Origin of the sequence: Sinomonas gamaensis (assembly GCF_005876955.1) — a bacterium.
Lineage (GTDB): Bacteria > Actinomycetota > Actinomycetes > Actinomycetales > Micrococcaceae > Sinomonas > Sinomonas gamaensis.
Genome location: NZ_SSCL01000015.1, coordinates 1 through 57,008 on the forward strand (window position 1 = coordinate 1; position 57,008 = coordinate 57,008).

The 57,008-nt window shown below is 67.2% G+C and carries 50 protein-coding genes and 1 riboswitch (1 of these 51 running past the window's edge); of the genes, 29 read left to right on the top strand and 21 right to left on the bottom strand.

Translation table 11 applies throughout. From position 1 onward, the window contains the following. From E5679_RS16900 to E5679_RS16915, 4 genes are all read right to left on the bottom strand, one after another. Positions 1-277, bottom strand: a 277-nt coding sequence (locus tag E5679_RS16900) for an SUMF1/EgtB/PvdO family nonheme iron enzyme (protein WP_249336202.1), incomplete at its 3' end; no start/stop codon positions are given. Positions 278-484: 207 nt separating this feature from the next. Next, a complete protein-coding gene (locus E5679_RS16905; protein ID WP_138418031.1) occupies positions 485-2,101 on the bottom strand; it encodes an arylsulfatase in 1,617 nt (538 codons plus the stop codon). Between the two features lie 2 nt (positions 2,102-2,103). After that, positions 2,104-3,456 (bottom strand): MFS transporter, encoded by a 1,353-nt coding sequence (locus tag E5679_RS16910; protein ID WP_138418033.1) that lies wholly within the window; start codon positions 3,454-3,456, stop codon positions 2,104-2,106. 122 nt (positions 3,457-3,578) lie between these two features. After that, entirely contained in the window at positions 3,579-4,352 is a 774-nt protein-coding gene (locus E5679_RS16915) for an IclR family transcriptional regulator (protein WP_138418035.1), read from the bottom strand. Between the two features lie 662 nt (positions 4,353-5,014). Here E5679_RS16915 and E5679_RS16920 point away from each other — a divergent pair. The 3 genes from E5679_RS16920 to E5679_RS16930 all read left to right on the top strand — a co-directional run bounded on the left by E5679_RS16920 (position 5,015) and on the right by E5679_RS16930 (position 8,482). Continuing rightward, the gene (locus tag E5679_RS16920; RefSeq protein WP_249336203.1) at positions 5,015-5,920 is read left to right on the top strand and encodes a hypothetical protein; all 906 of its coding nucleotides are present in this window, start codon (positions 5,015-5,017) and stop codon (positions 5,918-5,920) included. After that, complete coding sequence (locus E5679_RS16925) at positions 5,917-6,999, top strand: DUF917 domain-containing protein (RefSeq protein ID WP_138418038.1); 1,083 nt, start codon at positions 5,917-5,919, stop codon at positions 6,997-6,999. The genes E5679_RS16920 and E5679_RS16925 overlap by 4 nt, the downstream gene beginning before the upstream one ends. A 199-nt stretch (positions 7,000-7,198) precedes the next feature. Further along, a complete protein-coding gene (locus E5679_RS16930) occupies positions 7,199-8,482 on the top strand; it encodes a helix-turn-helix domain-containing protein (protein ID WP_138418040.1) in 1,284 nt (427 codons plus the stop codon). A gap of 122 nt (positions 8,483-8,604) precedes the next feature. Here E5679_RS16930 and E5679_RS16935 read toward each other — a convergent pair whose 3' ends face one another. After that, positions 8,605-9,435, bottom strand: a complete 831-nt coding sequence (locus E5679_RS16935) for an aspartate/glutamate racemase family protein (RefSeq protein WP_138418042.1) — start codon at positions 9,433-9,435, stop codon at positions 8,605-8,607. Beyond that, the gene (locus E5679_RS16940) at positions 9,432-10,721 is read right to left on the bottom strand and encodes an MFS transporter (protein ID WP_338055919.1); all 1,290 of its coding nucleotides are present in this window, start codon (positions 10,719-10,721) and stop codon (positions 9,432-9,434) included. The genes E5679_RS16935 and E5679_RS16940 overlap by 4 nt, the downstream gene beginning before the upstream one ends. Positions 10,722-11,201: 480 nt before the next feature. On the opposite strand from E5679_RS16940, the gene E5679_RS16945 reads away from it, so the two are divergent. The 4 genes from E5679_RS16945 (at position 11,202) to E5679_RS16960 (ending at position 16,756) form a co-directional block, all read left to right on the top strand. Continuing rightward, a complete protein-coding gene (locus E5679_RS16945) occupies positions 11,202-13,253 on the top strand; it encodes a hydantoinase/oxoprolinase family protein (RefSeq protein ID WP_138418043.1) in 2,052 nt (683 codons plus the stop codon). Positions 13,254-13,263: 10 nt separating this feature from the next. Continuing rightward, entirely contained in the window at positions 13,264-14,937 is a 1,674-nt protein-coding gene (locus tag E5679_RS16950; RefSeq protein ID WP_138418045.1) for a hydantoinase B/oxoprolinase family protein, read from the top strand. A gap of 43 nt (positions 14,938-14,980) precedes the next feature. Beyond that, positions 14,981-15,436, top strand: a complete 456-nt coding sequence (locus tag E5679_RS16955) for a GAF domain-containing protein (RefSeq protein ID WP_138418047.1) — start codon at positions 14,981-14,983, stop codon at positions 15,434-15,436. Between the two features lie 66 nt (positions 15,437-15,502). Then, positions 15,503-16,756 carry a metal-dependent hydrolase family protein gene (locus E5679_RS16960; protein ID WP_138418049.1) on the top strand — a complete coding sequence of 418 codons (1,254 nt, stop codon included), beginning with the start codon at positions 15,503-15,505 and terminating at the stop codon, positions 16,754-16,756. 112 nt (positions 16,757-16,868) lie between these two features. On the opposite strand, the gene E5679_RS16965 is transcribed toward E5679_RS16960, so the two are convergent. Continuing rightward, entirely contained in the window at positions 16,869-18,266 is a 1,398-nt protein-coding gene (locus tag E5679_RS16965) for an MFS transporter (RefSeq protein ID WP_138418051.1), read from the bottom strand. Positions 18,267-18,683: 417 nt separating this feature from the next. After that, a complete protein-coding gene (locus E5679_RS16970) occupies positions 18,684-19,052 on the bottom strand; it encodes a hypothetical protein (protein WP_138418053.1) in 369 nt (122 codons plus the stop codon). A 203-nt stretch (positions 19,053-19,255) separates the two neighbouring features. On the opposite strand from E5679_RS16970, the gene E5679_RS16975 reads away from it, so the two are divergent. Then, a complete protein-coding gene (locus E5679_RS16975) occupies positions 19,256-19,825 on the top strand; it encodes a hypothetical protein (protein ID WP_138418055.1) in 570 nt (189 codons plus the stop codon). A 21-nt stretch (positions 19,826-19,846) separates the two neighbouring features. On the opposite strand, the gene E5679_RS16980 is transcribed toward E5679_RS16975, so the two are convergent. The 4 genes from E5679_RS16980 to E5679_RS16995 all read right to left on the bottom strand — a co-directional run bounded on the left by E5679_RS16980 (position 19,847) and on the right by E5679_RS16995 (position 23,411). Further along, positions 19,847-20,782 carry an ADP-dependent NAD(P)H-hydrate dehydratase gene (locus E5679_RS16980; RefSeq protein WP_171042425.1) on the bottom strand — a complete coding sequence of 312 codons (936 nt, stop codon included), beginning with the start codon at positions 20,780-20,782 and terminating at the stop codon, positions 19,847-19,849. After that, positions 20,766-21,584, bottom strand: coding sequence for a histidine phosphatase family protein (locus E5679_RS16985; protein WP_138418057.1), 819 nt, complete (start codon positions 21,582-21,584; stop codon positions 20,766-20,768). The genes E5679_RS16980 and E5679_RS16985 overlap by 17 nt, the downstream gene beginning before the upstream one ends. 67 nt (positions 21,585-21,651) lie before the next feature. Beyond that, complete coding sequence (locus E5679_RS16990; protein ID WP_138418060.1) at positions 21,652-22,530, bottom strand: aldo/keto reductase; 879 nt, start codon at positions 22,528-22,530, stop codon at positions 21,652-21,654. Positions 22,531-22,643: 113 nt separating this feature from the next. Continuing rightward, positions 22,644-23,411, bottom strand: a complete 768-nt coding sequence (locus E5679_RS16995) for a FadR/GntR family transcriptional regulator (RefSeq protein ID WP_249336205.1) — start codon at positions 23,409-23,411, stop codon at positions 22,644-22,646. 82 nt (positions 23,412-23,493) lie between these two features. On the opposite strand from E5679_RS16995, the gene E5679_RS17000 reads away from it, so the two are divergent. The 3 genes from E5679_RS17000 to E5679_RS17010 are packed head-to-tail and all read left to right on the top strand — an operon-like array spanning position 23,494 to position 26,643. Further along, positions 23,494-24,426: a carbon-nitrogen hydrolase family protein gene (locus E5679_RS17000; RefSeq protein ID WP_171042426.1), complete on the top strand. Its 933-nt coding sequence runs from the start codon at positions 23,494-23,496 to the stop codon at positions 24,424-24,426. Then, positions 24,423-25,766, top strand: coding sequence for an APC family permease (locus E5679_RS17005; protein ID WP_138418064.1), 1,344 nt, complete (start codon positions 24,423-24,425; stop codon positions 25,764-25,766). The genes E5679_RS17000 and E5679_RS17005 overlap by 4 nt, the downstream gene beginning before the upstream one ends. A 52-nt stretch (positions 25,767-25,818) precedes the next feature. Then, positions 25,819-26,643 (top strand): carbon-nitrogen hydrolase family protein, encoded by an 825-nt coding sequence (locus E5679_RS17010; RefSeq protein ID WP_138418066.1) that lies wholly within the window; start codon positions 25,819-25,821, stop codon positions 26,641-26,643. A 58-nt stretch (positions 26,644-26,701) separates the two neighbouring features. Here E5679_RS17010 and E5679_RS17015 read toward each other — a convergent pair whose 3' ends face one another. Next, a complete protein-coding gene (locus tag E5679_RS17015) occupies positions 26,702-27,277 on the bottom strand; it encodes an NADPH-dependent F420 reductase (RefSeq protein ID WP_138418068.1) in 576 nt (191 codons plus the stop codon). A 194-nt stretch (positions 27,278-27,471) separates the two neighbouring features. Between E5679_RS17015 and E5679_RS17020 the strand changes: the two genes are divergently transcribed. Together E5679_RS17020 and E5679_RS17025 are read left to right on the top strand one after the other, a co-directional pair. Next, entirely contained in the window at positions 27,472-27,795 is a 324-nt protein-coding gene (locus tag E5679_RS17020; protein WP_138418070.1) for a thioredoxin family protein, read from the top strand. A 3-nt stretch (positions 27,796-27,798) separates the two neighbouring features. Next, on the top strand, positions 27,799-28,305 hold the full coding sequence (locus E5679_RS17025) for an isocitrate lyase/phosphoenolpyruvate mutase family protein (RefSeq protein WP_138418072.1): 507 nt from the start codon (positions 27,799-27,801) through the stop codon (positions 28,303-28,305). An 8-nt stretch (positions 28,306-28,313) separates the two neighbouring features. Here the strand turns inward: E5679_RS17025 and E5679_RS17030 are convergent, their stop codons facing one another. Then, positions 28,314-28,958 (bottom strand): LysE family translocator, encoded by a 645-nt coding sequence (locus E5679_RS17030; protein WP_138418074.1) that lies wholly within the window; start codon positions 28,956-28,958, stop codon positions 28,314-28,316. A gap of 106 nt (positions 28,959-29,064) precedes the next feature. Continuing rightward, positions 29,065-29,180: riboswitch (SAM riboswitch) on the top strand. A 34-nt stretch (positions 29,181-29,214) separates the two neighbouring features. On the opposite strand from E5679_RS17030, the gene E5679_RS17035 reads away from it, so the two are divergent. From E5679_RS17035 to E5679_RS17050, 4 genes are read left to right on the top strand one after another with little or no spacing between them, the layout of a single operon-like run. Beyond that, complete coding sequence (locus E5679_RS17035) at positions 29,215-30,540, top strand: MFS transporter (RefSeq protein WP_138418076.1); 1,326 nt, start codon at positions 29,215-29,217, stop codon at positions 30,538-30,540. Beyond that, positions 30,537-31,913: an LLM class flavin-dependent oxidoreductase gene (locus E5679_RS17040; protein ID WP_138418077.1), complete on the top strand. Its 1,377-nt coding sequence runs from the start codon at positions 30,537-30,539 to the stop codon at positions 31,911-31,913. The genes E5679_RS17035 and E5679_RS17040 overlap by 4 nt, the downstream gene beginning before the upstream one ends. Before the next feature lie 15 nt (positions 31,914-31,928). Further along, positions 31,929-33,437, top strand: coding sequence for a CYTH and CHAD domain-containing protein (locus E5679_RS17045; RefSeq protein ID WP_138418079.1), 1,509 nt, complete (start codon positions 31,929-31,931; stop codon positions 33,435-33,437). An 18-nt stretch (positions 33,438-33,455) separates the two neighbouring features. Continuing rightward, positions 33,456-34,484, top strand: a complete 1,029-nt coding sequence (locus tag E5679_RS17050; RefSeq protein WP_138418081.1) for an NAD-dependent epimerase/dehydratase family protein — start codon at positions 33,456-33,458, stop codon at positions 34,482-34,484. A 59-nt stretch (positions 34,485-34,543) separates the two neighbouring features. On the opposite strand, the gene E5679_RS17055 is transcribed toward E5679_RS17050, so the two are convergent. Further along, the gene (locus E5679_RS17055; RefSeq protein ID WP_138418083.1) at positions 34,544-35,029 is read right to left on the bottom strand and encodes a hypothetical protein; all 486 of its coding nucleotides are present in this window, start codon (positions 35,027-35,029) and stop codon (positions 34,544-34,546) included. A 326-nt stretch (positions 35,030-35,355) separates the two neighbouring features. After that, on the bottom strand, positions 35,356-36,378 hold the full coding sequence (locus tag E5679_RS17060) for a collagen-like triple helix repeat-containing protein (protein WP_138418085.1): 1,023 nt from the start codon (positions 36,376-36,378) through the stop codon (positions 35,356-35,358). 190 nt (positions 36,379-36,568) lie between these two features. Here E5679_RS17060 and E5679_RS17065 point away from each other — a divergent pair, with 190 nt between their 5' ends. The 5 genes from E5679_RS17065 (at position 36,569) to E5679_RS17085 (ending at position 41,138) form a co-directional block, all read left to right on the top strand. Continuing rightward, positions 36,569-37,261, top strand: a complete 693-nt coding sequence (locus E5679_RS17065) for a GntR family transcriptional regulator (RefSeq protein WP_138418087.1) — start codon at positions 36,569-36,571, stop codon at positions 37,259-37,261. A 70-nt stretch (positions 37,262-37,331) separates the two neighbouring features. Further along, positions 37,332-38,207 carry a VOC family protein gene (locus E5679_RS17070; RefSeq protein WP_138418089.1) on the top strand — a complete coding sequence of 292 codons (876 nt, stop codon included), beginning with the start codon at positions 37,332-37,334 and terminating at the stop codon, positions 38,205-38,207. 33 nt (positions 38,208-38,240) lie between these two features. Further along, positions 38,241-39,098 (top strand): fumarylacetoacetate hydrolase family protein, encoded by an 858-nt coding sequence (locus tag E5679_RS17075; RefSeq protein ID WP_138418091.1) that lies wholly within the window; start codon positions 38,241-38,243, stop codon positions 39,096-39,098. After that, complete coding sequence (locus E5679_RS17080; RefSeq protein ID WP_138418093.1) at positions 39,098-40,663, top strand: FAD-dependent monooxygenase; 1,566 nt, start codon at positions 39,098-39,100, stop codon at positions 40,661-40,663. The genes E5679_RS17075 and E5679_RS17080 overlap by 1 nt, the downstream gene beginning before the upstream one ends. 148 nt (positions 40,664-40,811) lie before the next feature. Then, positions 40,812-41,138, top strand: a complete 327-nt coding sequence (locus E5679_RS17085; RefSeq protein WP_171042427.1) for a hypothetical protein — start codon at positions 40,812-40,814, stop codon at positions 41,136-41,138. A gap of 59 nt (positions 41,139-41,197) precedes the next feature. Here the strand turns inward: E5679_RS17085 and E5679_RS17090 are convergent, their stop codons facing one another. From E5679_RS17090 to E5679_RS17100, 3 genes are read right to left on the bottom strand one after another with little or no spacing between them, the layout of a single operon-like run. Continuing rightward, on the bottom strand, positions 41,198-42,346 hold the full coding sequence (locus E5679_RS17090) for a flavin reductase (protein WP_138418097.1): 1,149 nt from the start codon (positions 42,344-42,346) through the stop codon (positions 41,198-41,200). A gap of 37 nt (positions 42,347-42,383) precedes the next feature. Then, on the bottom strand, positions 42,384-43,811 hold the full coding sequence (locus tag E5679_RS17095) for an MmgE/PrpD family protein (protein ID WP_138418099.1): 1,428 nt from the start codon (positions 43,809-43,811) through the stop codon (positions 42,384-42,386). Between the two features lie 7 nt (positions 43,812-43,818). Next, positions 43,819-45,312 carry a 4-hydroxyphenylacetate 3-hydroxylase N-terminal domain-containing protein gene (locus tag E5679_RS17100; RefSeq protein ID WP_138418101.1) on the bottom strand — a complete coding sequence of 498 codons (1,494 nt, stop codon included), beginning with the start codon at positions 45,310-45,312 and terminating at the stop codon, positions 43,819-43,821. A gap of 206 nt (positions 45,313-45,518) precedes the next feature. Here E5679_RS17100 and E5679_RS17105 point away from each other — a divergent pair, with 206 nt between their 5' ends. Genes E5679_RS17105 through E5679_RS17125 form a run of 5 tightly spaced genes read left to right on the top strand, consistent with a single transcriptional unit; the run spans position 45,519 to position 53,307 of the window. After that, on the top strand, positions 45,519-46,943 hold the full coding sequence (locus E5679_RS17105; protein ID WP_138418103.1) for an MFS transporter: 1,425 nt from the start codon (positions 45,519-45,521) through the stop codon (positions 46,941-46,943). Positions 46,944-47,000: 57 nt separating this feature from the next. Beyond that, on the top strand, positions 47,001-48,335 hold the full coding sequence (locus E5679_RS17110; protein ID WP_138418105.1) for an NtaA/DmoA family FMN-dependent monooxygenase: 1,335 nt from the start codon (positions 47,001-47,003) through the stop codon (positions 48,333-48,335). 28 nt (positions 48,336-48,363) lie between these two features. Then, entirely contained in the window at positions 48,364-49,986 is a 1,623-nt protein-coding gene (locus E5679_RS17115) for an FAD-binding oxidoreductase (RefSeq protein ID WP_138418107.1), read from the top strand. Then, positions 49,967-51,940, top strand: a complete 1,974-nt coding sequence (locus E5679_RS17120) for a flavin-containing monooxygenase (protein ID WP_138418109.1) — start codon at positions 49,967-49,969, stop codon at positions 51,938-51,940. Before E5679_RS17115 ends, E5679_RS17120 begins: the two co-directional genes overlap by 20 nt. Further along, on the top strand, positions 51,937-53,307 hold the full coding sequence (locus E5679_RS17125; protein ID WP_138418111.1) for a carboxylesterase family protein: 1,371 nt from the start codon (positions 51,937-51,939) through the stop codon (positions 53,305-53,307). Before E5679_RS17120 ends, E5679_RS17125 begins: the two co-directional genes overlap by 4 nt. Positions 53,308-53,315: 8 nt before the next feature. Here E5679_RS17125 and E5679_RS17130 read toward each other — a convergent pair whose 3' ends face one another. Both E5679_RS17130 and E5679_RS17135 read right to left on the bottom strand, forming a co-directional pair. Beyond that, positions 53,316-53,762, bottom strand: coding sequence for a PPC domain-containing DNA-binding protein (locus tag E5679_RS17130; protein WP_138418114.1), 447 nt, complete (start codon positions 53,760-53,762; stop codon positions 53,316-53,318). 10 nt (positions 53,763-53,772) lie between these two features. After that, the gene (locus E5679_RS17135; RefSeq protein ID WP_138418116.1) at positions 53,773-54,432 is read right to left on the bottom strand and encodes a dihydrofolate reductase family protein; all 660 of its coding nucleotides are present in this window, start codon (positions 54,430-54,432) and stop codon (positions 53,773-53,775) included. Positions 54,433-54,546: 114 nt separating this feature from the next. On the opposite strand from E5679_RS17135, the gene E5679_RS17140 reads away from it, so the two are divergent. Both E5679_RS17140 and E5679_RS17145 read left to right on the top strand, forming a co-directional pair. Next, positions 54,547-56,730, top strand: a complete 2,184-nt coding sequence (locus E5679_RS17140; protein ID WP_138418118.1) for an ATP-dependent DNA ligase — start codon at positions 54,547-54,549, stop codon at positions 56,728-56,730. 45 nt (positions 56,731-56,775) lie between these two features. Continuing rightward, positions 56,776-57,008 carry the beginning of a penicillin-binding transpeptidase domain-containing protein gene (locus tag E5679_RS17145; RefSeq protein ID WP_138418120.1) on the top strand. It continues 1,780 nt past the right edge of the window, so 233 of the gene's 2,013 nt are visible here — the first part of the coding sequence; it begins with the start codon at positions 56,776-56,778; its stop codon lies beyond the right edge, outside the window.

Here is a 57,008-nt window from a genome sequence, read left to right on the forward strand (position 1 = left end):
CCTCCGCGGGCGCCTTGACGAGGAGGTGGAAGACGGCGGAGGAGTCGTACTGCTGGGCCTCGGTGCGGTAGCCGGTGGCCTCGACGAAGGCGGCGAACATCTGGTTCGTCACCGTTGTGGCGTCGATTCGGAAGCCGCCGAGTTCCACCTCGTGGACCGGGGTCTCCCCGTCCGTGGCGTACCCCTCCCCGAACGCGTCCCCCATCTGGAAGACCCCCGCGGGAACCGCGCCGTCATCGTGATGCACCCCGTGGGGCGCGGCATCCGTCGTCGGCATCGCCTGCAATATCACCGGTAGCTGCTGCGCCGCCCGTGGCGCGGCGCAGCAGCGGGGACCATATTCCATGACTTCTCTGGTTTCTTCTGAAGAGGCGCGCGACCCAACGGAGCCTGGCTTGTGCAGTCAGAGCCGGCTCCTGCCCTCCGCAGGGGCTGCACGGGCGACAGGCGGTCGCCCGTGCAGCTGAGACTGCTGCCTGATTGCCTACTCGGCGGGCAGGCCCTTGCCGCGCCTGCGGTAGAGCTCTAGGACCTTCTCGCGGGGGATGACGTCGCAGCGCGCGGCCCATTCCTCGTAGGCGGCTTTCATGCTGTGGACGAGTTCGGGGTGTTCGGCGGCGAGGTCCTGGAGTTCGGTGCGGTCCAAGATCATGTCGTAGAGCTCCCATTCCTGGGCGTGCTTGCGCACGAGCTTCCACTTGCCCTTCCGCACGCCGGAGTTGCCTTCGTGCTCCCAGAAGAGCAGGCGCTCGTCGTCGACGGCGTCGTCGCGGAGGGTGTCGAGCATGCTCGTGCCCTCGAGCGGGCGGACGGGGTGCCCGGCGCGCGTCTCGGGGTACTCGGCGCCAGTGATGTCCAGGACGGTGGCCATCACGTCCGTGAGCTGGTGGGGCTGGGAGCGGATGGCGCCCTTCGCCTCGATGCCTTCAGGCCAGTGGACGATGAAGGGAGTCGAGGTGCCGCCCTCGTGGATCCAGTGCTTGTATTCCCGGAAGGGGGTGTTGGAGAGGTTGGCCCAGGGCCGTCCGTAGGTGGCGTAGGTCGTCTCCGGGCCCGGAACCAGGGAGGGATCGTTGCCCGGCACGACCGGGCGGCCGTCGCGGGTCGTGGGCGAGAAGGCGACGTAGGTCGAGACGAAGTTCTCCGCCTCTGCCAAGGGCATCTCCTCGGCGCAGCCGCCGTTGTCGGAGAGGAAGATGAAGAGCGTGTTCTCGAACATGCCGTTTTCCTTCAAGGAGGCCACGACGCGCCCGATCCCCTGGTCCATGCGGTCGACTTGGGCGGCGTAGACCGCCATTCGAGCTGCCTCCCAGTCCTTCTCCTGCACGTCCTCCCAGGCGGGGACGCGAGGGTCGCGGTCGGTGAGGGGCCAGGCGGGGTCGATGATGCCGGCCTTGATCAGGCGTTCCAGCCGCTGGGTTCGCAGCTCGTCCCAGCCTTCGCTGAACCGCCCCGCGTACTTGCGGATGTCCTCCTCGAGCGCGTGCAGCGGCCAGTGGGGGGCGGTGTATGCCACATAGAGGAAGAGGGGGGCCTGTGGGGTCTCAGCGACGTGCTGCTCGACAAATGCCACGGCGTTGTCGCTTATGGCATCCGTGTAGTAGAACTCGGGGTCGAAAGCCTCGTGTTCGACGTTCGTCTCGTTGCGGGTCAGCGTGCGGGGCTCGAAGTAGCTTCCCGCGCCTTCGAGAGTGCCGTAGAAGTGCTGGAAGCCGCGGCGGGTGGGCCAGCTGTCGGTGACCGTGTGCAGATCGCTGGCCATGTGCCACTTGCCGGAGAGGCAGGTGCGGTACCCGGCGCCGGAGAGCACTTCGGCGATCGTGACGCAGGACTCGTTCAGGGTGCCGGAGTAGCCGTCAGGGGAGTCATCGTAGTTCAGGATCCCGATACCGGTCTGGTGGGGGTGCAGGCCGGTCATGAGGGACGCTCGGGAGGGGCTGCACCTGGCGGTGTTGTAGAACTGGGTCAGCCGGGTCCCGGATGCGGCCAAAGAGTCCAGGTTCGGGGTCTCGATCTCGCCGCCGTAGCATCCGATGTCGGAGAAGCCCATGTCGTCGGCGAGGACGAGGACGATGTTGGGTCGTGTCGTTGGGGTGTTCATTGTCACTTTCCTGGGTGAGGGGTGGCGGCGGTCTTCTCTTCGGCCTCGTGGATCAGCTCGCGGTCGATGTCAACGTGGGCGGTTTCCTTGGAGAGCTTCAGGGAGACCAGTGCGATGACGCCGGCGGCGATGACGTACAGCGCGACGGGGACCGTGGATTTGAACTCGGAGACCAGCCAGACGCAGAGCGCAGGCGCGATCGCGCCAGAGATCAGGACGCCGAACTGGTAGACGATCGACATGCCGCTGTAGCGGACGTTGGCCGGGAAGAGCTCGGCGAAGAAGGCGGCTTCGGGGCCGAACATGGTGCAGGCCCCGAGCGCCCAGCCGATGACGAGGGCGACCCAGATCAGGCCGGGGATCTTCGAATCGACCATCGCGAAGACGGGGAAGGCCGTCAGGACGGCGACGGCGGCGCCGATGGCGAACACGGGGCGGCGGCCGAAGCGGTCCGAGAGGCCGCCGGCGAGCGGGATGACGACGAAGCCGACGACGGAGGCGATGAGGAGACCGTTCAGGGCGACGCTGCCGGGCAGCTTCAGCACCAGAGTGGTGTAGGTGAGGATGAAGGCGTTGTAGACGTTGAAGGTGATGCTCTCGCTGAATCGGGCGCCGGTTCCGAGGAGGATCTGCTTGGGGTATTTGCGGATGACTTCCAGTGCCGGGACCTTCACGCGCTCGTCGGCCTCGAGGAGGGCCTTGAAGGCCGGCGGCTCGGTGACCCGGAGCCGGACGAAGAGCCCGACCAGGACCAGGACCGCGCTGGCGATGAACGGAAGCCTCCAGGCCCAGTCGACCAGGGTGCTCTGCCCGCCCAAGCTCGCCAGGTTCACCGCGACAGTGGAGACCAGGAGGCCGAGCGGCACCCCCGTCTGCGGCCAGCTGCTGAACAAGCCGCGTCGGCCATTGGGGGCGTGCTCGAAGGTCAGGATCGCCGCGCCGCCCCACTCCCCGCCGAGACCGATGCCCTGCAGCATTCGGAGCAGGAGCAGCAGGATCGGCGCGGCGACGCCCAGCTGCCCGTAGGTTGGCAGGACGCCCATGAGGAAGGTGGAGCCTCCCATGATGAGCATGGTGATCACGAGGATCTTCTTCCGGCCCAGCCGGTCGCCGTAGTGGCCGAAGATCAGTCCCCCCAGCGGCCGGGTGACGAAGCCTGCGGCGAACGTCGCGAACGCTACAAGGCTGCCGATCAGGGGGTCGAACTGGGGGAAGAACTCCTTGTTGAACACAAGCGCGGCCATGGTGGCGTAGAGGAAGAAGTCGTACCACTCGATGACCGACCCCATGACGCTCGCGAGGATCACGCTCCGGGGCTTCGAGGGGTGTGGGGTGTCGTCGGCATAAGAGCGCATCGTTGGACTCCTGATCTTTGTAGAAACTGAGAGGTTCCGTCGTCCCGCCGAATGGGACAGTGTCCCATTTGCTGCTTATTCGAGAGTGAGCCGAACCACACTCTTTTGTCAAGAAGGTCGGGTCAGAGGGGTACGGAGGCCCAGGCGGAGTCGACGCCAAGCATGCGGCTGATGTCACGCGAGGCGCCGAAAAGCTCGGGCAGGATGACATCCATCCGCTCGTTCGTCAGGCGCCCGCTCGGCCCCGAGACGGAGAGCGCGGCAATCGTGGAGCCAGCGCTGTCTCGGACGGGGACGGCGAGGGAGCTGATGTTGTCCAGAGTCTCGTTGTAGGCTCGGGCGCTGTTCGTCCGGCGGGCCTCTTCCACCCGGGCCAGGACTGTGTCCGGGTCAATGGGGGAGTGGACGCCGTTCGTGGTGACATGGGCCGCGGCGAGCACCCTGTTCGCCTCCTCCGAGGAGAGGTCCATCATCAGGATGCGCCCCGGGGCGCCGGACCAGAGCGGGTAGAGCCGTCCGAGCTCGGATGCGAAACGCAGCTCCGACTCGCTCTGGACCTCCTCAATGAACATCCGGCCGTCCCCAACGCGTACCGACAGGCCTGCAGTCTCCCCCGTCCGGTCGCGGAGCGAGGTCAGGACCGGCAGCGCGACCTGCCCGATGTCGAGGCCGCGCTTGTACGCCATGCCCAACATCAGCGTCCGCGGCCCGAGCCGGTAGCTCAGATGCCGGCGGTCCTGGACCACCATCTGGGTCTCCTCCAGGGTCTGCAGGAGCCGCTGGACCGTGCTCTTCGGGATGCCCGTCTGGGCGGCCAGGATCCGCGCACTGCTCCCCTCGGGGGCGAACCTGAGGGCATCCAGGATCTCTATGGCCTTCCTCGCAGAATCACTCACGGTGCACCCTTCCGCCCCGCCCGCCCTCCGGCCGACGGCCCTCTCTGCCTAACGACAATCCCTGCCGGCGGCTGCCATTGACGTGGCTATTCGACATTGACGTGGCTATTCGACCATCCCAATCTGAATGTACCACTCGGATGGGACACTGTCCTGCACAATGGGACAAGGTTGCGACCTTGCATAGCGATTGGAGGAGTATTAGAGGGCGACTAGTGGTGGGCTCTCAACAGGCAGGATTCTGAACAATGAGAGTGGGACTGCGGCTAGAGGGAACCAGCTGCCGTACCGTTGTTCTGGATGGGCGGACTATAGTTTCCCCCGCCCGGGAGGTGCACGCCAGCAGCTTGCCGGAAGCACTGGAATCGGCCCTGTCGGCACTCCGTCGGGAATTCGGGTCCGGCATCACGGAGATCACCGCGGACGTCGGGCGGGTTCTGGCGGAGCGGAAGCTGGCCAGCGTCGTCGCCATCCGTATTTCGCCGCGTCCCCCCGCGGACGCTTTCCACGACACGGTGCTGCCACCCCTTGTTGAGCCGGCAGTGACCCGGACCGTGCACGTCGCCGGGGGCCACGACTTGCGGGGACGGCCCCTCGCCCCCTTGAACCTTCAGTCGTTCCTTGCTGATCTCCCCGGCATCCTCGCCGGCAGCGCACGGAACGTGGCGATCACTTCCGTCGGTTCGACGGCGTCAAAGGAGCACGAAACGCGCATAGCCGATGCCATCCTCAGCAATGACAAAGATGTGCGAATAAGTATTTCCAGCGACTTCTATTCCAGCGTCTTCCGGGACCGTGACTATACCGCCATCCTCAACAGTGCCTTGATGGAGACGGGGGAAGAGTTGGCTGCCGTGCTCGAGGAGGCGGGCCGACGACAATTCCCAGCCAGCCTCTTGTCGTTTGGAAAGAACGACGGCGGTCGAGCGCCCCTGTCGCGGTTGGCAATGGCTCCCGTCCACGGGTTGCACGCCGAACCCGCGATGGCGATCCTCGGCGCGGCCACACTGGCGGGAATACCCGAGGGGGAAGTCATTCTCTGCACGGACGGCGGAGTGACCGTGGCCCACACCCGCGGAGGCCTGCCTGCCGCCAGAAGCGTCATCCGCCAGGGCTTCGCGGCGAGCCTTGCCAGCAACGCTGCCATTCTTGAGCCGTACACCGTCCATCATCCAGTTCGCGGGGACTTCCCCTCCGTGGTCGCCGACCTCCGCGAACGGCAGGACGAGGCACTGCCCTTCGAGCTGGTGCCCACTCTGCCGTCGTCGCACGATGCCGCGCTGGTGGGCTCGGCCGCGGCGCCGCTCACGGCGTGGATCGACAGGCTCGAGACCGTCAGTGGCCGGGCTGACCTACAACGCGTTCAGAACCGTGCTGAAGAGGACGCCCACTCGGCGGCGGTCCAGTTGGGTGCTAGCCCAGGGCAAACCCATATCGTCGAGTCGAACGTCTATGCCATGCCCTACGGCAACCCGGGAATCGTTCGAATCCGGGTCCAAGCCGCGGGAGAAACCCACGCCAACGAGGAACACATGCTGCCCACCGCCGTCCTGCGAAGCACCTCATGAGCACCCTCATCACCGCGGAAGACGTCCGGCACCTCCGCACCGGGGCCCACTTCCTGACCTGCACAATCGACCCGACGGCTATCTATATCTACGCAGAAATGATCCAGCGGGCGATGGAGGGCCGCCCCTTGGAACTCATCACCGTTGACGAGCTTGCTGCCGAAGATCTGGTAGTGGCGGTCGGAATGGTAACGCAGGGCCTTTTCATCGCCGACATGCCTCCCGTAGGTGATGAGTTCCTCGGTTGCATCCGTGCCATCGAGGCCAGTCTCGGACGCTCAGTGCGGGCAATCTATTCGCTTGCCGCCGCCAACATCAACGGAATCGTTCCCCTCATGGTGGGATTGCAGTCCTCGCTGCCCGTCATCGATTCCGATCCTATGGGCCGCGTCTTCCCCTTGATCAGCCAAACCACGCTGAATATTGGAAACGTGGCGATCGGCCCTATTGCGCTCATGGGAGTAACCGGGGAACGGGCGGTGGTCGAGGTCGAAAGCCCGCAGCGGGCCGAAACGCTAGTGCGCGCCCTCGTGACCGAACTGGGCGGCTGGGCAGCCACGGCCATGTACCCCTGTTCCGCGCGACAGCTGAAGGAGCACGGCGTCCACGGCTCCATCAGTCGGATGATCCGGATCGGGCAAATCCTCGATGCGAACACCACGGTTGAGAGAAAGCTGTTGATGCTCACCGAGCTCCTCGGCACCACGCGCATCGCGCGGGCCCGCGTGAGCCACATCGAAAGCCTCTCCCGGCCCACCGATCTCGGCCTGCCGGCGCAGCCGTCCAGCATCATGCTCGAAGATGAAAGCACCGGACGCATCATCCACCTTGAAATCCAGAATGAGATCCTGCTGGTCCTCGTGGACGGTGCGGTAACGGCAGCCGTTCCGGACATGGTGACCCTGCTCAATTCCGAGCAGGGCACGGTGGTCAACATCGACGACATCCAGGTGGGCGACGTCGTGGACATCATGAAGATTGAGGCAGCGGCACAGTGGTACACAGCGGCGGGCCTTGATCTCACAGAGCCCAGGGCCTTCGGCATCCCGATAGGCCACCCAAGGCGGCGACATGCGTAGATCGAAAAATGAAACCCGGCTCGATCTTGCAGGGCTGTTGGCGCACGGTTCTCTCCGTGGCACCACGCCTCTCTACCTCACTCCATCCGGCGGGTTGGTAGAAAGCGTTGTCCTCGTCTCCCAGCTTGAGGAAATCCGACAGGTGCGTCCCAACACTGTCGTTGTCCTCTCGGCGGAGATGGGATCCGGGGGCTGGCTGGTGTCCGCGGCACTGCGCCACGCGTGGGAGCGGCGGGCCAGCGCCGTCGTCGTGGCCGGCAGCACCTATGCAAGCGCGGCGGTCGGACTGGCGCAGCGATTGGGCGTCACTCTTCTGGCCGCAGACGGAGACCCGGCAGCACTTGCCTTGGCACTGGCGGCCGAGATCGGAGCCTCCCTGTCGGTGGTCGATGCTGAACTGGCCCGGGTAGCCCGTGCAGTCGCAGGGGACACCACCCTTGGTGACGTCCTCAAGACTATTTCCAGGGAATTGGACGGGATCGGAGTTCTGCTGGGCTACGACGGGGTGGTCCTGGCCTCCGCGGGCATACCTCCACGGGAGACTGACGAAGTCATCACGGTGGAAGTCGGCGATCCCAATAGCGCGGTCAGCTTCACGCTCACGGCAAGCGTGCCCGCCTCTGGGGTCCACAACCTCCGGCTGGTGCGCTCAGTACTTGAGATCGCCACGCCCGCGGTGAAGGCTGCGTGGTTGTTGGAAGACCAACTCAGCAGCGCCCGTGCCACTCCCACGGCGGCGATCGCGGCATTGGATCAGGACTCTGATGCGTCCGGCGCGGAGTTCGAGGAAAAGCACCGCCATCTGCTGAACCAGCTTGGCTGGCGCGAGGGGGAACACTACGTTGCAGTGTGGTTCCGCAGTGGACGGGCGCAAGACCATCGCCCCGAACTGACGGCCGTGCTGCGCCTTCTCTGGCGCAAGGTCACAGCACGCAGCCCGTTGGCCGAGGTTCAAGGCGGTTGGCTCGCGCTCGTGCCGGCCGAGGATCATGACGCGTCGACCCAGCTCGAAACCCGGATCAGGGCACGTCTGGGAGCGGCTCTTGCCGAGCTTGGCCTGGTGGTGGGACTGTCCAGGTGGCAGGAAGATGGTCCGGCACTGGCGTTGATCGTGCGTGAGGGTCGGCTCGCTGCCGAATCGTCCCGGTCAATGGGGCCGGGCACGGTTCTTGGCCTTGCCAACCTCGGGGTGGTCGCGGCTACCAGCTTCGTCGACATGGATGCCGTCGCGCTCGTGGCCGAGCTGACACTGCCGCGACTCATGGCCTCTCCTGATCGCGACGTCGTCATCAAGGCCGTGGCCGTCTTCCTGGATCACGGCAGCTCAGTGAGCCTCGCCGCGAAATCCCTCAACTTGCACCGAAACACGCTGCAGGCCCGGCTCAACCGGGCCCGGGAACTCGGGGTCCCGCTTGATATTCCGGCCGAGATGCTGTCCGTCCACATCATCGCCAAAGTGCTGCAGCGCTTCGCGCAAGACTAGGCGAAACGCCAAGACCGGTCCCCGGATCCCGTACCCGTCGCACTGTTCGACGGGCACGGGATCCGGGGACCGGAGGGCAAATCTATTTCGACAACACCGACCCTATTTCGACAACACCGACCTTATTTCGACAACACCGACGCCGAAGTCATTGAGACCATGTGCTTCGGCTCGAGAGCCGGGAAGAACCGCGCGCGCTCTTGGGCCGTGGGCCCGTCGTAGCCCAGACGCTTGCTGTGCGTCCAACCGAACCGACGGACCGAGTCGACGAGCTGCTCGGCGTGCTTGAGCGGGGCCACAGTGGCGTCGATGACGGGTACGCCAATTTCGTCCTGAACTGTTCGGAAGAATCCGAATTCGGCCGTGCAGCCCAGGATGACGACGTCTGCCCCGTCTTCCTCGACCGCCTTTCGGGCTTCGCTCATGATCCGCTTTTCCGTGAGCGCCGGGTCCTCCTGGAAGTCGTCTACACCCATCTCGAGCACGCGCCATGACGCAAGACGATCTGACGCGCCGCAGCGGTGGACGTTCTCGGCCATCTCGGGAATCCATTTGCTCCGTCCCACGAGGATGGAGAACCGCTCCCCAAGGCTGCCGGCGATGCTCAGCGCTGAGTGCGCGGGTCCCACAACCACCATGCGATCGGTGATTTCCCGCGCCGCCCGCAGCGCTGGGTCGTAAAAACAACCGATGACGGCGGCGTCATAGCCTTCTTCCTCCGCCCACCGCACGGTGCGCAACACCTGCGGGAGCGTGAGCGCTTCGAAGGCGTTGTATTCGATGTGGGAAGGGCCCTCTCCGTCGAGGGAGACCACATCGACTTCAGTACCGGGACGGACTATCTGGCGGAAGGAATCCGCCATCGGGCTGTTGTAAAGATCTGTGAAGAGCGGGTTGATCCACAGGATTCGGGCATTTTCCGAGAGGACTTCGAGGTTGTTTGGGCTGATCATTCCAATTCACTTCCTTCAGTTTCGGGCAAGAACAGGCCGAGGATGACCGTGGCAAACAAGAACATGTTGATGAAAAGGATCGTCGAGGTGGTTCCGGTGGCGGAGGCCAGGAGGAACCCGACAAGACTCGGCGCGACCGTGTTTGCGACTCGCTGACCGAAAATCCCTGACCCGTAGCCAGAGCCACGAAGGGCCGAGGGGTAGAGCTCGCCCATCCACGTGTCCCAGACGCCCCAGGCTCCCAGGGCGAAGAAGGCCAGAGAGAACATGCCGATGTACATCTCGGTCTCAGTCGAGGCTGTCGCGAAGAAGAATCCGCCGCCTGCCGCAGCGAGGACGTAGATCGTGAAGATCCACTTGCGGCCGAATCGTCCAGTGAGGTACGAGGCCGACATGTATCCGGGGATCATGAGCACCGTGCTCAGAGCGATGAAGGAAAGGCTTGATGAGGCGCTCAGTCCTCGGCCTTCAAGCAACGTGGGCATCCACGTTTGAAGTCCCCAGTAGCCCCAAGAGAAGGTGAAGTTGATGAGGACCTGAATGACCGTGATCCGGCCCATCCTCCCCTTGAAGAGGCTCCAGATGGGCTGCTTCTTGCCCTGCGAGACCGTCAAGACGGTGCTACGGGGAATGCCGCGTGCCCCCAGATGGTCGAGGACATCGTGTGCGTCTTCGTTGCGGCCGCGCCTCGCGAGCCAGTATGGGGATTCCGGAACGACCTTGTACAGGACGATGCCCCAGAGACTGGCAAGCGCGCTGACAGCAATGACCCAGCGCCAGCCCTGCCCTCCGATCAGGGCAGCGGTGCCGAGGGCGGCCAAGGTGCCAATCGGCCAGCCAGCAGCAAGATAGACGGTGGCCCTTCCACGGACCTTGACCGGGAGCAGCTCTTCAAAATACGGGAAAGTCACGGTGAAGACGCCGGAGAACAAGAGCCCGGAGAGGAAGCGAGCCACCGAGAGGATCTCAAAGTCCGGCGCGAAGCAGCTCAGGAGCGTAAAGACGCCGTAACCGGCAAAGCTCCACGCACACGTGGCCTTCCTGCCGATCCGGTCAGAGATGGGTCCCCAAATGAGTGACCCGGGGATCATGCCCAGGAAGAGCGCCGAAATGGCGATTCCTACCTCCGTCATGCCGACCTGAAGGCTCGTCCCCAGATCGCTGGCAACATAGGTGAGCATGAGCATTTCCCACGCTTCGATTGCGAAAGCGAAGAAGAGGACCGCGCAGATTTTGATGTGAACGGACCCGAAAGGCATGTCGCGGAACGCGTGCCCCACGGCCATGGAGCGAGGTGGACTCGCCGTCCCGGGCCCTGGCCCTGAAATGAGTGGGTCGATATTGGACATGTCATGACCTCCGATATGGTGGACGGGATAAGACGTACGGCAGCGTTCCTGTGCACGGAGAACCGTCCGGTTATCAAGGAATGCACAGTGCACCTTGGACAGCTCATCCAGGCCTCTACTCGGAGCAGCATGTCCGAGCCTGCTGCCGAGTGATTGGGCTCACACTACAAATCGACGTCGCGCAGACTGTGTTCAGTCTGCACTTTTTTGCTGTCTCGGTTTAGGCACTCAGCACTGCTGTCCGAAACCTCAACCCCTCGCAGCTTCGCCGACGACAGACTGAGGTCCGAGGCCCCCTATGCACTCTGCCACTTCAGTGTCAGCGGAACAGTGCACTATGCCCGCCATCTTGGTCTGGCCGCTACGTAGCGTGTTCCCACACACAAAGTGCCATTCCACAAACATGAGGAGATACAGATGCCCAATTACAGGGTGTCGATGGATATCGGCGGAACCTTCACGGACATTGTGGCGTACGACCAGGCCGCCGGAACCTACACGGCAACGAAAGCGTCGACCACGCCAGGGAACCTGAGTGCCGGTGTGATCGCAGGCCTCGAATCGATAGTCGATGACCTTTCGGACATCGACTTCCTGGTTCACGGCACGACCCAGGGTCTGAACGCGTTCCTCGAACGCCGCGGAGTTCCTGTGCTGCTGCTGGCTACGGCCGGCATCGAGGACACCTATCACATCGCCCGTGGCCCGCGTCTCGAGCTCTACAACGCCCAGTACCGCAAGCCCGCCCCGCTGGTGGAGCGCAAGGATGTGGTCGGCGTCGGTGGCAGGCTGGACAGTCAAGGTCAAGAACTCGTGCCGCTGGACGAAATGGCCGTCCGCCAAGCAGCGCGCCGGGCAGTGGACGAGGGCTACGGCGCTGTCGCCGTTGCGTTCCTGTTCAGCTACAAGAACCCCTCGCACGAACTCAGGGCCCGGCAGATCCTGATCGAGGAGCTCGGGGAAGAGTTCACGGTCTCCCTTTCGCACGAAGCAGCCAAGGAATGGCGCGAATACGAGCGCACTTCCTCCGCCGTCGTCGAGGCCTACACGGGTCCGGTCGTACGGAACTACCTCCTGGACTTGGAAGAGAAGCTGACTGACCGGGGAGTGGAAGCCCCACTGCACATCATGCAGTCCTCCGGCGGCGTCCTCACCGCCGAGTCCGCTCGCAAGCGACCGCTGCAGACACTGCTTTCCGGTCCGGTCGGAGGCGCAATGGGCGACGTTGAACTGGCCGGTGTCACGGGAAATCGCAACCTCATCGGTGTGGACATGGGCGGCACATCCTTTGACGTTTCCCTGGTGGTCGACGGCAAACCGGACGTCTCCACGGAAGCCCACCTAGAAGGCCTGCCGATGCTCATGAGCGTGGTCAACATCCACACCGTGGGCGCCGGTGGCGGCTCCGTCGCTTGGCTCGAAGCCGGCGGGCTGCGGGTGGGACCCCGTTCTGCAGGAGCCAACCCCGGACCGGCCTGCTACGGCCGCGGCGGGACGGAACCGACCGTCACCGATGCCAACCTGGTGCTTGGCCGTGTGGACCCCGACTGGTTCGCCGGCGGACAGGTCGCCTTGGACCGTGAGGCAGCCATAACAGCGCTGAAGACAGTAGGTGACCAACTCGGGTTGGACCCCATCGCCATGGCGGAAGGCATCTGCGATGTAGCCAACTCCCAGATGGCTCAGGCCATTCGGACCATCACGATCTCCCGTGGCATCGAGCCCCGGGACTTCTCCCTCGTCGCCTTCGGCGGAGCCGGACCCATGCACGCAGTCTTCCTCGCGAAGGAACTCGGCATCCCGGAAACAGTCGTTCCCCGCTTCCCCGGAGCCTTCTCCGCTTGGGGAATGCTGCAAACCAACATCCGCAAGGACTTCTCCGAACCCTACTTCTACCTCGACGAAGACATCGACGTGGCGGACATGGCCGCCATCCTGCGCTCCATGGAAGTCGAAGGGTTGTCGTCACTGGTCTCCGAGGGCGTCCCGGAGGGAAGCCGCGCAACGAAGGCGTCCGTGGATGTCCGCTATCAGTCCCAGGAGTTCTCGCTGAACGTTCCGCTGACGTCCGCGGACGAGCCCGAGTCTCCCGATTTCGTCGCCAACCTCGCACGCCGCTTCTCCGCCATGTACCACGAGCGCTACGGCCACTCCAACCTCGGTGCCCCCATCGAAATCGTCACGCTGCGCACACAGGCTGTCGGTGACCTGGGACGGCTGGAAGCTCCCAGCTACGTCACAGCCCAAGGCCCGGAGTTCAAGCACGAAATCCGCCAGGTGGTCTTTGACCACGTCGAGCACAACACCACCGTCGTCCGCCGCGACGACCTCGGCGCCGGCCACACATTCGACGGTCCCGCCATCATCGTGGAACAGACCGCCACCACCGTGGTTCCCCCCGGGTTCAACGTCGAGGTCGACGAGTTCGGCTCCCTGATCATCCGCTCTGAAGAGGTCGAAGGAAACTGAGGCACCGAAAATGACAATTGCAGCAGTCAAAACCCTGGATCCGGTCACCGTCGAAATCATTCGCAACGCGCTCACCAGCGCCGCGGATGACATGAACGCCACCCTGATCCGTTCCGCCTACTCGCCCATCCTCTACGAGGGCGGCGACTGTGTCGTGGCCCTACTGGACACCGAACACCGCGTGCTCGGACAGTCCGCCGGCCTGCCGCTGTTCCTCGGCAACCTCGAAACGTGTTCGATCGCCGTAGAGGAGATGTACGGCCGCACGGTCTGGCAGGAGGGGGACATCTGGATCCTCAACGATTCCTATCTGGGTGGCACTCACCTGAACGATGTGACCCTTTTCGCTCCAATCTTCGACGACGGCGCGGTGGTTGGATTCGCGGCCACCCGTGCGCACTGGATGGACATGGGATCCAAGGACGTCGGCGGCTCGATGGACTCGACGGACATCTTCCAGGAAGGCTTCAGGATGGGGCCGGTCAAGCTGGTCGAAGCCGGAATCGAGACTTCTGTCGTGGATCTGATCCGGACTAACGTGCGCTTCCCTTACCAGACCATCGGTGACATGCATGCGATGATCGCGGCCCTCCGGATGGGGACCACCCGCATGAAGGAGCTCGTGGACAGGTACGGGGTGGAGCAGCTGGATGCCGCCCGGGATGAGATCTTCCGCCAGACCGAGGAAATCGAGCGCGCGACCGTCCGCAACATTCCCGACGGCGTGTACGAGGCCGAGGGTTTCCTCGACAACGACGGCATCGATCTGGACACTCCCATTCCTATCAAGCTGCGGATCACCGTCGAGGATGACAGGATTGACTTCGACGTCACCGGGTCGGCGGACCAGACCCTGGGCCCGGTCAACTGTGGTGCGGCTCAGGCCGTCTCGGCACTGCGCGTGGGGTACAAGCTCCTCGTCAGCCCTGAGTCCAACTCCAACGGCGGTTCCTTCCGGCCAATGACCACCCAGGTGCGGTCCGGCTCGGTGCTGGGTGCCGTGACACCGGCCGCGTGCCAGTGGTACTTCTCCCACCTCGGTCTGCTGATCGACCTCGTCTCCAGGGCAATGGCCCCGGCCATGCCCGAACGCGTCGCCAGCGCCAGCCATGGTGACTCGATGATCATCACCACTGCAGGCTTCGACACCCGCTTCGGCCGGAACTTCGTCACGATGGAAGCCACGCTGGGCGGTTGGGGTGCCTGGCAGGGCACGGATGGTGAATCAGCCATGATCAACAACGTCAACGGCTCACTCAAGGATCTGCCCATCGAGATGCTGGAGACCCGCTACCCGTTCCGGATCAACGAGTACTCCATTCGCCCCAACTCCGGCGGACCGGGGCAGTACCGCGGCGGCAACGGCGTAGTGCGCGAATACGAATTCCTGGCAGACTGCGTGGTCGGGCTCTGGTTCGAACGGTCAAAGACCCCGGCCTGGGGGCTTTTCGGGGGATCGGACGCACAGGGCCCGGAAGTTGTGATCAACCCCGGACGCGCCGATGAGGTGCGCACCCTGAAGGCGAACGCCCGCAAGGTCAAGGCCGGCGACGTCGTCCGCCTCTCCGTGGGAGGGGGCGGCGGCTTCGGAGACGTCTCCAAGCGCTCCCGCGAGGCCATCACCTACGACATCGTCAACGGTTTCATCACCGAGGACTTCGCCAAGACCCACTACGGCTACTAGGCCTCCCCGGCGGATGAGTTCCTATCCAGGAAGAGAGGACTCCATGAGTTCCCCATTTGAATCCTTCGACGACGTGTACGCAGAGGCCCGGAAAGCAGTCGGCGTCACTCTCTTTACCGTCTCAGTCATTGCCGACGACGGCGCTAGCATGGCCCGCGTCTACACCACCCATCCCGATGCGTACCCCGTGGGCGGGAAGAAGACCCTAGCCGGGGACACGAACCGGGTGTGGCTGGAGCAGGTGCTCAGCGGACAGCAGCCGTTCCTGGGAGCGGACAGGGAAGCGGTCCGCTCATTCTTCTTCGATTCGGCGACGATCGAGGAATTGGGCTGCGGGGCGATTGTGAACGTCCCGGTCGTGAGCAGCGGCCAGACCATCGGTTCCATGAACTTCCTCGCCCCTGAGGGCAGCTATGACCAGAATTCGGTGGACGCAGCCGTTGATCTTGCACGGCGATCCGTCCAGCTGGTCGAAGAAGCCCTTGCCAACGCCAACTAGTTTCTTCGCGGGGCGGGCACCGAATTGGGGGGCCGCCCCGCGAAGGACCGCAGGAAGGAAACACCCGTGACCACTCCGGGAAGCCTGACGATACGGAATGCCCTCATTTTCGACGGCGAATCACCTGAACTGTCTGAGGGCTCTATCAGCATCCGGGATGGCCGGATCACGGCCGTGGGACGGGAGGCGGAAGAGGCCGGTGTCGTCCTTGACGCCGGCGGCCGCACCGTGATTCCCGGACTCATCGATGCGCATTTTCATGCTTACGCGCTCAGCCTGACGTCCGCCGCGAATGAGACCGGGCCACTCAGCTATTCCGCGCTCACCGGGGCCAGGCGCCTCGCGGCTGCGCTTTCGCGAGGATTCACTGCCGTTCGTGACGTAGCGGGAGGTGACGTTGGACTTGCCAACGCCATCGAAGAGGGCCTGTACCCTGGTCCGCGCTACTTCTTCACGGGACCGGCACTGAGCCAGACGGGCGGCCACGGTGATATCCGGGCGGCGAACGACGGAGGTTGCTTCCATGGCGGCCACATGTGCGAAGTGGTGGACGGCGCGGATGACCTGCTACGGGCGGTGCGTCACCGATTCCGTACAGGTGCCTCCGCCATCAAGCTCATGACCTCCGGAGGCGTCATCTCACCAGTCGATCCGATCCGGGTTCCGCAGTACAGCGCGGAGGAAATCCGCATCGTCACGGAGGAGGCTAACCGTCGGGGCAGCTACGCTACGGCCCACGCATATTCACCCGACGCCATTCGCCATTCAGTGCTCAACGGGGTTCGCTGCATCGAACACGGCAATCTGCTGGATGTGGAAACCGCCAGGCTCATGGCTGACAAGGACGTCTATCTGGTTCCCACCCTGGTGACCTACGAGGCCATGCAACGACGCGGACAGGAAGTCGGCCTCACCGACGTGGGAGCGGCCAAGAACCGGGAAGTGCTCGAGGCCGGGAAGAACGCCGTTGCACTGGCCCGAGACGCCGGGGTCCGGATTGGGTTCGGGACAGACCTCATGGGTGAACTGGAAAACGAGCAGCTGGCCGGACTCCGCCTGCAGTGTGAAGTGCTCGGCGTGTACGGCACCCTCCGGTCGGCAACCTCAGTCAACGCCGCCCTCCTTCGGCGTGGTGACCTGGGAAGGATCGCCGAAGGGTCCTGTGCGGACTTGGTGGTGTTGGACGGGAATCCGTTCGATGACGCATCGATCCTGTGGGACGAAAGCAAGGCGCGTACCGTCGTCAAGGGCGGGCAGGTCATCTCCCCTGGTGCGCTTCGGGGTGCGGCGAATTTCACGTTGGACGTTCCTGTCGCCTGAAAGCCGAGGGACATCGTATCCGCGAAGTGCGCGGTGTCGGGGTGGGCAATTGAAACCCAACCCCAACACCGCGCACGGGTGGACTACTGCGGCTCAGACGTGCGACAACCCGTCACTTCGCTGGGCCGGGCTTAGCAGCGAGATCGCGAGTGACCCCGGTCGGGATTTCGATCGCGGCAGTGACGGCGGCCTTCTCCCGCTCGCTCTGCTGCACGTCGTCGAGCTCCTTGAGGGTGTACTTTCGGGTCTCCTTGCCCGTGAGCGCGGAGATCCCGGCGAAGAGCATGAACCCGATCGCGACCATGGACGGGCCGACCCAATCCTTGAGGTTGGCTCCCGCGAGTGCTGTGGCGAGAACGGGGCCGATGACGCCGGAGATGGCGAAGCCGATCTGCGTGCCGAGGGCGAGTCCGGAGACGCGCAGTCGGCCCGGGAACATCTCTGCGAAGAACGAGGGCCAGGACGCGTTCACCATCGAGTAGAAGAAGGAGTAGTTGATGATGCCGAACAGGAAGATCAGCGTCCAGTTGCCGGTCGTGATCGACCAGAGGTAGGGCGCCATCGTGATGCCGACGCCGATCGTTCCGCTGAGGAACATCGTCTTGCGGCCGACCTTGTCGACGAGAAACCCTGCCAGGGGGGTGATGGCCAGGGCGACCACGGCCGAGACGGTGGTGGTCAGGAGCATGGTCGGCTTGTCCAGCTTGTACCCGGAGGTTCCGAAGGCCACCGAGAAGGTCTGCATCATGTAGCTGGTGCCGGCGATGAGCGCGCAGAAGACGATCCGGAGCACGGCGCGCCAGTGGAAGCGCAGGACGTGCTTGAGCGGGGCGACGTTGACCTTGGTGCGCTGCGCCTCGATGAACTCCGGCGGCTCCTGGACATGGCGGCGGATCAGGTAGGCGACAACCACCACGACGGCGGAGAACCAGAACGGGAGCCGCCAGCCCCAGGAGAGCAGCTGCTGCGAGGGCATCGCGGCGATCGGGATGAAGAGCAGCAGCGTGAGCAGCGTGCCGGAGGAGGCACCCAGGGTCGTGAAGCTGCTGATGAACCCGCGGCGGCGATCGGAGGAGTGCTCCAAGCTCATGGTGATCGCGCTGGGCTGCTCGCCGGAGAGGCACAGGCCCTGGATGACGCGGATCGCCACGAGCAGGATGGGGGCCGCGGCACCGATCTGGGAGTAGGTCGGGAGGCAGCCGATCAGGAAGGTGCAGCCGCCGATGCCGAACAGGGTGAGCATCATGACGAATTTGCGGCCGAAGCGGTCGCCCATCGGGCCCAGAATGAGGGAACCGAGGGGTCGTACCGCGTAGCCGACCGCGAAGGTGACCAGGGACAGCAGCACGCTGATGCCCTCGGGCAGCTGCGGCGAGAAGAAGAGGACGTTCAGGACCAACGCCGACGCGGTGCCGTACACCGCGAAGTCGTAGTACTCGAGCGTCGTGCCGATCCAGGCCGCGACGGCCGCCCTGACCGGGGTCTTTCTGGGGAGTGTGGTTTCAGTCATTTGGACTCCATTGGCGGTGGATGAACAGCGGCCTGCCCGCAAGCGTGGGCTGCGGAAAGAGACCTCGAGGGGAATTTCCGGTTAGTCCCGCCGTGAGCTCTCTCGCATGACGATCGTGTGCTGGTACGGCTTTGCAAACTGGCCTCACATAAAAAGTAGCGTTTGAGGTGCGAGTCACACAAAGACGGCTTTTGTGTCCCCAGATAGGGATCCGTTATGACCGGGTCCGAAAGGCAGGACCGGCACCATCACCGGCACCATCACCGGGGCCGCGGCGGCGCTGCACAGGCCCAGAGGCCGCTCAGTGAGCAGCCCTTTCTGATCCAGCACCTGTCAGCAACTGCCCTAATTTCCCCATATCGGAATTCGGTTTATAGGGTTTATCAAGGCATTTCCCGCTACCGATGGCCTTTCCAGTTATCGATGGCGCTTATCCTGGGAAATGCCGCTCCTGAGCCACAATGCGATCCATGCTGCTTCCACCGGAACATCCAGAAGGTATGTGGGCTTGATGCGCCCCGACACCCCGTAGCGCAGGTCGATCGCAAGAAGAGTGGCCGCCGTCGATATTCCGACCCGGCGTGCGGACGCCAGGTTATCCGCGTCGCGGGCCGACAGCAGTTGCATGAGGCCGTTCCCGACGAGCAGTCCTGCGACCGTCTGCACGAGCCACCACTCAGCCTTGGGGCCGAATACCAGCTCGAAGCTCTTCCGGTGTACCAGCGGCCACGAACCGCTCACCACGTTGAACAGCCCCTGCGCTCGCGCCAACTGGTTCCGCTGCATGAGAGAGCACTACCCCACGGGATTTTCAGCAAGCAAGGGAATTGCCTCGGAGGGGTTGCCATGGAGAGCGCGCAAGGCCACAATGTTTCTCGACAGTCGAGATACTCGATCATCGAGATAGCTTCTAGAGGGAGCCCAAGTACCTCGACTGCCTCAGCGGAAGTCGCGGCCGTGAAGGCCCTTGCTGTCTGGAGTGAAAGAAAATGCCCAATCGTCGCCTTGCTGCAGTTGCGGCCTCTGCCGCCGTCCTGGCCTCAACCGTCCTGCTCGCCCCGGCGGCCCACGCCGACTCGCGCGGGTGGGAGCCCGGCGGGGAACGCGGCGCCACGACAGTGGTGCTCAACCCGGCGCTGGTGCCCGTGCTCGTGGGGACCCTCAAGGTCAAGCCGATAGCTCCGGGTGCCCTGGTCGCTCCCGGCGGCCGTGCCGAACTGGTGTTCCCCATCACCCATGTTGAGGGCAACGTCGTCGAGCACTCTGGCGGCCTCCAGTTCTCACCGGTCGGCGGCGGGTCCCTGCGTCTCACGCATTTCGACGTGAACCTCGGCAAAGGTGTACTCGACGCCAAAGGCCGGCTGAACGGCAAGCGGCTTGCCCGCCGGGTCGACCTGTTCACGCTCGGGCCCGTCCAGCCGATCGGCGGGAGCGTGCCAGCATGCTTCGGGACGGCTGCGGGGCTGACGCTGACTGCCCAGGCGGCCGGCGCCCTCGGCGCGCCATCCTTCGCTGGGGCATTCGTCGGCGACGCCTGCGTCACCCCCCGCCAAGACTAACGAGGTCGGGGATCAGAGCACTCAGACGCTCAGCTCCAGCATGAGCGCAGGCAGTTCGTCGGCAAGTTCGCGGGCCAGGAACCCGAGGGGACCCAGCCTGCTGGCCAGACGGTCGGCGGCCGAGGCATGCAGGTGAGTGCCCCAGCAGGCTGCCTGCGCGCTGCTGGTTCCCCGGGCCCGGAGCCCGGCAATCGCGCCAGAGAGGACATCCCCACTCCCAGAAGTACCTAGACCGCCGTATCCCGTGCCGATCTTCCACAGCTCCGGTTCCTCGGCATGCAGTCCGGCCGGCTGGGCGATCAGCCCCTGGCAGCTGACCACGGCGTCGAACCTCTCGGAGATCTCGGCCAGGTCCTTTTCGAGGTCGTCTGCGTCCCGGCCCAGCAGGACCCCTGCCTCGGTGGGATTCGGGGTGAGGATCAGGCGGCCGCGCCACGGGTCCACCTGGTCCTCCAGCCGCACCAGCGCGCCCAGTGCGTAGGCATCGAGGACGACGGCGGGACCTCCCCGGCCATCAGGGTTGCCGCCGGACTGGCCGGCACCCGAGGCCTCGCGTTCGAGCAATGCGGCCAGCAACTGCCCGGCAAGGTCGAGGTCGTCCAGCCCCGGCCCCACCAGGATCGTGTCCACCTTGTCCAGATAGGAGGAAATCCGGTCCAGCTCAGGCTTCACGGAGCCCTCCGCGGTCTCCGGCAGCCCGATCGAACCGCACTCGGGCAACGCCACTCCCAGCTGCACGGACGCCGATTCGGCCACGGCCAGTGTGAGCTTCCCGGCCCCGGCCCGGAGGGCCGTGACCCCGGCCAGCAGCGCCGCGCCGGGGGTGGCCCGGGCCCCGCCAATGACCAGCACGGACCCGCGCGAGTATTTGTCCTGGCCGGGGGCCGGGAGAGGCCACTCCCGCAGGAGCGACGGTGTCACCAGGGTGGCGTTGGAGGAATCACTGCGGCCGGACACTGGTGTCTCCGGCGTGCTCGGTCACCGCGACGCCCTGCTCCCTCAGGTGATCGGCCACGTTGAAGCTCTCCAGCGTCCACGGTCCCACGCCGCTGGGACGGACGAACCGGGTCAGCGAGGCGTTGAGGATGGTTTCCCTGGCTGCCAGGTCCAGCAGTTCCTTTTCGCTGAGGCCTTCCAGCACGTACCGGAACAGCATGATCACCGCGTCGTGGCACACCAGCATCACCCGGTGTCCCATGCCCAGGTTGTTCAGCTCCGCCAGGACCGAGCGGAGCCGCAGCGCCACGTCAGCCCAGGATTCGCCGCCCGGCGGACGGTAGTACAGCTTGCCGAGCCACTCGCGGCGCTCGGACTCCTCGGGATACCGGTTCTCCACGCCCAGCCGCGTGAGCCGATCCAGGATGCCGAGTTCGCGGTCGCGCAGCCGCTCGTCGGTGCGCACCTGCACAGGCCAGCCCGCTGTTTCCACGGCGATCTCGGCGGTCTGACGGGCCCTCGCGTACGGGGAGGACACCACTGCGTCCGGGCGCAGCTCCGTGGCGATCCGGCTCAAGGCGGTGCCCAGCGCCTTGGCCTGGTCCCGACCGGTTCCGGACAGGTTGACGTCCGCATCGCGGGCGGGGACGTCGATGACCTCGACTCCAGCCTCGCGCGCCTCGGTGGCCGCGACGTTGCCTTCGCTCTCACCGTGGCGGATCAGCAGCAACTCGACCGCCCCGGCCTCCTGGACGGCCTCGGTCAGGCCGTGGTCGTCGGGCGAAGCCCCGTTGGCTGAATCCCTGTTCGCTGAAGTGTCCATCCAGCAATCACCTCATCCTCGCCGTGCCGAATGCAGGAACACTACCAACGCCGCACCGCAAGGGCGGTCAGCGGGAAGACGAGCCGGCCGAGTCGAGGCGCTGCAGTTCCTCGGCAGTGAGCTCGAGCTCCGGAGCCGAGGCGGAATCCCGGATGGACTCCGGGCGCGAAGCCCCGGGGATGGGGATCACGACCTCGGCCTTGGCCAGTTCCCACGCAAGGGCGACGACCTGCGGCGAGACGCCACGCTCCTGCGCAACGAGGGCGAACTCGTCATGGATCGACCCGAGATCCGGTGCCGATGAGATTCCGCCCAGGGGACTCCACGGGAGGAAGGCAATGCCCATCTCGGCGCAGAGCTCAAGCTCTGGTTCGCTCGATCGGAATTTTGGCGAGAACTGGTTCTGCACGGACACGAGGCGGCCGTTGAGCACTTCCTGGGCCACCTTGATCTGCTCGACGTTCGCGTTCGAGATGCCGGCCATGCGGATCAGGCCTTCATCGAGGAGTTCGGCAAGGGCTCCGATCGAGTCGGCATAGGGCACCTTGGGGTCTGGCCGGTGGTACTGATACAAATCGATCGCGTCGACGCCGAGGCGGTGGGCCGAGGCCTTGGCCGCTTGCTTGAGGTAGGCCGGGTCGCCGTTCTGCGCCCACGGGCCTTCCTGCGGACGCAGGTGTCCGCCTTTGGTTGCGATGATCACCTGCGACGTGTCTCCGCCATAGGAGCGGACTGCTTTGGCGATGAGCTCCTCGTTGTGGCCCACCTCGGCTTTCCCGGCCAGGTGGTAAGCGTCCGCTGTGTCGATGAGGGTCACGCCCGCTTCGAGAGCAGCGTGAATCGTTGCGATCGACCGCTGCTCGTCCGGGCGGCCCTCGATTGACATCGGCATTCCGCCGAGTCCGATGGCACTGACGGTCACGGTTCCGATGGTGCGTTGCTTCATCTGTCTGCCATCCTCTTCTCGCTCGGTTCGTGGAACAACCCTTCGACCGTATGTCCGGATCGGGAGGCGAGGGAGGTCCTCTGAGTACCACCTTCAAAGCCGAGCATCCCGACTCACTCGGCCAGCAGCCCGACCACCATCGTCCTGTGGAGTGTCTCGACGTGCCGACGTGAGACTGCGGCTGCAGCCACAACATCGCCCTCTCGGAGCGCCGCCGTGAGCTCGGCGTGGTCGCGGTTGGCCACGTGCAGGTCCTGAATCGGGTACGGAACGAAGAACGCGTAGAGCTCCTCGAGCGAATGTCGATACTCCTCCGTGGCCGCCCCCAGAGCCGACGCCTCGGCCACCAGCTCGTGGAAAGCTGCGTCGCACTGGTGGTACTCTGCCCAGTCGGTTGCTCCAGCCATGCGCGAGGTGAGCGCTTCGAGCTCGGCGAGCTGCTCGCCGCTTGCATGGAGCGCAGCGAAATGGGCGACGGCGGTCTCCTGCAGCATGCGCCGATCGATGAGCCGATGGACCTCGGTGACCTCGGAGGGCGCCATGGTGAGGCTGCGCAGGACCTCCCCGGGAGGCTCCTCAGCCACGAACGTCCCGCCGCCGCGCCCACGCAACCGGACAAGGACGCCGTCGTCCGCGAGCGAAGCCAGCGCACGACGCGCGGTCATGGGGCTGACGGACAGGCCCAGGGCAACGTCGTCCTTGTCCGGCAGCCGCTCGCCGGGCTTGAGGAGCCCGAGTCGGATCGCCATCCCGATCCTCATCCGGACAGCATCGATGGCGCTTCGGCGTCCGATCCGGGCGAGCGACGCGTCGTCGATGAGCGGCACGCCCGAATCGGGGAGGACGACGGCGGAGTCCGGCTCAGCGTCGAGAGAAGTCACTTGGGCCCCCTTTCCTCAGTTGAATCTATTAGCTCAGCTTGATCTATTATGGGCGACGTCACATCGAAAATCGAGGTTTACCTTGCAACGACATCTTCCCCTCGTGGCCGTCCAGGCCCCGCCCAGGCTCATCGGCGAGCCGTTTGCGGGCTTCGCCGACGAAGCGCGCCGGGTCCTCGAGCGGCACCCGGAATCAAAGCTCCTCGTGTTCCCCGAACTCCACCTCTTCGGCGACGGCGACCCCGACCTCCAGCGCGAGGAGGCACTGCGCGCGGCGGCCGAGCCGCTGGACGGCCCGCGAGTCGTGGCACTTGCAGGCCTGGCGGAGGAGCTCGGCGTCTGGCTCGTTCCCGGCAGCGTCTGCGAACGCGGCGAGCAGGGCGAGCTGTTCAACACGCAGATCGTCCTCTCGCCGTCCGGAGAGCTTGTGGGCAGCTACCGCAAGATCTTCCCTTGGCGCCCCCATGAGCCCTACGAGCCGGGCGACCGCTTCGTCGTCGTCGATCTGGACGGGATCGGACGCGTGGGACTCAACATCTGCTACGACGCATGGTTCCCCGAGACCAGCCGCCAGCTCGCGTGGATGGGCGCAGAGGTGATCCTCAACGTCGTCAAGACGACGACGGCCGACCGCGCCCAAGAGCTCGTGCTCGCCCGGGCGAACGCCATCGTCAACCAAGTCTTCGTGGTGAGCGTCAACTGCGGCGGGCCGAGGGGTCAAGGCCGCAGCGTCGTCGTCGGCCCTGAAGGCGAGGTCATCGCCCAGGCTCCCGACGCCTCACCGGCACTCCTCGCCGCGGAGCTTGACCTCGCCGCGGTCGACCGGGTCCGCGCCCGGGGGACCGCGGGCGTCAACCGCATGTGGTCACAGTTCCGCCCAAGCGAACCCGCCATCCCGCTGCCGGTCTACCAGGGTCGGATCGACCCGGCGACCTGGCAGCCCCAGTCTCCATCACCCGCACCCACCACCGACCTCACCGACGTGGCTCTCGCCACACTCAGGAGCACTCGATGACCGATTCGTCGGCAACCCTCACCCGGACCCTGCGGCTCCCGTCGCTCGTCCTCTTCGGCCTCGCGTACCTTGCGCCGCTCATCGTCCTCGGGATCTTCGGGGTGATCGCGGAGACCACAGGCGGGGCAACGCCGTCGGCCTACCTCGTGGCGCTCGTCGCGATGCTGTTCACGGCCCACAGCTACGGTCGGATGTCCGTTGCCCACCCCGTCGCCGGCTCGGCCTACACCTACGTGCGCAAGTCGATCGACTCCCGCGTCGGGTTCCTCGTCGGGTGGGCGATGCTGCTCGACTACGTCTTCCTCCCGATGGTCATCTGGCTCATCGGCGCCTCGTACCTCGGCTCGGCGTTCCCCGGCGTTCCGATGCCGGTCTGGATCATCTCCTACATCCTCCTCACCACCGCGCTCAACGTGCTCGGCATCAAGGTCGCCGACAAGGCGAACTTCCTGCTCATGGCCTTCCAGATGCTCGTCATCCTGCTGTTCGTGGTGCTCTCGGTCGGTTCGATCACGGCTCAGGGTTCGGGCGGCCTCTTCAGCGCCACGCCGTTCGCCAACCCGGGCACCGGGTTCGGTCCCATCACGGCCGGCGCCGCCATCGCCGCCTACTCCTTCCTCGGCTTCGACGCCGTGACCACGCTGACTGAGGAGACCGTCCAGCCCCAGAAGACCGTGCCCCGCGCGATCATGCTCGTGGCGCTCATCGGCGGCGGCATCTTCGTGGTCGTCTCCTACGTCACGCAGCTGGTCCACCCTGGTGGTGACTTCGCGAACGTCGATTCGGCCGCCACCGAGATCGCCGTGCAGATCGGCGGCAACTTGTTCGCCGCGGTGTTCCTCGCCGGGCTGGTGGTGGCGCAGTTCGCCTCCGGCATCGCCGCGCAGGCCAGCGCGTCCCGCCTCATGTACGCGATGGGCCGCGACTCGGTCCTGCCGAAGAAGGTCTTCGGGCGTCTCAACCCGCGCTTCCGCACGCCGGTCGTCAACATCGTCATCACGGGAGCGGTGGGCCTCATCGCGATGTTCCTTGACGTCTCCACGTCCACGTCGTTCATCAACTTCGGCGCCTTCACCGCGTTCACCCTGGTGAACGTCTCGGTGATCTTCCACTACTTCCGCGAAACGAAGCGCGGCGTCCGCCTGAACCGCGTGAGCTACCTCGGAGTGCCGGGGATCGGCGCCCTCATCTGCGCCTACCTGCTCTCGCAGCTCGACCCGAACGCCCTCACGCTCGGCCTCTCATGGCTGGCCGTCGGCATCATCGTGCTCGCGGCCATCACCCGCGGCTTCCGTTCAGCGCCACCCGAGATGCAGACTGCTGAGGCAGTGCTCGTCTAGAGGCCGTACTGGTCTAAAGGCGGTACAGGTCTTATTGAGAGGATCCCTCCCCGTGCGCGTTGCCGTCGCCCAGCCTGCGTCCAACGACGACGTCGCCGCGAACCTCGCGCTGATTGATCAGCTCGCGGCGCAGGCGGCGGGGGAGGGAGCCCAGGTGGTGCTGTTCCCCGAATACGCGACCTACGAGAAGCGGCGCCTCGACGAGACCTTCGCCCGGGCAGCCCAGCCGCTCGGCGGCCCCATCTGCGCCGACCTGGCCTCCATCGCCCGCCGCCACGGCATCACGCTCGTGGCGGGGGTGGTGGAGGCCAGTCCCGTTCCCGAGCGCCCCTTCAACACCCTCGCGGCCTTCTCGCCCTCGGGGGCGCTGATCGCGGCTTACCGCAAAATCCATCTCTTCGACGCGCAGGGGCAGCGGGAATCAGACTTCATCTCACCTGCCCCGACCGCCGATCCTGTGACGTTCGACGTCGGAGACGTCACCTTCGGGCTCATGACCTGCTACGACCTCCGCTTCCCCGAACTTGCGCGGGCGCTCGCCGACGCAGGCGCTCAGGTGCTGGCAATCGGGGCCTCGTGGGTCCCTGGAGAGCTCAAGACCGACCAGTGGCTCACCCTGCTCGCGGCGCGGGCCATCGACAACGCTGTGTTCGTCGCCGGGTCCTGTCAGGCCCCGCCGATCTCGGTGGGCCACAGCCAGATCCTGGACCCGCAGGGCGGCGTGCTCAGCCGGCTCAGTGCGGAGCCGGGAGTCGCTGTGGCGGACCTCGACCTAGGTCGCATCGCAGGGATCCGCCGCGACTTCCCGGTCGCGCAGCAGCGGCGGATGGGGGTTCTGATCAGATCCGATCACACGCAGCCCGAGAGTGCCGTCTAACCCGACTCTCGTTCTAGGCGTCGAACGATTCCCGAAAGCGTTCGGCGGATTAGCGCGCTCAGGACTGGACGGCGAAGCCGCCGGTCCAGGAGATCTTCTCCCGGGCAGCGAGGGTGATCTGCAGGAAGCCCAGGGCCTCGAGTTCACGGGTGCGGCGATGTGAGCCGGCGTCCACGGCGTTCAGTCCACCGGCGGTGACAACCTCGGCGAGCTGGGTCTTCGCGTCCTCGTCGTCTCCGGCGATGAGGACTGTTGTCCGCTCCCCGCCGATCTCGCCCTCTGCCAGCGTGGCGGCGAAGTTCGTGTTGAAGGCCTTGAGGACCTTTGAACCCGGAAGCGCGGCCGCGATCTCGGCCGCCGCGGAGGAGTCAGCAGGGACGGTCAGGGAGTCGAAGGTCTCGAAATTGAGCGGGTTGGTGATGTCCACCACGACCTTGCCGGCGAACTGCTCGGCCCGCTGCTCCAGAACCTCGGGAATCGCGGGGTAGGGGACGGCCAGCACGATGATGTCGCCGCTGACGGGCTTGCCGGCGTCCTTGCTGCCGAAGAGCTCGACGGCGTTGCCGCCCTTGCTGACGACGCTCGCGATGGCTTGGCCCATGTTGCCGGTTCCGATGATGCTCACAGTGGTCATGACGATCTCTCCTTCTGAAACCTTCTGAAAACCCGCACCATTTTTGTTGATGCTTCAACTAAGGCTACTCGCCCACGGTTGAAGAAACAACCTTTTTGGCTAAGTCGTCCACCCGCGCCCGGAGCTGGTTGTCCGGCAGGCCCGGGAGCTGTAAAATTTCGATTGTAAGTTTTAGATGGATCCGAGGGATTCAGATGGTGTTCCCGCCAAGCATCGAAGTGCTGTACATCGAAGAATGCCCCCAATGGCAGGCCGCCCTGCGGCTCGCTCGGTCCGCCGCCCGGAGGGCCGGCGCCGGGGAGGTCGACGTGTTCGCGACCGAGGTCCGCAGCAAGGCTCAGGCACTGCGGCTGGGCTTCGCAGGGTCACCCACGATCCTGGTGGATGGGAGGGACCCTTTCCCGGGCGCCCCGACGACCGAGCCGGCCTGCCGGATCTTCCAGACACCACACGGCTGGGCGGCCCTTCCCGACGGCGATCAACTCGCCCAGGCCATCCGCCTCGCGTCCGCCCGCTGACGCTTGGTTGCCGGGCTCGGCGCAGACGGGGTGAATCTCGAGGACTCGGCCGGCGGCCGGCTCGTCGACCCGGCAATCCCGGCAGCGAAGATCCACGCCATCAAGCAGGCCAACCCGAATGTGTTCGTCAACGCGCGCGTCGACTCGTACTGGTTCCATGAGGACGCCACTGTCGGCGCAGTCCGGGAGCGGGCGGAGGCGTACGCCGACGCGGGCGCTGATGGCATTTTCGTTCCTGGCGCGGCTGACCCGGCGACACTTGAGCAGCTGGCCGAGGCCATCCCGCTTCCGCTGAACGTGCTCGTGGTGCCCGGCCTCACCCTGACCGAGTTGAAGAACGTCGGGGTGCGGCGGGTCAGCACCGGATCACTGCCGTATCGCGCCGCCATTGACGCGGCGGTCGGAATCGCCGCCCCAGTCCGGGATGGGCGCGAGATCGCGAGCGCGACGTCCTACGCCGTCTCGCAGCAGCGGCTCCTCGACTTCGCGCAACGCAAAGCCGCGGGCTGATCCGGAAGTCAGCCGCTGCCCCGCGCCTCCGTCCCGGTCGCCAAGGTGTATGCGCCGAGACCGATCAAGGCAAGACCGCCGGCCGCCCGCATCGCCTCCACCCGCCGTCGTGATCTCCCGAACCATTCCCGCGCGCTCCCCGCCGCGACAGCCCACACGCTGTCGCCCGCGATGGCGAGCACGGCGAACACGACGCCCAGAACGGCCATCTGAGCAGGAGCCGGCTGCCCTGGGTCAAGGAACTGCGGCAGGAGGGCCGAGAGGAACACGAGAGTCTTGGGGTTCGTCACGCCGAGTACGAACCCGGATGCGAGGTGTGCCCTGTGACGAGGTGGCCGCGTACCGGGAACGGCCTCCACCCATTCCCGCCGATGCCGAATCGACTGAACGCCGAGCCACACCAGATAGAGGCCACCGGCCACCTTCAGGACAGCAAGCACCCATGAGGCGGCGGCAAGCAGCGCGCCCAGGCCTACCGCGATCACCAGGCTCTGGACGGCGAGTCCCACGCCGTTTCCCAAGACGGTCAACAGCGCGCTCCTGCGCCCGTCCGAGAGGGCGCGGCCGATCGTGAACAGGACACTCGGCCCCGGGATCGCGACGATGAGCGCCGCCACCGGCACGAAGGCGACGACCGCTGCGATGGACACCATGACCACAAGCTACTCCGCGGCGTGCGGCACCAGAAAGGGCCGACTGTTAACACCTGTTACATGATCAGTTGCCCCAAGAAACCGTTTTCGGAAAACTCGCACGTGGAATCAAGAGTTCCGGTGACAAGCCCTGGCTCGCCGGACGGCAACCCTCCAGCTGTAGTGGGGTGCTCCAGGTGAAGATTCGACGGCGCCGACCACCCGGCGTCGTAAGTATGGCGCTAGCGAGCCCTGCGCCGCGATCAGAAGGACCACCATGGCCCAACAACTCCTCGCGAGTGCGCCGGCGCGCCTCGGCGAGTCCCTCCGCGCCAAGCGGCGCGTCCTCTCGTCCGCGTTCGTGGGCACCACCATCGAGTGGTACGACTTCTACCTCTACGGAACGGCGTCCGCCCTCGTCTTCGGCAAGCAGTTCTTCCCGGACGCGTCGCCCGTCGTGGGCATCCTCGCCTCGTTCGCGACCTACGCCGTCGGCTTCGTGGCCCGCCCCCTCGGCGGCATCATCTCCGGGCACCTCGGCGACCGCATCGGCCGCAAGTCGCTCCTCGTCTGGTCGCTCCTGACGATGGGCCTCGCCTCGTTCTTCATCGGACTCCTGCCGACGTACGCGGCAGTGGGCCTGCTGGCCGTCGTCGGCCTCGTGGTGCTCCGCCTGATTCAGGGGCTCTCGGCGGGGGCCGAGTGGGGCGGCTCGGCCCTCCTGTCCGTCGAACACGCACCCCCGGCCCGCAGAGGCTTCTTCGGCTCGTTCACGCAGGTGGGGTCCGCAGCGGGCATGCTCCTCGCCTCGGGTGCGTTCGCCGTCATCCAAGCGGTTCTCACGCCCGAGCAATTCCAGGCGTTCGGCTGGCGCATCCCCTTCCTGCTCTCCGGAGTCCTCGTGGCCATCGGCCTGTGGATCCGCCTCGGGGTCAAGGATGCCGACGAATTCCTCGAACTGCGCGAGCAGGAGCGCGTCGCCAAGCATCCGGTCCGCCGCGCGCTCCGCGAGCACCCGCGCGGAATCCTCGTGACCATCGGCCTCCGGCTGGTGCAGCCCGCCCTCTACAGCCTCATCACCGTGTACATGCTCGGCTACCTCAAGACCCGGCGAGGCGACACCGGCGCCGGCCTGACCGCCGTGCTCATCGTGTCCGCCGTCGGCATCCTCTCCGGCCCGTTCTGGGGCTGGCTCTCGGATCGCGTCGGTCGCCGCCGGATGGCGGTTGCGAGCGCGATCGGGATCGGCGTCTTCGTCTGGCCGTTCTTCTGGTTCCTGGACCACGGTTCGCTTGCGCTCCTTCCGCTCATCCTGCTGCTCGGCATGAACGTCCTCCACGACGCCATTTACGGCCCGCAGGCGGCGTGGTTCGCCGAGCAGTTCCCGGTTGACCTCCGCTACAGCGGCGTGTCCTTCGGCTATCAGGTGGGCACCGTGCTCTCGGGCGGCATCACGCCGTTTGTCGCCGCGGCGCTCCTCGAAGCGGGCGGCGGGCAGCCCTGGCTCATCTGCGGCTTCTTCGTGCTCCTCGCCGTGCTGTCCACGGCGGCCGCCCTCGCCGCCAAGGACCCGATCCGCACCGCCCGAAAGGACCTGCCGTGACCAAGCCCCTGCTTCTGAACGCCTTCGAAATGCTCACGCCCGTGCACCAGTCGCCGGGGCTGTGGCGGCATCCGGACTCGCAGGCGGCCCGATTCGCCGAGCTGGACTACTGGACCGACCTCGCGCGGGCGCTGGAAGACGGCGGGTTCCACGGGATCTTCTTCGCCGACGTGCTCGGCCAGTACGACGTCTACGGCGGCAGCGCCGACGAGGCCGTGCGCGGCGGTGTGCAGTACCCCCTGCTGGACCCGCTGCTCATCGTTTCGGCGCTCGCCGCCGCGACAGAGCGGCTTGGCTTCGGCATCACGGCCTCGGTGACGTACGAGCAGCCCTATCTTCTGGCGCGCAAGTTCGGCACGCTGGATCACCTCACGAAGGGCCGCGTCGGCTGGAACATTGTGACGTCCTATCAGGAGTCCGCCGCGCGGAACTTGGGGCTCGGCCGCCAGCTCCCGCACGACGAGCGCTACGACCGCGCCGAGGAATTCATGGACGTCGTCTACAAGCTGTGGGAGGCGTCGGTCGACGACGACGCCATCCGGGCCGACGCCGTCGCCAATGTCCTCGTGGACCCTGCGGGGGTCCGCGGGATCGGGCACGAAGGGGCGGGCTACAGCGTGCCGGGCCCCGCGCTCGTTGGCCCGTCGCCGCAGCGGACTCCGCTGCTGTTCCAGGCGGGTGCCTCGTCGCGCGGCAAGGCCTTCGCCGCGAAGCACGCGGAAGCGGTGTTCTTCTCGAGCTCCACGCCGGCCCAGGCGCGGAAGTTCATCGAGGGCCTGCGCGCCGAGCTCGTCGGGGCCGGGCGGGCCGCAGACTCCGTCAAGGTGTTCAACCTGGCCACCGTGATCGTCGCCGAGACGGACGAGGCGGCCGCCGCGAAGCTCGCCGACTATGAGGCGTACGTGGACACGGACGCGGCGCTCGCGCTGTTCGCTGGCTGGACCGGCATCGACCTCTCAGGCCTCGACCAGGACGCGCCGCTCGAATACATCAAGAGCGAGGCGAACCAATCGGCGCTCGCGCAGTTCACCACCCTTGATCCCGAGCGGAACTGGACACTCCGCGAGGTGGCGAAGTTCGTCTCGATCGGCGGGCGCGGCCCGGTCGTCGTGGGCTCGCCGACGACGATCGCCGACGAATTCGAGCGCTGGGTCGAGGAAGCCGGTGTGGACGGCTTCAACCTCACCTCCGCCGTCCGGCCCGCCGACCTCCTCGAGTTCGCGCGCCTCGTCTCACCCGAGCTCCGGCGGCGCGGCCTGCTCGCCGAGGGCGCGGAAGGCGCAACCTTCCGAGAGACCATCCTCGGCGCCGGGCCGCGGCTCGCCGCTGACCATCCGGGTTTGCGCGCGGCGGGGGTCGCCGTCGAGGCGTAGTGCCTAGAATCGCGTATGGCCAGAACCCCTTCTGCCGCCGCCTTCAACGCTGCCCACGCCGGCCGCTTCCCTGAGCTGGGGAAGCTGCCCGGCGTCGCCGAGGTCCGCCTGCAGGGTGACTTCGTCTTCGAGGAGCAGTACTTCGACACGTTTGATCTGCGGCTCGCCTCCAAAGGCATCGTTCTCTACCGGAAGTCGGGCGGTCCGGGCCAGGGCTGGCATCTTGAGCGGCCGGGTGTGCCGGAGCAGGTCGAGCCGTTGGGCACGCGAAGCGACCCACCCGAGGCCCTGACGGGGCAGCTGCAGTTCTACCTCCGCGGCAACCCCGTGGTGCCGAGCGTAGAGGTCACGATCGTCCGACGCGTCTCGCATCTTCTCGGTCCGGAGGAGACCCCCATCGGCTCCGTGGGCGACGAGCATCACCGCGCCGAACCGCTTCTCGCCGACGGAGAGCCGCGCGCGTGGCGGCTGTGGGACTACGCGGTTGCGGAGCGCGGCAACGGGATCGCGGACGATCTTCGCGACGTCTTCCTGGACGCAGGGGCTCGCCCGCTCAAGCGGAGCGATTCGCTTCTGTCCGTCCGGAGGGCGCGCCGCACGGGCGCGAAACAGGCCCCATCGCGGCTCAAGGGCAAGGCCGCGCGCGTCTTCGCCGCGTACGTCGGCGAGCAGCTGGCGCAACTCGAGCAGCTCGATCCCGACGCCCGCTCGGGCGATCCCGAGGCGATCCACCGGCTCCGCGTAGCCCTCCGTCGCCTCCGGACCGCCCTTTCTGCGTTCCGGAAAGATCTCGACGGCGATGCCCGCCGGACGCTGAACGACGAGCTCCAGTGGCTGTGCAGGGTTCTCGGGCAGGTGCGGGACACCGCCGTGATGAAGGAGCGGCTGCGCGGGCGCCTGCGGGACGAAGCGCCGGAGCTCGTGCTCGGGCCGGTGGGCCAGGCCATCGACGAATACCTCGGGGCGGAGCACCGCGCCGCGGCCGAGGCCCTCGCCGAGGCGCTGGCGTCAGAGCGCTATTTCCGGCTTCTCGACGCGCTCGACCGGATCGCTTGGGTGGGGGACGACGGCGGGGAGCGCTTCGCCACGAAGCCGAGGGTCGCCGTCGTCGTTCGCCGGGACGCGCGCCGCCTGCGCGCCGCGATGTCTGCGCTCGCGGAGGCCGACGGCGGTGCTGCCGCCGGGCAGGGCCGTGAGGCGCACGACCGAGCCCTGCACGAGGTGCGCAAGGCCGCGAAGAAAGTCCGCTACGCTGCCGAGCTCGCACAGCCCTTCGGGCGCAAGAAGGCGCGACGGGTCCGGAAGAAGGCCGCGAGGATCCAGAAGGTGCTGGGAGAGCACCAGGACTGCGTGGTCACAGCGGACCTCCTGCGCCGGCTCGCCATCGACGCCTACGGGCGTGGGGAGAATGCCTTCACGTTCGGCAGGCTTCATGCCCGCGAGCTCGAGCTCGCGGCGCAGGCCGAGGCGGAGTTCGAGCAGCTCCGCAGGAAGCTTCCGACGAAGCTGGGCGGACGGCTGTGACCCGCCCAGAATAGACGCATGGCGACGGTACTTGTGACCGGCGGCACCGGGTTCATCGGTGCCCATGCGATAGCCCAGCTCCTCGAGGCCGGGCACGAAGTCAAGACGACCATACGTTCGCTCGACGGCAGAGCCGACGTCGAGCACATGCTCTCCGTGGCCGAGGCCCCGCACCCCGAGCGGGTCGCCTACTTCGCGGCGAATCTCATGCACGACGACGGATGGGCCGCCGCCGCTGAAGGCGCCGAGTACGTGCTCCACGTCGCGTCGCCGTTCCCCACGACGCAGCCGAAGGACGCGGACGAGCTCGTGGTGCCTGCCCGCGAAGGGGCGCTCCGGGTACTGCGCGCCGCTCGGGAAGCGGGGGCGAAGCGCGTGGTGCTGACCTCGTCCTTCGCGGCCGTGGGCTACGGCCACGGGCCGTTGGGCCGCCCGCTCAATGAGGTCGACTGGACGAATCTCGACCGGGGAAATCCGACGCCCTACGTTCGATCGAAGACCATTGCCGAGCGGTCCGCGTGGGACTTCATCGACAAAGAGGGCGGCGGCCTCGAATTGTCCGTGGTGAATCCCGTCGCGGTTCTGGGGCCAGTCCTTGGGGCCGACTATTCGAATTCCATTCGGATTGTCATTGCCCTCATGAAGGGGTGGCTGCCCGTTGCGCCGCCGGTGTGGATGAATGTCGTGGACGTCCGGGACGTGGTGGACCTGCATCTCAAGGCCATGACCGCTCCGGGCGCCGCTGGCCAGCGTTTCATCGCCGTGGCGGGCGAGCCCATCTCGTTCCGTCAGCTCGGGGTTGCCCTTCACGAGGCGCTCGGCGACGCGGCGGCGAAGCCCCCGCGAGGTACCGCGCCCGCGTGGCTCGTACGTGCGCTCGCGCGGTTCGTCCCACCGCTGCAGGAGCTCGTGCCGCAGCTCAACGTAGTGCGTCGGGCGAGCAGCGCGAAGGCGCGCGCAGAGCTCGGGTGGGCGCCGCGATCCAGTCGGGAAGCCGCCGTCGCGACCGGGGAGAGCCTGGTGCGGCTCGGGATCCTGGCGAACTAACGCCCCCGGGCCGCCAGCTGCTCTTGCCGACGCTATGTGGTTGTGGCTTGTGTGAGGCTCTACCGAAGCGCCTCACAGATGATCCGGCTCACCTCCGACTCTGCTGCACCGATCGCCTCCGCAATCCGCCCGGGGCAGGCGCCTCTCTGGACAGCGTTGACGATGGCATCGTTCCGCGCGGCCCTGGCTTCCGCCGAGGCGGTTTCGGCGGCAAGGAGGGCATTGTGAGCGCTCGTGGCCCGGGCGAGGGCCAGGGTCCACGGAACACTGATCCGGCCGAGATCTTCCCGCAGCGTTTGCTCATCCCATGGGTAGATCGCGTCCTCGTCCGCGTCGCCTCGGACGATCTGGCCGTCTCCGGTCAGCAGGTATCCGTACGGCTCGAGGATCGAGTTGGCCGCGTACCTGTATTCGGCAGCCGCAGCCTCAGCGAGCATCGCCCGCTGGGCTTCCGTGAGGTCGAATTCCTTGGGGTCGTAATCGGTTGCCTCCTCTAGGGTGCAGCCGAGGAATTCAGTGATGGTCATTCGGGTCGGTTCGGGCATCGTGCGCCCCCTTATCAGACTGTTCTTCGTAGCCCATTGGTGCTGGACGTTGTTCACTTGCTGCACCGGGTTCTGTGTGGGTGGCCTGGCATGGCCCCAGCGCCACGCCAGGCCACCTCGTGCCACGCGTGGGCCACCTCCGCAGCCCTCAAGCGTGCGTGGTTGCTACATGGGGTCGGGCCAGTTGCCGACGGCCCGTGAGGCCGGTCCGCTGAGCAGCGCCCGGCAGGCAAGGGTATTCACGGTCTCATCTCCTGACTGGATGCAATGCGCACGTGGGCGCAGGGACGTCATGTCCGCCCGACGATGGGCAGACCCGTCCCCTCTCAGTCGGGAGTGGACCCGGGATCGAAGGCCGGGGACGGCGGAAGAAGGCCGCCATCCCGCCGGTTGCGGGAGGAGACTAGCAGGAGCGGAACGAGGATGAACGCTGACGCGAGTGTCGCAGGACTCGTGAGCCATCCTCCGAAAGATCCGGCGTTCCCCGCGCTCAACCACATCGGCTGGTCGAGCAGCAAGGGCGACCATGGTTCGCCGGGCGAGCCGGGGGGAGAGCCGTTTCCTGCGGAGTGGAGCCCGCCCTGGGGTGCCGTCGCGACACCTAGAACGGACCAGTCCCACGCAGGGACACCGTGTGCCGTGACGGCGGCGCTGCCTGCAGCCAGTGCGTCGCCTGCGGGTCGCGCGTCGGGCGCGGCCGGCGAGGCGGCGAGGACTGCAGCGTGCTCGGCGTCGGCATCGGCGGTGGGGATGGACGGCGGTGCTGCTTCACTGACGGCAGCGGGGACCGGTACCGCTTGATCGCCGGATCCGGGGACCGGTGCCGGCTGGGTGACGGGTGTGACGGGCGTGGTGATCGGCGGTGGAAGCGGGTTTGAAACAGCGCCGCCGAGGGTGTTGCCCACGCTGCTGATCGTCTGCGCGACCTCCGACGTGGTGCCGTTCACCACGGGGGCGAGCGGTGCCAGTGGGCCGCTCAGCACTGGTCCCGCGAGGGAAGGCACGGCGTCCACGGTCGAGGAGAGCGCCGTCGTCGTGCTCTGAACCAGGGTCGAGCCTGCTGACTCGGCGTGAGGCACCGCCGCGACGGTGCCACTCGCCACGGTGCCACTCGTGGCGTCCGAAACCGTGCTCGTGAGGGGAGCAACCGTGCTCGTGACGGGGGCCGTCACGGTGGTGACGGGGGTCGATGTCGTGGTCCCGACAAGATCACCGGTGCCGAGGAGGTCGCTCGATGCACAGGCAGCAGCGCCTGAGAGGAGCAACCAGCCGAGGCCTAGCCCCGCCGCGACGGAGGCGTGCCGGACCACGGCTAGAGCACGAAGTCGCGCCGTTGGCGGCAACCGCATGTCTCCACCTCCCCAGCCTCCAGGTTCGGTCGTGCACGCGAGAAAACCATGGTAGGTCTGGTGATACTGACAGCACTAGTGTCGGATCAGGGAAATCCCACCTTGAGCAGCCTGTTTTCCCACATCTGAGGGTCCTATACATAATCGCGCATCATGTATCTTCTTTGCCTTTTAGAATACGATTTCCCTTATGGCAAAGCGGACCGACGCCGAGACTCTCTCGAATCACCTCAGGGATGCCCTGCGCCGGGACATCCTGTCCGGGCAATGGTCGCCCGGCGCAAAACTCCAGCTGACGGCGCTGTCCGAGCACTACGAGACGAGCAGCACGGTGGTCAGGGAAGCCCTCACGCGGCTCGTCGGTGATCGGCTCGTCCTCCTGCGTCCGAACCGCGGGTTCTTCGTCCCCGAGCTCTCGCTCGCGGACCTCGAGGACATCACCGAGATGCGGTGCGTCAACGAGGAGCTCGCGGTGCGATTGGCCGTCGAGCGGGGAACGCTCGAATGGGAGTCGGAGCTGATTGCCGCCCATCACACCCTCGAGAGGACCCAGCGCAGAGACCCGGAGAATCCCGATCTGCACACTCAAGCCTGGAATGACGCGCATCAGGCGTTCCACGCCAAGCTCATCGAGGCCTGCCGCGTGCCGGTCCTGATCGATCTCACGAACGTGCTCTCCGACCTCAGCCAGCTGTATGGCCGCTGGGCCGGGATGGCCACTCGCAATGCTCCGCGCGACATCGAGCAGGAGCATCGGGACATCCTCGCCGCGGCCCTTGCGCGAGACCCGCGGCTCACCGCGGCCCTCCTCCGGGCGCATTATCAGACCACCATGGCGGCGGTTCGCAACGCTGGAGAGGTCGGGCTCCGGGCCAGCGTCTAGGCCTTCCCCTAGATTATGCAAAATCTTTGCGATAGTGTTTTCTTGAGCACTTGGAGCAAAGGAGCATGCCATGGCGTGGGGACTGATCAGCGAGATGGGCCATGTGGCCATCCAGACCACCGACCTCGGAGCGGCAGTCGCCGACGCCACTGAGCTCTTGGGACTCCGGGTCACGGAGCGGCGCAACGGCGAGGTCTACCTCGCGGCCAACGCGGTGCATCACGAGCTCGTCTACGTCGAGTCGAGCCGCAACGGCATCCACGCCCTCGGCCTCGTCGCCCGCGACGGCGACGCGCTGGCCGAGATCCGTCGCCGGGTCGAGGCCGAGAATCTCGAGATCCTCTCGAACCGGCCGTTGAGCGCCGGAGTCGCGGACGGGTTCGCGTTCGTGGGCCCCGAGGGCTGGATCTTCGAGGTCTACACCGGGATGCAGCGCGCCGAGCGGGGAGCGCTCTCATTCGGCCCCGACCGCTACGGCCACATCAACTTCCACCCGCAGGACGTGCGCGGCATGATGCTCTTCCTCTCGCGCGTCTTCGACTTCCGGCTCTCCGACGTCATCGGCGACGACTTCGCGTACTTCATGCGCTGCAACCCCGACCATCACGGGATCGCGCTCATCAAAGGCCGCGGGACCTTCCACCATCACGCGTGGCAGACCCAATCCGTCGCCGACCTCGCCAAGCTCGGTGACCGGCTCCATCGGCAGGGCCGCGAACTCATCTGGGGCCCCGTCCGCCACGGCGCAGGCCACAACATCGCGGCGTACTACGTCGAGTCCTCGGGCGCCGTCGTCGAGCTCTACACGGACCTCGAGCAGATCTACGACGACGACCGTGCACCGGTCGTGTGGGGCCAGGACGAGAACTGGTACAACATGTGGTCCGACCGGCGCCCCGAAGACTTCCGCACCTTCGGCATCCCACCCGTCGACCACAGCTTCTGATCTTTCCCAAGCCAACCCTTCGAAAGGCCACCCATGAACTACGTCTCCTTCACCGCGCCCGACGGCACCGCTACGTGGGGCGTCTCCCGCGAGGGCCGCGTCTACGATCTGGGCCCCAGCGGGACCGGGACCGCTGCGAGCCTCAAGGAGCTCGTCGTCGTCGGCCGTTTCGGGAAGCTCGCCGAGGCTGAGGTGCTTGCCGCGCCCTCGTACGACGAGGCTGAGATCGCCTTCCTCCCGCCGATCACCGACCCGGCGAAGATCCTGTGCATCGGCGTGAACTACCGCAGCCATCAGGAGGAGACCGGCAAGACGAAACAGAAGGCGCCCACGGTCTTCACCCGGTTCGCAGACTCTCAGATGGGCCACCTTGCGCCCGCGCTCATGCCCGAGTCGACCACGCAGTACGACTATGAGGGCGAGATGGCGCTGGTCATCTCGAAGGACGCCTACCGGGTCTCCGCCGAGGACGCGTGGGATCACGTGGCCGGGTACGCGGCGTACAACGACTTCTCGGTGCGTGACTGGCAGCTCGCAGCGACGCAGTGGACCCCGGGCAAGAACTTCCCCGGCACCGGTGCCTTCGGGCCGTATCTGGTTCCGGCCACGGACCTCGGCGACGTCGACCAGCTCAAGCTGGAGACCCGGGTCAACGGCGAGGTTCGCCAGTCCGCATCGGTCGCCGACCTCTACTTCTCGATCCCGCAGATCATCGAGTACGTCACCGCGTGGACCAAGCTGTCGCCCGGCGACGTGATTGTCACCGGGACGCCGGGTGGCGTCGGCCTCTTCATGGAGCCGAAGGGCTTCCTGTCGGCGGGCGATGTCGTCGAGGTTGAGATCACGGGCCTCGGGACGCTCCGCAATACCGTCGCGCTGGACGCCGTGTGATGAACGGACCGCATTCGGCGGAGGTCTTGGTCCTCGGCGCGGGGCCCGTCGGCCTCACAGCCGCGTGTCTCCTGGCCGACGCCGGGGTGAGCGTCGCCGTCGTCGAGCAGCATCCGGGCACCGGCGACGAGCCGCGAGCCATCAGCGCGACCGACGAGGCGCTGCGCATCATGCAGCAGCTCGGCGTCTTGCCCGAGCTTGCTCTCGAGACGCTCCTCGACACGGGCGCGCGGTACACCGGCCGCCGCGGGCAGGTGCTCGCCGACGTGCGGCCGCCCCGCCCGCGGCTCGGCCAGCCGGGCAAGAGCCAGTTCGATCAGCCGGTCATGGAGGCGCTGCTCTGGGAAGCTGCGAAGAAGCGGCCAGGAATCGAGCTGCACTTCACTACCGAGGCGGTGGGGCTGACCCAGACGGACGACGGCGTGGAGCTCACCGCCGTGGGCCCGGAAGGTGCGGAGCTCGCCTTCCGCGCTTCTTGGCTTGTGGCGTGCGACGGCGGGCGGAGCTTCGCGCGGAAGGCGCTCGGCATCGGGCTTGAGGGTTCGACGCAGGTCGAGAAGTGGATCGTCGTCGACCTCCTCGACGCGGGCGAAGCCGAGCCCTACGCGTCGTTCCACTGCAACGGGAGGCGACCGGCCGTCGTCGTACCCGGGGTGAAAGGTCGGCGACGCTACGAGTTCATGCTGCTCCCCGGCGAGGATGAGGCCGTCATGCTCTCGGACGAGTCGATCCGCGCCCTCGTCGGCGAATACCAGGCCGTTGACGCCGTGGGGGTGCGCCGCGCCGCCGTCTATACCGCCCAGCAGCGCCTTGCCGAGAGGTGGCGCGTGGGGCGCGTTCTCCTCGCCGGCGATGCCGCGCACCTCATGCCCCCGTTCGCCGGGCAAGGGCTCAATGCGGGGCTTCGGGACGCGGCATCGCTTGCGTGGCGAGTTGCCGAAGTGGTGCACGGGCGCGCCGGAGAGCCTCTCCTCGACAGCTACGAGGCCGAGCGGAAGCCGCACGCCGCGGAGATGGTCAAGCTCTCGAAGCGGATCGGGTCGATCGTCATGAGCACGAACCCACTCGTGTGCGCCGTGCGGGACGCGGCGATCCCCGCGCTCGGTGTGGTGCCCCGGGCGAAGGCCTGGCTGACGGGGATGAAGTTCCTCCGGCAGCCGCGGTACGACGAAGGACTCGCAGTGCCTGTTGCGCCCGACGTGCCGGTGGCGGCTGCCGACTTCTTGGGGCGAGCGCTGCCGCAGCCGGACATCATGGCCGCCCACGGCGGTCCAGTCCTCAAGCTCGACGACGCCCTCGGTCGCGGTTTCGCCTGGCTGGCCGTGCTGGAGCCGGGGGAACTGACGGTCACCCGTCCTGGTGAGACGCCTTCTCGGTGGCGCACGCTTGACGGCCTTGTCGATCCCGCGATTCTCGACACCGCTGTGGGGCACGAACTGCTCGTGCGCCCCGATCGGTACGTCGCCGCCGTCGTCACCCCTGGCGAGCGGACGACGGCGATGCGCGCCTTGGCCCCCGAACTCCCCGGGCTCGTGGCGCAGTTTGAGGGCACCGAAGTGATGTGACCTGACCCCCTCGCCCCCGTTGCGCCGTCACCTCCGCAGGGTGGGGCCTTTTGCGCGTCCGATTCCGACCAGGTTTGCCCGCCCGATTCGGTGAGTTGCGGCGTGTCGGACGGTGGCGCGCCGGGCGGTCCTTTCGAAGATGGTCGGAATGCGCGGCCGGGTGGCGGCAGGCGAGGGACGACGACGGCGCTACCGCCCGCCGTCGTCCGCGCACCCTGCGGAGGTGACGGCGCAAGCGGTGGGACCCTTGACCCCCGCCGCGGCGCATGCTGTCCTGAACCGCACGGGCGCAACACTGCGTTCGTTCCCCTATTCGCCACAGCGAAGGAGTGCCATGGTCAACGGCGACCGCCGGAACGCTATCCACCGCCCGAACAGGGAAGACCTGTCCCAGGACTTTGCCGAGGGGCCCGAGGAGAAGGCCTGGGACGAGGAAGACGGCCTCTTCGACAGCGAGGAAATCGTCATCTCCTGACGCAAGAACAACGAGGCGCCGCAGGAAAACCCTGCGGCGCCTCGCTCGTGTGAGGGGGCCTAGACCGTCCCGCCGTGCCGGGCCACGACGTCACGCGCGAGCTTCTTGCCGAAGGCCGTGTGGGCAGCGAGGGCGGCCTGGGCCGCGTCGGCGTCGCGGGCGGCGAGGGCCTCGGTGAGGTCGCGGATGTGACTCGTCTCGAGCTGCCGCGACCACTCCTCGGCGGTGAGGGCCTGCCGCCAGACGGTGCCGATGCCGAGGCGGCGGAAGGCGTCGACGAGGGCCGCGGAACCGGCCACAGAGACGAGCCGGTTGTGGTACGCGACGTGGAGGGCGAGGAACCCGTCGAGCTGGCCTGTGGCGTCAGTGCGCAGCGCCTCGAGCTCGGCGACAATCCGCCGCAGCTCAGCCACATCAGCGTCGGTAAGGCGTCCCAGATGTGACGCGATGACGCCGGACTCGATCGTCGCCCGCCCGTCGTAGGCCGCGTCCGTAGTGTCGGCGGTGATCGGTTGCGGCTCGAGGAGGCCCTCGTCGTTGCGCATCACGAGCCCCTCGGCCGTGAGCTTCACGAGCGCGTTCTGCGCCTGCTCCGGCTCCGAGCGGATCGCCTCGCCGATCGCCACGGGATCAAGGACCGAGCCCAAAGCGGTCCGCCGCTTGAGCACCCAGTCTCGAACGCCGTCGTACGCCTTGACCTCGAGCACGCGCTCGAGCCGACCCATGGTGCCGCGGTAGTACGCGAGGGGCTGCCGATCCGCGGCGCTCGCCGATGCGACGAGACCGAGGAACACGGTGTGCGTGCCGCCGGTTGCGGTCTCGGCGATCCGGCATTCGATGGTCGCGAGAGCGCCGTCGAGCAGGGGCACTCCGTTCTCGGAGATCGTGTACGCGACGCCCGCGAACTTGTCCGGGCCCTTGCGGCCGAACTGCATCGCCAGATGAGCCTGGTCCTCCGCGAGGATGTTGATGCCGAAGACGCCCGCCTCGACGACCCGGTCATGGGTGGACGACGAGCGGTTGAGGCACGCGAGCATCATCGGCGGGTCCATCGAGAGCGAGGAGACGGCCGACGCCGTGGTCCCGTAGGGCTGGCCGTCCACGACTGTCGTGATGACCGTGACGCCCGAGGCGAAGTGGCCGACGACGTTGCGGAACACGATCGGGTCGACGACGGGGCTGTCCGTGGTCAGGGGTTGTGCGGTCATGGTGTCCTCCTTTGGACTGCTCTGGGAGAGCGGGGGGTCAATTGATGGTGAGTGCGTCGAGAAGCGGGCTCACCGTGGGGGCGCCAGGCAGCGCGAGTGCGAGCCCGAGGGCCTCATGGGCCAGCCCGGAGGGAAGGCCCGCGAATGCGGCGTTGGCGAGGAACTTCTCCTCGATGTCGCCTTGGGTGAGAGGGGAGTGGTGGCGATCCCCGAGCGGGGTCTCAACGCGCTCGCGGACGGTTTCGCCGCCTCGCAGCAGGACCTCGACCTCGGCGGTGAGGTATTCCTCGGGCGGGAGGGACGGGACGATGTCGACGGCGGCCGCCGCGGCTCCGAGTTGCGGGGCCGAGGCCGCGAGGAGATGCTCGGGGCGCACTGTCCCATGCGCGAGCGCCGCGACGGTCGTGAAGCGAAGGCTGAAGGCCGCGCTGACCTCAGGATTCCGCCCCGGATTCCACGGTGCGCCCACGAAACCCGCGGCGGTCCGAGGAGTCACGTGGACCCGGACGGTCTCGCAGTCCGCGAGCCGGATTCCGCGGGCGTAGAGCCGGGCCGCGGCGTCCAGGCTCGGCTGGCTTGCGCGGCACGAGCTCCACGGCTTGATCACCCGGTCCGCGCAGAACACCTCGCCGAGCCGCTCGAGCATGAGCGCCGGGTCCGGCTCGGCGCAGAAACGGTCGAGGAATCCGAAGCGCCCGGCGAGCGGATCATCCTCGCCGCGGTAGCCAAGGGCTGCGAGTTCGACGGCGGTGATCCCGGCGTGGGCGGCGAACGCCATCGGCAGACGGAACGCGGGCGCGTGGTCGAAGATCGGTGCCACCGACCCGCCGAGCTGCTGCAGCACGATGCCCCACGCGTCGACGAGCCCTTGCCCGTCGAGGCCGGCCAGACGCGCCGCGAGGGCGGTCGCCCCGAGGCCGTTGACGGTCCCCGTGTTGTCCTGGCCCGAATAGACGTCGAACCCGCTGCCGACGGCGAGGCGCGCCGTCACGTCGTCCGCGAGGACGAGCGCGTCCAGCAGCTGCGCGCCGCTCGCTCCGTGGCGCTCGGCCTCGGCGAGGGCCACCGGGACGGTGGTGCCGGTGATGTGCGCAGCAACCTCCTGACCCCCGGGCCCCTCGGCGCTCACGGGCTCGAAGTCGAACGACCGCGTGAGCACGCTCCCGGCGAACGCCGCTGTGCGGGACGGAACTCGGGCACTCGTGCCGAGGATCCGCGCGTCGCCCCTCCCGCCCCATGCCGCGGCCAGCGTGAGCAGCTTCTCCGCCCCCGGCGCCCTGTGCCCCGCGAGGGCGCACCCGAGCGCGTCGAGCACACGGACGACGGCGTTCTCCCGCGCTTCGTCGGGGATCTCGCCTGACGCTGTGCTCGTCACGTGCTCCGCCAGACGCTGGGTGAGGGCTGCCCTCGCTGCATCGCGAGAGGGGCGGGAGTGGGAGCGCGCGGTGGGGGCCGTCGTCGTCATCGTCTTCTCACGCGCCGGTGGGGACGACGTCGTCGAACTCGTCGGCGGGTGCCGGAACCGGGGCGATGCCGGCCTCGGCGAACATGGCGGCAAACGCGCCGGTCTCGCCCTTGGCTTGTGCCTTCTTGTGGTCGAGGGCGCGGGCGCGGCCGACGGAACCGAGGTAGAAGCGCTCGTAGAGCTCGATCCGGCTGCCGAGGGCCGATCCCGCGAAGTCCCACGCGGTGCGGAAGATGCGGGCGCGTTCCTCAGGGGCGATCCCGTTCGCGCCGGGCAGGTATTTGTGCAGGAGCGGGCCGAGGCGCGGGTCCTCGAAGGCGCGCGCGGTGGGCGTCGCGAGCAGGTTGTGCGAGCCCATGGTCTTGATGATGTCGTTGACGCGCGCCATCCAGATCGGGAGGACGGTGCGCAGGGACGAGATGTCGTCGTGGCAGAAGAAGGCCCCGCCGCCCCAATCGGACGCGCGGTTCTCGGCGTCGGCCACGACCGAGCGGGCGATGCGCAGGTATGAGTAGATCTCGCCGAGCAGGGAGGCGACATCCGGCTTGCCGTCGGTGGCGGTCACCTTGGCCATCTGGGTGCAGAGGTCGTAGGCGAATTCGAGCTTCACGGCGGCGCGGATGGCGGTCTGCTGCTGAGTGTTTCCGGTGGCCGTCGCCGCGTTGATGGCGTTGTACACGCCGAGGTCCCCGTCGATGAACACGCGGTCCCAGGGGACGAGAACGTCGTCGAAGATGATGACCGCGTCCTGCTCGTCGAACCGCGACGAGAACGGGCGGTCGGCGACGTCCATGTCCACCCCATAGTGGTCGCGGCACACGACGACGACGCCGCGGCTCGCGACCGGGATCGCGAAGGAGAGCGCGTACTCCTCGAAGCCTTTCTGGATGGGGGTCGCCGGGTACACGTACAGTTCGTCGGCGATCGGGCCGAGCGTCGCGAGCATCTTTGCGCCGCGGACGACGACGCCCTGCTCCGTCCGCTCCACGACGCGGAGCGTGAGCTCCTCGTTGATGCCCTGGAGCTCGCCCACACTCTTGTCGATCGCGGCGTGCACGATCGTGTGGGTGAGCGCGAGATCCTGCTCCTGGACGAGCCGCCAATAGGCCTCGAGGCGCTGGAAGTAGACCGGATCCCCTGACCGATCGTAGATGTCCTGCCGGCTCGCATGCCCGGCAAGGACGACGTTCACGTAGTCCGGGGTGCGGCCCAGCATGCCGTTCGAGTAGCGGGCCAGGCGGTCGAAGGCGCGATGCCGGCGTTCGATGTCCTCTCGGTTCCGTGGGCGCAGGAGCGAGACGTTGTGCTCCTGCCCCGTCTCGGGATCGATCATGAGGCAGTCGTCGGAGTACTTGTGCTGGTAGTCGAAGTAGCCCGCCATGCCGTTGAGCGATCCCGCGAACGCGGGGTGCACCGTGACATCGATCCGCTCGTCCCCGAGCCAGACCTCGCGGTCGTCCGCGAGTCCCGTGCGGTACTGGTTTCCGTTGCGTGCCGTCATCGCGACCTCCTTGTCCGTGACCCGAAGGCCAGAAAATATAATCTGTGAAGAAGATTACAAAGTTAGGCAGCGGAAGGCAAGGGGTAGGCGTAGTAACAACGTTGCTCGCCCCAAGAATATTTTTTCTTCCTGAAAATCTTTCTTTTCTTCTCGACCTGTGCCACTCTGGAGTGACTCAGCCCACTTCAACCCAGAAGGTCACCCCTATGAAGCACGCAACGTCGCGAGCTGGATCTGTCTCGGGCTCGTCGAACTCGGACTCGACCAACGCAGCGGAATCTCCCAACGCCTCGGATTCGCTCAACACCAAGGAACTCCGACGGGTTCTGGCCTCCAGCACCATCGGCTCGATCATCGAGTACTACGACTTCATCCTGTATGCGACCGCCGCATCGCTCATCTTCGACAAGGTCTTCTTCGCCAACCTGCCGCCCGCCGTCGCCCTGTTCGCCTCGTTCGGCACGCTCGCGGTGGGCTACATCGCCCGTCCGCTCGGCGGCCTGGTGTTCGGCCACTTCGGCGACCGGGTCAGCCGCAAGCGGATGCTCGTGGTCTCCATGCTCATGATGGGCTTCTCCACGGTGGCCATCGGCTTCCTGCCGACGCAGTCCGCCATCGGGCTCGCGGCACCGATCCTCCTCGTGATCCTGCGCGTGATCCAGGGCCTCTCGGTGGGCGGCGAATGGGGAGGTGCCACCCTCATGGCCCTCGAGCACGCGCCCCTCAAGAAGCGCGGATTCGCCGCGGCCTTCGCCAACTCCGGCGGACCGGCCGGCGGTCTCGTGGCCACCTTCGTGGTCTCCGCGGTGTCGGCACTCACCGGCAAGGCATTCCTCGACTGGGGCTGGCGGATCCCGTTCGTGGTCTCCGCCGCGCTGATCCTCGTGGGCCTCGTCATCCGCCTTAGGGTGGCCGAGTCGCCGGTCTTCCAGACCCTCGACGCGAAGGCGGTCGAGCTGCACAGGAAGCGCAGCCTCCCGGCCGCCGAGGTCTTCCGGAAGCACTGGCGCCCGCTCGTGCTCACGCTGATCGGCTCGCTCGGCTTCTACACGTGCCAAGGCTTCCTCACCTCGTGGGGCGTGTCCGTGGCCGCTGACGAGGGCGTCTCCCGCGAGGGCATTCTCAACGTCAAGGGGATCGCGGCCGTGGTGACGATCATCTTCTGCTTCGCCGCAGCGCGGTTGAGCGACCGGATCGGCCGCCGCGCGGTGCTCACGATCGGCGGCGTGCTCGGCGTCCTGTGGGTCTACCCGGCGCTCGCGCTCCTGCAGAACGGGACGCTCTGGGGCTTCACCGTCGCCGTCGTGGTGGGCAACGGTGCCATCCAGGGCATCCTCGCCGGCCCGATCGGGGCTTACATCTCCGAGCAGTTCCCGGCGCATGTCCGCTACACCGGTGCGTCGCTCTCCTATCAGACGGCCTCCACCCTCGGCGCTGGCCTCACCCCGATGCTAGCGACGGCGCTGGTCATGGTCTCTGGGGGAAGCTTCGTCCTCGTCGGCGTGGCCTGGGCCGTGATTCTGGCCGCCGGAGTCGTGGCCGTGCGCCTGAGCCGTGAGGGTACGCGGCTGGGTCCAGAGGCCGATGCCATGCCCGGCACAGCCCAGGACGAGCGCGCCCTCGCGGGCTGAGCCCATCCGAAAGACTCTTCCCGGGCCCCTGCGGCCCGGAGTGTGAAAGGAACCCCGATGACAAACGCGCGCGGACACCACATGGTCCTGACCACCTTCATGCTACCCGCCGGCTACCACAAGGACAGCTGGCGCATGGAGGGCAGCCGGGCCGACGAGCTGGGCAACTTCGCGTTCGTCGCGGACCTCACCCGCATGGCGGAGGAGGCAAAGCTCGACGCCGTCTTCTTCGGCGACATCGCCCACGCCAACACGGTGCTCCGCGGCGACATCAAGATGAACGGCTTCTACGAGCCGATGACGACGCTCGCCGCCCTGGCAGCTGTCACGAAGAACATCGGCCTCATCGGCACCCTCTCCACCTCGTTCTACGAGCCCTACAACGTGGCACGACTCCTAGCCGGCGTGGACCACATGTCAGGCGGACGGGCCGGCTGGAACATCGTGACGAGCTCGGACGGCTTCCAGAACTTCGGGCTCACCGAGGCCCCTGACGGCCCCACCCGCTACCGTCGCGCCGAGGAATTCGTCGAGGTCGTGCAGAAGCTCTGGGACAGCTGGGAGGAGGACGCCGTCATCAACGACCGCGCGAGCGGCTGGTATGTGGACCCCTCCAAGCTCCACACGATCGACCACATCGGCGAGTACTTCCGCGTCGAGGGCCCGTTGCCGGGCCCCCGCTCGCCGCAGGGCCGGCCCGTGCTGGTCCAAGCCGGATCGTCCGGCCCCGGTGTCGAGCTCGGGACCTCGGTGGCGGACGCGATCTACACTGCCCAGCCGCAGCTCGAGCCCTCCGTTCAGTTCTACGCGGACTTCAAGGCAAAGGCCGCCGCGAAGGGCCGGAATCCAGAGCTCATCAAGATCATCCCCGGAATTCTCCCGATCCTCGGCGATACGCAAGCCGAAGCGGACGACCTCGCCGAGGAACTTGCACGCAACCTCCACATGGAGAACGGGCGGCGCCAGGTCGGCGCGGACCTCAAGCTGGACCTCAGCTCGCTCGACCTCGAGGAGCGCATCCCCGCAGAGTGGTTCAGCGAGGACCCGGCAAGGGGCTCGCGCTACCACATCTACCGGCGCAAGAGCGTGGACCAGGGCATGACGCTGCGCGAGCTCATCGTGGACCTCGCCCGTTCGACCGGTCACCAGTGGATGGCCGGCACCCCCGGCGCTGTGGCGGACAGGATGATCGAGTGGTTCGAGGCGCGGGCGTGCGACGGCTTCAACCTCAACGCGCCCTTCAACCCCGCCGGCTTCAAGCTCATCTGCGACAAGCTCGTCCCCGAACTGCAGGAGCGCGGCTACTTCCGGCACGAGTACGAGGGCACCACGCTGCGCGAGAACCTCGGACTCCCGTACCCGTCGGCCAAGAGGACAGCGGCGCTCGCCTGAGCCAGCTGCAGAGAAGAAGGAAGCAGACATGTCTTCAGTCGCCGCGTCCGAGGCTCCGGTGACCACCGACCCCCGGGAGGTCTTCCTGCAGCGGGCGGCCGCCGTCGTCGGCCCGGAGAACGTGGTCCGGCCCCACGCAGAGGAGGGCTACATCGACCCGTACCCGCTCCAGGCGGGGCGGGCCAAGTGGCCGGGAGTGCGTCCCGCGAACACGTCGGAAGTGCAGGAGCTCGTCCGCCTCGCGGCCGAGACCGGGACGCCGCTGTGGACGTTCTCCTGCGGGAAGAACCTGGGCTACGGCGGACCCGAGCCAAGAGATCACGGCATGGTCGCGCTCGACCTCTCGCGGATGAACCGCATCCTCAAGGTCGACGCACGCTTGGGCTACGCCGTCGTCGAACCCGGAGTCACGTTCTTCGACCTCTTCGACCACATCCGCGAGCACGGCCTGGACCTCTGGATGAGCGTGCCCGCCCTCGGATGGGGCTCCGTCCTGGGCAACATGCTGGACCGCGGATACGGCATGACGCCGATGGGCGACCACGTGAAGAATCTGTGCGGCCTCGAGGTGGTGCTTCCGGATGGCGACCTCCTGCGCACGGGCATGGGCGCCATGGAGGGAACCGACCTCGGGCCGATCTTCCAAGGCGGCTTCGGCCCAACGCTCGACGGCCTGTTCACGCAGTCGAACCTCGGCGTCGTCGTCTCAGGCGGCCTCTGGCTCATGCCCGCGCCGCAGGCCTTCGCGAACGGGGACATCATGGTCGAGCGCGAAGAGGACCTTCCCGCGCTCATCGACGTCCTGACGCAGCTGCGCCGCGAGGACATCGTGCAGAACAACGCGCTCTGCGGCAACGTCGTGCGGGCGGCCACTATGCGCGGCTCGCGGAGGGACTTCTGGGACGGCGAGGGGTCGATTCCCGACTGGCGGCTTGACGAAATGCGGCGCGAGTTCGGGATCGGCCAATGGAACGCGAAATTCGGGCTCTACGGCGACCCGCGACTCGTGCGGCAGCGCCTCGAGATCGTGCGCGAGCGGGTCACCGCCGCGATTCCGGATGCGCGCGTCGATGCGCGCGTCTATGAGGGGGAGGAGGGCCGGCGCCTCGAGCACGAGCGGATCGCCGAGGCCGACCGTACGCAGATGGCCGGCGTGCCCACCCTCCGCCCGCTCTCCACCGTGGCGTGGGCGGCCGACGACGGCGGCCACATCGACGCGGCGCCCATCATCCCCGCGCGGGGCGAGGAGGTCTACGCGTTCTACCGCGAGGCCAAGGCCCTCTACGCCGAATACGGCTTCGACCTCTATATCGGCTACCACCTGTACCCGCGGCACATGGTGCACGTGACCATGATCTTCTTCGAGCGCGGCAACGAGGAGATGCTCGCGCGTGCACGCGAGCTCTATTCGCGGCTCCTCGACGCCGCGCGGGCCCGTGGCTACGCGCCGTACCGCAGCCACGTGGACTACATGGACCGCATCGCGGCCGGCTTCGACTTCAACGACCACGCGGCCCTGCGCTTCCAGGAGAAGCTCAAGGACGCCGTCGATCCGCTGGGCATCATCGCCCCAGGCAAGCAGGGCGTGTGGCCCGCTCGCCTGCGAGACCATTCCGTAAAGGAGAATTCCCTTGACCGAATCATTGGCTGACGTTCTCACGGAGGTCGATGACCTCTACACGCGGGACGAGTACGCCCCGATCACCGAGGACGACGCCTTTCTCGAGCGGATCGTCCTGAACGCCGAGCTTCCGGCCCTCATGGTCGCGCTCGCGGCGGTGACCGGCGACTTCGACCTCCTGCGCGATGACCTGCGCCCGCCGCAGCCTCCCGTCGACACCGTCGGGAAGCCGCACGGCTTCATGACGGAGGAGCAGCAGGCGGCGGCGCGCGAGCTCGCGCTCGAGGCGCTCAAGCGCGTTCGGGACGAGGGGCTCACCCGCGTGCGCACGCTCTCCGACCATGAGGCGGACCGCGTCGCGGACTGGCTCACGAACGGCGCCGACGCAGCGTACCGACCCCTCCTCAAGCACGACATGGCGCTCGCCCCGCAGTCGAACGGTCGCCCGCGGTGGCGAGTGGACGACGTCGCCCCCGGCCGCTCCTTTTCAGCCGCCGTGGTCGGCTCTGGCGTCGCCGGGATGGCGACGGCGTATCGTCTCAAGCAGGCGGGGATCGACGTGCGGGTGTTCGAGAAGGGCCACGACGTGGGCGGAACGTGGTGGAAGAACACGTACCCCGGAGTGCGCCTCGACACCCCCAACTACGCGTACTCCTTCTCGTTCGCCCAGCGCGACGACTGGCCGCAGCAGTTCTCGCAGGGCCACGAGATCCACGCCTACACGCGGGAGGTGGCCGAGCGCGGCGGGTTCCTCGACGACGTCGTCTACGGGGCCGAAGTGCGCCACATCAGGTGGGACGACGTCGCACGGGTGTGGGAGCTGCACGTCCTGATCGAGGGCGTCCCAACCGTCCACCGGGTCAACGCGGTCTTCACGGCGGTCGGCCAGCTCGACCGGCCCAAGATCCCCGAGACGCCGGGACGCGACCAGTTCGCCGGCGCGCAGATGCACTCGGCCGAGTGGGATCACTCGGTGAGCCTTGAAGGGAAGCGGGTCGCCGTCGTCGGAACGGGCGCGAGCGCGTACCAGATCGTCCCGGCCATCGTGGACCGGGTCGAGTCGCTCACGGTGTTCCAGCGCAGCTCGCCGTGGATGCTCCCCACCCCCATGTACTACGACGACATGCCGGACGCCGTGCTCTGGCTCTCGGAGCACCTGCCCCACTTCGGGCAGTGGCTGCGCCTGTGGCAGCACTGGCTCGGGGTCGAGGGCCGGCAGCACACCACCGTGATCGACCCGGAGTGGAACCAGCCCGGCTCCGTGTCCGAGGTCCATCACCGGGTCCAGGAGAGCCTGCGCGCCCTGCTCGCCGAGCAGTACGCCGACCGCCCGGATCTCCTGCCGAAGGTGACCCCGGATTACCTCCTCGGGGGCAAGCGCATGCTCCGCGACAACGGGGTGTGGGCGGCTTCGCTCAAGAAGCCGCAGACGTCCCTGGTCACCTCTGGGCTCGACCACTTCGTGCCTGAGGGGATCGTCGACGGCGACGGGGTCCTGCACGAGCTCGACGTGGTCGTCTACGCGACGGGGTTCCAGGCGAGCGAGTTCCTCGAGCCGCTGACGATCACCGGGCGCGACGGGCGCGACCTCCACGAATACTGGGGAGGCGACGCCAAGGCGTACCTCGGCATGACCGTCCCGGGGTTCCCCAACCTCTTCATCGTCTCCGGACCCAACACGGGCCACGTGGTCAATGGGAGCCTCTTCTCAATGATTGAGTACGGCCTCGAATATGCGCTCGACGGCATCCACCGCGAGCTCGAGGAGGGCTGGGCCGCGCTCGACCTCCGGCCCGAGGTTCTCGAGGAGTTCTACGAGAGGCTTGACGCCGCGAGCGCCACCAAGGCGTGGGGTCACCCGAGCGTGCACACCTGGTACAAGAACCGCTTCGGACGCGTCTCGCAGATCTGGCCGCTTCCCGTGCTCGAGTACTGGAACCTCACCCGAGCCCTGGATCCCGCGCACTACGAGCCGATCCGATGAGGGAGGCCGTGGTCACCCGGTGCCGCTGGGCGCGGCTTGAGGACGACGGCGACGGGCACCTCGTGCGAGCCGCCGTCGCCCCCGCCCCGGTCGGCACGGTCGACGACCCCGTCGTCTTCCCCCAGCGGGCCGGTGGACTCGATTGGCTCCTCGGGCCCGCCGCAGCCGAGTCGCCGTCGTCCTCCGAGGCCTTTCAGGTGACAGTCTTCGCGCCCGCCGACCTGCCGCCGTCGGGCGCTCCCCTCCTTGTCTACCTCCCGGGCGGAGGGTACGTCTCGGGCGGACCCTCGGTGCGGTGGTACGACGCGACCGAGCTCGCGAGGACTACGGGGGCCGTCGTCGCCATCGTGGGATACCGCCTGGGCGCGGCCGCCTGCTTTGGGGCGCCAGGCTTTGGGGCATCAGGCGCCACGTCGCCACTCGTCGAGGACGTCCTCGCCGGCGTCGAGTGGGTCATCGACCACGCGCGGCACTTCGGAGCGAACCCGGACGACGTGACCCTCGCCGGGCACTCCGCCGGCGCGTGGCTCGCGTTCGTCGCGGCCCAGGATCCGGCGCTCGCGGGGCGGGTGCGCCGGCTCGCGCTGTACAGCCTCCCCTTCCAGCCCCCGCCCGGAGCTCAGGGCTCTCTTGAGCGGCGGAAGATTCTCGCCGAGAACCTCGGGGATGACGACCCGAGCCGGGCAGACGCCGCGTTGCTGACCACCGCCTCGGCCGCGGTCAACAAGGCATGGGCCGGGCGCGGGCTCGGAGTTCAGCCGCTCGCCGGTGGTCGGCTGCGGCCCGACGTTCAGGACTGGGGCGCCGCCGTCGGCCGGTTGCGGGTCGAGCAGGTGCTCTTGGCGACGACGGCGCACGAGGCCCGCGGGCTCATCCCGCCGTTCGCCAGCATTTCCGAGGCTGCGGCGGACGCCTTCCGCGCCGCGCATTTCGACCGTCCTGAGGACCGCCCTTCAGACGGCACGCCCTGGGAGCGGCTCACTGACGACATGACGGAGCACCAGTTCGCCTCGGTGAGCCGCGAACTCGCTGGGGAACTGCGGTGGGCCGGGATCGCGGTGCATGTCTCGCGGTTCGACGTCCCGTCCCCTCTCGCCGGGGCGGGGAGCCCGCACTGCTTCGACGTCCCGTTCGTCTTCCGGAATCGCGAGCAGTGGTGGGATGCACCGATGCTTTCGGGCATGGATTCCGTCTTCGGCTCTGTCGCCGCCGCGTGGGGTGAGCCGCTCGTCCGCGCTCTCGGCGGGGAGAAGCTGCAGACGGCGCCTGGCTTCGTCCGGGCCGTGGGGCTGGAGGATGGCTCGGTGACCGCGGAGGAAGTGCCCGACGAGGGGAGTGGTTCCCCGCTGCGCGTCCGCGAGCCGTGAGGTGCTGCTCAGGTGTCGGTGCGATCGGGGTCGATGAGGGCCAGCCCCAGTTCGGGGCGACTCGTCTTGCGGAGCACGGCTGGGGTCTCGCGGACGATGACTTCGAGCGTGGGCCAGACCTCTCCGCTGAGCAGGTGGCCGCCGCGCGTCGTGCCGTCGGGCAGGCCGAGGACGACGTGGGCGTGGACTTGCGGCCCGTCGTCGGATAGTGCGATGTCCCCGAGGAGGGAGAGCAGTTCGCACTGTTGGTCGACCTCGATGCGCCGGTAGTCCTTGGCCTCCCGGTCGAACCAGCCGACCGTGGCGCGTCTGAAGGCGCCCACGCCGGTAAGCTGGGCGGCGCTGAGCTGGTTGCTCTTCGCGAAGTCGCTGAGCAGCTGGAAGGCGTCCTCGCCGGGCTCGCCCACAACGACGAAGACCGCACCATCATCGCTTGAAAGCCTCGTGCTCTTCATCGAGCCGCCCTCACTCCTTGACCCGACGCGTGAAGACCAGATGGACAACCCCGGAGGGGGAGGGGGTCGCTTCGATCGTGAATCGTTCTTCGAGTCCCTCGAGCCCATCCCAGAGCTGTTCACCGCGGCCCAAGATGATCGGCACCACGACGATGTGCAGGTGGTCGATCAGATCGGCTTCGAGGAACTGCCGAACCGTGCTGACGCCGCCGCCGATCCGGACGTCTTGATCGGGGGCGAGGGCGCGGGCCTGCTTGAGCGCGGCGACCGGGTCGGCATCGACGAAGTGGAAGGTCGTTCCGCCCTCCATCTCGAGCACCGGCCGCGGGTGGTGGGTCAGCACCACGACGGGAGTGTGGAACACGGGGTTGTCGCCCCACCATCCCTTCCACTCCTCGTCCTCCCACGGCCCGCGCTGAGGTCCGAACTTGTTGCGCCCCATAATCTCCACGCCGATCCCGGGACCCCATTGACTGGCGAAGGCCTCGTCGACTCCTCGGGACGGCTCCGAGTCCCCGGGGAGGCCCATCTCACGGAACGTCTTCGTTCCGAAGGCCCATTCCATGAGCCGTGAGCCCGCGTGGCCGAACGGAGCCTCCAGCCGCTGGCCCTCGCCAGCGCCGTAGCCGTCGAGGGAGACCGAGAAGTTGTGCACGCGGACGAGGGACATGTCATCTCCTTGAGGGAATTACCGTGTCGTGTTCGAACCTAATGGCTCCGGATCTGCCACGGAAGGTTCAACACGTCGTGCCCCAACGGCGTTGTGGCAGCTACCGTTGGGCGCATGGCGGATTCTGAGATCCTGCACGTGGACGGCCCCGACGGCGCGCGGGAGGTCAAGCTGAGCAGCCCAGACAAGGTGCTGTGGCCCGGCGTCGAGGGCCGGGAGCCCCTGACCAAGCGCGACCTGGCCCACTATCTGATCTCGGTGGCATCGCCCTTTCTGCGGCTCAACGGCGACCGGCCCATGACCCTGCAGCGCTTCCCGGAAGGAATCGACGGCGAGGAGTTCTTCTCGAAGCGGCCGCCGCGGGGTGCGCCCTCCTATCTCAGGACGGTGACGTGCACCTATCCGTCCCACCGGCGCCATGACCAGCTCGTGTTCGATGAGGCCGCTGCGCTCGCGTGGGCGGCGCAGATGGGAACAGTCACCTTCCATCCGTGGCCGGTGCGCACGGCCAATCTGGATAACCCGGACGAGCTGCGGATCGACCTCGATCCGCAGCCCGGGCGCGATTTCCGGGACGCCGTCACAGCCGCACTGGCGCTGCGCGAGGTCATGGCCGAGGCTGGCCTCAAGGCTTACGCGAAGACCTCGGGCAACCGAGGCGTCCACGTCTACGCACGCATCCGGCCCACGCACGAGTTCCTTCATGTGCGGCACGCCGTCATCGGGATTGCACGCGAACTGGAGCGCCGCATGCCGGACCTCGTGACCACCTCGTGGTGGAAGGAGGAACGCGGCGAGCGGGTCTTCGTCGACTTCAACCAGGCGAACCGCGACCGGACGATCGCTGCCGCGTACTCGCCTCGGCCCCTCCCGCATGCGCCGGTCTCGACCCCGCTGACCTGGGACGAGCTGCGGGACGCCGACCCGCGCGACTTCACGGTCCGCACGGTTCCCGCGCTCGTGGCCGCCCGCGGCTGCCCGTGGGCCGATATCGACGACGCGCCGGGGGACATCTCGGGTGCCCTCGCCTTGTGGGACGCGGACCTCGAGCGCGGGCTCGGGGAGCTCAACTTCCCACCGGACTACCCCAAGATGCCCGGCGAGCCACCGCGGGTGCCGCCGAGCAAGCGCAAGGCGGACCGAGCCGACGAGGACTATTCGGCGCCCAAAGCCGAGCGCGACGCCGAGTGGGGCACGGCGATCGCCCCACCGTACGGGCCGATGCTGGCCAAGCCGGTGAAGAAGCTCCCGGTCGGCGAGTACCTGTACGAGCCCAAGTGGGATGGCTTCCGCTCGATCGTGTGGCGCTCCGGCGATCGGGTGGAGATCGGATCGCGCAATGCCCTGCCCATGACGCGCTACTTCCCGGAGCTCGTCGAGGCCATCGTCGCGAACTTCCCCGACCACTCGGTGATCGACGGCGAAATCGTCCTCGTTGACCCGGAGACCGGCGACCGGCTCAACTTCGATGCTCTTCAGCAGCGAATTCACCCCGCGGCTTCCCGCATCGCCAAGCTGAGCGCCGCGACGCCCGCGAGCTTCGTGGCCTTCGACCTGCTCGCCTTGGGCCAGACGAACTACGTGGAGCGTCCGTTCCGTGAGCGGCGCGCGGCTCTTGAGGAGGCCCTCAAGGACGCCAAGCCCCCGGTCTACCTCACTCAGGCGACCAAGGACCCCGCCCTCGCGCTGGAGTGGTTCAGCTCATTCGAGGGCGCCGGCCTGGATGGCGTCGTCGCCAAGCCTCTCGGAGAGCTCTACGCCGAGGACAAGCGGGTGATGTCCAAGCTCAAGCACGAACGGACGGCCGATTGCGTCCTTGCCGGCTACCGGCCTTACAAGGACGAGCCCGGCGCGATCGGATCCCTGCTCCTGGGCCTGTACAACGCCCAGGGCCAGCTCAATTCGGTGGGCGTCGTCGGGGCGTTTCCACTGGCCCGGCGCAAGGAGCTGTTCGAGGAGCTGCAGCCGCTCGTGACCACGTTCGAGGGGCACCCTTGGGCCTGGGCGCAGCCGGCCGCGGTGCTGCCGGACAACCGCGACCAGTCGGCACCGCGCACCCCCACGGCGGCGGCGCGCTCGCGCTGGAATGCGGACAAGGACCTCTCGTTCGTCCCGCTGAGGCCGGAGCGCGTCGTCGAGGTCAAGTACGACCACATGGAGGGCGAGCGGTTCCGCCACACGGCGCAATGGGTCCAATGGCGCCCGGACCGCTCACCGGAATCGTGCACCTATGACCAGCTCGAGGAACCCGTCAGCTACGACCTCTCCTCGGTCCTGTCCGGGGAACGGCCCGCCTAGCCCGAACTCGACTGCGTAGCGGCACGCCGCCAGTAGGCTAGGTCGGTGGGGAACATTCGCATCGCTGCTCTTGTCGTGTCCGTCGCCCTCCTCAGTGCCGTCCTGACCTCATGCGATGACGGCTCCAAGGCCGCCGCCGAGAAGGCCGCGGGGCAGGTTTCAAGCGCCATCGCCTCCCTCGACGTCTCCCACGCGCCGATTCTGGGCACTGACGCCGGTGCGGCCCAGTCCCAGCTCAAGGACATCGTCGGGGGGCTCGGAGACATCAAGCCCAAGGT

What these genes read in the sequence shown, in the direction of transcription:
- E5679_RS16905 (WP_138418031.1), bottom strand. Translation starts at nt 2,101, where the DNA reads ATGAACACCCCAACGACACGACCCAACATCGTCCTCGTCCTCGCCGAC.
- E5679_RS16910 (WP_138418033.1), bottom strand. Translation starts at nt 3,456, where the DNA reads ATGCGCTCTTATGCCGACGACACCCCACACCCCTCGAAGCCCCGGAGC.
- E5679_RS16925 (WP_138418038.1), top strand. Translation starts at nt 5,917, where the DNA reads ATGAGCACCCTCATCACCGCGGAAGACGTCCGGCACCTCCGCACCGGG.
- E5679_RS16935 (WP_138418042.1), bottom strand. Translation starts at nt 9,435, where the DNA reads ATGATCAGCCCAAACAACCTCGAAGTCCTCTCGGAAAATGCCCGAATC.
- E5679_RS16940 (WP_338055919.1), bottom strand. Translation starts at nt 10,721, where the DNA reads ATGGCCGTGGGGCACGCGTTCCGCGACATGCCTTTCGGGTCCGTTCAC.
- E5679_RS16945 (WP_138418043.1), top strand. Translation starts at nt 11,202, where the DNA reads ATGCCCAATTACAGGGTGTCGATGGATATCGGCGGAACCTTCACGGAC.
- E5679_RS16950 (WP_138418045.1), top strand. Translation starts at nt 13,264, where the DNA reads ATGACAATTGCAGCAGTCAAAACCCTGGATCCGGTCACCGTCGAAATC.
- E5679_RS16955 (WP_138418047.1), top strand. Translation starts at nt 14,981, where the DNA reads ATGAGTTCCCCATTTGAATCCTTCGACGACGTGTACGCAGAGGCCCGG.
- E5679_RS16965 (WP_138418051.1), bottom strand. Translation starts at nt 18,266, where the DNA reads ATGACTGAAACCACACTCCCCAGAAAGACCCCGGTCAGGGCGGCCGTC.
- E5679_RS16970 (WP_138418053.1), bottom strand. Translation starts at nt 19,052, where the DNA reads ATGCAGCGGAACCAGTTGGCGCGAGCGCAGGGGCTGTTCAACGTGGTG.
- E5679_RS16975 (WP_138418055.1), top strand. Translation starts at nt 19,256, where the DNA reads ATGCCCAATCGTCGCCTTGCTGCAGTTGCGGCCTCTGCCGCCGTCCTG.
- E5679_RS16985 (WP_138418057.1), bottom strand. Translation starts at nt 21,584, where the DNA reads ATGGACACTTCAGCGAACAGGGATTCAGCCAACGGGGCTTCGCCCGAC.
- E5679_RS16990 (WP_138418060.1), bottom strand. Translation starts at nt 22,530, where the DNA reads ATGAAGCAACGCACCATCGGAACCGTGACCGTCAGTGCCATCGGACTC.
- E5679_RS17005 (WP_138418064.1), top strand. Translation starts at nt 24,423, where the DNA reads ATGACCGATTCGTCGGCAACCCTCACCCGGACCCTGCGGCTCCCGTCG.
- E5679_RS17015 (WP_138418068.1), bottom strand. Translation starts at nt 27,277, where the DNA reads ATGACCACTGTGAGCATCATCGGAACCGGCAACATGGGCCAAGCCATC.
- E5679_RS17020 (WP_138418070.1), top strand. Translation starts at nt 27,472, where the DNA reads ATGGTGTTCCCGCCAAGCATCGAAGTGCTGTACATCGAAGAATGCCCC.
- E5679_RS17030 (WP_138418074.1), bottom strand. Translation starts at nt 28,958, where the DNA reads ATGGTGTCCATCGCAGCGGTCGTCGCCTTCGTGCCGGTGGCGGCGCTC.
- E5679_RS17035 (WP_138418076.1), top strand. Translation starts at nt 29,215, where the DNA reads ATGGCCCAACAACTCCTCGCGAGTGCGCCGGCGCGCCTCGGCGAGTCC.
- E5679_RS17045 (WP_138418079.1), top strand. Translation starts at nt 31,929, where the DNA reads ATGGCCAGAACCCCTTCTGCCGCCGCCTTCAACGCTGCCCACGCCGGC.
- E5679_RS17050 (WP_138418081.1), top strand. Translation starts at nt 33,456, where the DNA reads ATGGCGACGGTACTTGTGACCGGCGGCACCGGGTTCATCGGTGCCCAT.
- E5679_RS17055 (WP_138418083.1), bottom strand. Translation starts at nt 35,029, where the DNA reads ATGCCCGAACCGACCCGAATGACCATCACTGAATTCCTCGGCTGCACC.
- E5679_RS17060 (WP_138418085.1), bottom strand. Translation starts at nt 36,378, where the DNA reads ATGCGGTTGCCGCCAACGGCGCGACTTCGTGCTCTAGCCGTGGTCCGG.
- E5679_RS17065 (WP_138418087.1), top strand. Translation starts at nt 36,569, where the DNA reads ATGGCAAAGCGGACCGACGCCGAGACTCTCTCGAATCACCTCAGGGAT.
- E5679_RS17070 (WP_138418089.1), top strand. Translation starts at nt 37,332, where the DNA reads ATGGCGTGGGGACTGATCAGCGAGATGGGCCATGTGGCCATCCAGACC.
- E5679_RS17075 (WP_138418091.1), top strand. Translation starts at nt 38,241, where the DNA reads ATGAACTACGTCTCCTTCACCGCGCCCGACGGCACCGCTACGTGGGGC.
- E5679_RS17080 (WP_138418093.1), top strand. Translation starts at nt 39,098, where the DNA reads ATGAACGGACCGCATTCGGCGGAGGTCTTGGTCCTCGGCGCGGGGCCC.
- E5679_RS17085 (WP_171042427.1), top strand. Translation starts at nt 40,812, where the DNA reads ATGCGCGGCCGGGTGGCGGCAGGCGAGGGACGACGACGGCGCTACCGC.
- E5679_RS17090 (WP_138418097.1), bottom strand. Translation starts at nt 42,346, where the DNA reads ATGACCGCACAACCCCTGACCACGGACAGCCCCGTCGTCGACCCGATC.
- E5679_RS17095 (WP_138418099.1), bottom strand. Translation starts at nt 43,811, where the DNA reads ATGACGACGACGGCCCCCACCGCGCGCTCCCACTCCCGCCCCTCTCGC.
- E5679_RS17100 (WP_138418101.1), bottom strand. Translation starts at nt 45,312, where the DNA reads ATGACGGCACGCAACGGAAACCAGTACCGCACGGGACTCGCGGACGAC.
- E5679_RS17105 (WP_138418103.1), top strand. Translation starts at nt 45,519, where the DNA reads ATGAAGCACGCAACGTCGCGAGCTGGATCTGTCTCGGGCTCGTCGAAC.
- E5679_RS17110 (WP_138418105.1), top strand. Translation starts at nt 47,001, where the DNA reads ATGACAAACGCGCGCGGACACCACATGGTCCTGACCACCTTCATGCTA.
- E5679_RS17115 (WP_138418107.1), top strand. Translation starts at nt 48,364, where the DNA reads ATGTCTTCAGTCGCCGCGTCCGAGGCTCCGGTGACCACCGACCCCCGG.
- E5679_RS17125 (WP_138418111.1), top strand. Translation starts at nt 51,937, where the DNA reads ATGAGGGAGGCCGTGGTCACCCGGTGCCGCTGGGCGCGGCTTGAGGAC.
- E5679_RS17130 (WP_138418114.1), bottom strand. Translation starts at nt 53,762, where the DNA reads ATGAAGAGCACGAGGCTTTCAAGCGATGATGGTGCGGTCTTCGTCGTT.
- E5679_RS17135 (WP_138418116.1), bottom strand. Translation starts at nt 54,432, where the DNA reads ATGTCCCTCGTCCGCGTGCACAACTTCTCGGTCTCCCTCGACGGCTAC.
- E5679_RS17140 (WP_138418118.1), top strand. Translation starts at nt 54,547, where the DNA reads ATGGCGGATTCTGAGATCCTGCACGTGGACGGCCCCGACGGCGCGCGG.